We start from the raw sequence: 55,658 nt of genomic DNA, 5'->3' as shown, positions 1-55,658 counted from the left end.
CGCCCTGTGCCTCGACGTACCGGACTGTGGAGCGCTGGACGAACCTGGTGACGCCGGCGAGCTCGACCGGGATCACCTCGTCCTCTGTCTCTTCCGGGGACTGCAGTGCTGTCGGTGCACCCTGCGTCACCACGCGCCGGACCGCTTCGGCCAGTCGTTCCGGCCGGACCGGTTTCATGACGTAGTCGGTCGCTTCCAGGTCGAACGCTGCCACCGCGTGCTCGTCGTACGCCGTCACGAAGACGATCTGCGGGCGGCTGGCGAACTTCGACAGCACCCGGGCCAGGTCGATACCGTCCAGGCCGGGCATCTTGATGTCGCAGAACACCACGTCCAGATCGGTGGCCTGCAGGATCTTCAGCGCGTCCGGACCGTTCGAGGCCGTGCGGATTTCGCCGATCCTGGCGTCCTGGCCGAGCAGGTACACCAGTTCGGCCAGGGCGGGCTCCTCGTCGTCTGCGACCAGGGCACGCAGGGGAGTGTCGGCCATGGTGCGAACAGTAGTCGCCTGACCACGATCTGGCTCTAGCGTCTAGGACGCCAATCGTGGCGGAAGATCCGACTGATGCTCCCAGCGCACCCGGTGCGAGCCGTAACCCGCTGCGTGTACGCCGTCGTGCCCGCGTGGCCGCCGGCAGTAGTAATGCGGAGAGTAGAGATCCTTGCACGAGTCGTCGTGGCTCGTGTAAGCGAACTCGAGGTCCAACCGGGTGTCAATGCTCATGGAAGTCGCCCTTGTCGCGCGCGCGGTCTGCCCCCACCCACACCCAGTATCACCCGATGCGGTGGGAGCGGGGATACCCCGCTCCCACCGTGGACACCACGCGACGGGCTACTTGATCATCCCGTGCGGGTCGAGGATGTACTTCCGGGCGGCGCCGTGGTCGAACTCGGCGTACCCACGGGGTGCGTCGTCCAGCGAGATGACCGTGGCGTTGACGTTCTTCGCGATCTGGGTCCGGTCGGCGAGGATCGCCTTCATCAGCTGCCGGTTGTACCGCATCACCGGGCACTGGCCGGTCGTGAACGACAACGACTTCGCCCAGCCGAGGCCGAGCCGGATCGACAGCGAACCGATCTTCGCCGCCTCGTCGCCGGCCCCGGGATCGCCGGTGACGTACAGCCCCGGGATACCGACCGCGCCACCGGCCTTGGTGACGTCCATGACCGTGTTCAGCACCGTCGCCGGCCGCTCGGCCTGGGCGTCGCTGCCGTGCCCGTGGGCCTCGAACCCGACGGCGTCGATCGCACAGTCGACCTCGGGTTCACCGAGGATCTGCTCGATCTGGTCCTTCGGGTCGCCCTTCGACACGTCGATCGCCTCGCAGCCGAAGCTGCGCGCCTGGTCCAGCCGCTCCTTCTGCAGGTCCGCGACCATCACCACCGACGCCCCGAGCAGCAACGCCGACGTGGCCGCGGCGAGCCCGACCGGGCCCGCGCCTGCGACGTACACCGTCGAACCGGTGCCGACACCGGCGGTGACGGCGCCGTGGTAGCCGGTCGGGAAGATGTCGGCGAGCATCGCCAGGTCGCGGATCTTCTCCAGCGCCTTGTCCTTGTCGGGGAACTTCAGCAGGTTCCAGTCCGCGTACGGAACCAGCGCGTACTCGGCCTGACCGCCGACCCAGCCACCCATGTCGACGTACCCGTACGCCGATCCCGGCCGGTCCGGGTTCACGTTCAGGCAGACGCCGGTCTTGCCCTCCTTGCAGTTCACGCACCGCCCGCAGGCGATGTTGAACGGTACCGAGACCAGGTCGCCGACCTTGATGAACTCGACGTCCCGCCCGGTCTCGACCACCTCACCGGTGATCTCGTGGCCGAGCGCGAGTCCCGGCGGCGCCGTCGTGCGGCCGCGCACCATGTGCTGGTCGCTGCCGCAGATGTTGGTCGCGACCACCTTGAGGATCGCGCCGTGCGGAACCTGCCGGCCGACATTCGCAGGGTTGACCCCCGGTCCGTCCTTGAGTTCCAGGGTCGGATAGTCGATGGTCTCGACTGCCACGGAGCCCGGTCCCTTGTAGATGACTGCCCTGTTTCCCGGCACGAGCACTACTCCCCTCCAGGACGCTCCACCGATGCCGGTGGAGTCGTGCGATACCGCTTGCTGTGGGCCGTGATCGCCACTGGAGAGGCGATCCGGTCGTCGCCTGCCGATGTCCCTGACGCTAGTCCGCCAGACCGGAAGCGTCAATGAAACAAGGGTTTTCTACGCCGATGCGTGCACACCCGAGGAGTACTTCGGGATGCGGAACGTCACCTTCGTCCCGGCGTCAACGGCCGTCTCCACGATCAGTCCGTACGTGTCGCCGTACACCTGCCGCAGGCGCGCGTCGACGTTTCCGAGACCGATCGAGTCGCTGCCGGAGCCACCGGACAACGCGGCCCGGATCACCTCCGGATCGCTGCCGGCGCCGTCGTCCTCGACGCTGATCTCGGCCTCGTTGATCCGGTCCCGCGCGCGGATGGTGATGTTGCCGACTCCCGTCGTACCTTCCAGGCCGTGCCGTACGGCGTTCTCCACCAGGGGCTGGACGACCAGGAACGGGATGACCACCGGCAGTACCTCGGGAGCGATTTGCAGCGACACCTTGAGCCGATCGCCGAAGCGGGCCTGTTCGAGGACCAGATAGCGTTCCACGTTGCGCAGCTCGTCGGCGAGCGTCGTGAACTCGCCGCCGCGGCGGAGTGCGTAGCGGGAGAAGTCCGCGAACTCCAGCAGTAGTTCACGGGCCCGCTCGGGGTCGGTGCGCACGAACGACGCGATAGCGGCCAGAGCGTTGTAGATGAAGTGCGGACTGATCTGTGCGCGGAGTGCGCGCAGCTCGGCTTCCATCGCGCGGGTGCGCTCTTTGTTGAGCTCTGCCAGCTCTACCTGGCCGGAGACCCAGCGAGCGACCTCTTCGGTCGCTCTGACGAGTGCGGCCGAGGTGTTGTTGCTGTACGCGACCAGGACGGCGACCACGCGTTCCTCGGTGACGATCGGTGCCACCACCGCCGTACGGATGGGGCACTGGGGGTCGCCACACGCCACGTCGTGTGCACCGAGAACCGCCGTACGGCCGGAACGCAGTGTCGGGGCGGCGAGGTCCTTGGCGTCGCGGCGGTGGTTGCTCTCGTACGGTCCGCCGACGCCGTCCCAGGCGAGTACGCCGGAGGAGTCGCAGATCGCGATGGCCGCCGTACCGAGGAGGTCCCGGAGGTGCTTGCTGGCCTTGCCGGCCGCGGTGGGGGTCAGACCCTCGCGCAGGTGCGGGCTGGCCAGCGAGGCGGTATGCAGGGTTGCATACGTCGCCTTGTCGGCCGGAGTCCCGAAATGCTTGCGCCGCCGCGTGAACACTCCATGACGGTAGCGGCTCAGCCCTCCACGCGCGGCCTGAACGCCTCCAGCGCTTCCGTGTCGGAGTAGTTGCTCAGCAGGTACTCAGCGACCCACTCCGCTCGCCCGGGGTACGTGGACTCGCTCACGATCCGCTCCGCCGCCTTGGTCGCGTCCAGAGGTGCACGACGCAGTTGTACGCCGTCTGCGCTGAGGAGCGCCCAGCTCGGACCAGGAGCGCCGTACGGCATGCCGACGCTGCCTGCGTTCACCACCAGCCGCCGGTCGACCTGACGGGCGAACGGCATGTGGGTGTGACCGCAGATCACTGTTCTGACGTCGTCCGGCAGTCCGTCGAACACCTGTGCCCACCGCGAGATCGGACTGTCGACCAGCACCATCTCCTCGTCGTCCCGTGGTGTCGCGTGGCAGAAAAGCGTGTCGCCGAGCGTCACCGTCGTCGGCAGTTTGGAGAGCAGCTCGACCTGATCCGGTCGCAACTGCGCCGCGGCCCACGGGCTCACCGCATCCGGTGGCTCGGCGTCGTACGTCCCCCGGGCCATCTCCACGAGCTCACGGTCCGCATTACCGCGTACCCACACCGCTCGCTCGCCCAAACCCACCAGCAGGTCCAACGTCTCCACCGGCTGCGGACCACTCGCGATGTCCCCGGCCATCACGATCACGTCAGCGGTCCGCAGATCTGGCTCCGCCAATACGCTCTCCAGCGCCGGCAGTACTCCGTGGACATCAGCCAGCACAGCAACCGTCGTCATGTCCGCAGTCTGCCCGCAAAGCTCAACGAACACGGGGCTATCTGCTGAGGGCAGAGACCAGACGGCCATCTCCCGAGACCGCCATCGGCTCTCCAGGGACGGTGTCGATCAGAACGGCCACTCCGGCACCTCAGGCGCCGATCAGCAGTGCGCCCTTGGCGAGCGGCGTCGCCAGTTCGCAGGCCCCAGTGGAAATGGTGCAGCGGACGATCGAGGCAGGTGTCCCCTCACCGTCATCAGCGAGCAGCAGCAGGTGCTGGTCGTCCTCGGGGACCCACTGCCGGAACACTCCAGTCCACTCGTGCAGCAGACTGCCGGACTTGGCGTCCAGAACTGCGGCAATGCCGTTGCCATAGCCGTCCTCGTACATCGGCCCGGCGATCACCGTCGCGCCGTCTGGCGTGAAGCCGGCGATCTGGTAGTCACAGGTGCGCCAGAGTCGCCTGCCGCTCGGAACGGCCAGGAGGCTGCTGCAGCTGTTCTGATTCGCCAGCGTGGTGAGCGAGCCCGCCGTACCCGCGCTGGACACCGCTGTGGCCTTCGGGACGCCGCTGAGTTCGACGACCTTCGACTCGCCCGGCGTCCACTCGTACAGCGTCGACTTGGTGCCCTCCTGCGTCGTCGAGGCATCGAAGTAGACCTTGCCGTCGGTGTAGCCCAGCAACGTCGTGTTCCACAGGCCCGGCACGGTGACCTTCTTGACGCCGTCGACGCTGTCCTGCTCGGAGTACAGGGTGGCGCCTGCCGTTGCCTCACCGGTGTCCTTGAGCCGCGAGCCGACGTACGACGCGGACAGGTCGTCCTCGGTGGTGACGATCTGGGTGATGTCAGGGGTGCGGCGGGTGATCTTGCCCTCGCTGTCGAGGGTCAGCATCTCCGTGCCGGTGCCCTTCGTGACGATGGCGAGTGCGAACGTGCCGCGCCGGGCGACCTCCTGGATGTCCGCGTTGCCCGGGACGGTGACGTCGTTGCCGGCGCCGCCGCGGATGGTGCGGCCGCTCAGGTAGGTCACCTGGGGCGCGCGGCCGGTGGTGAGTTTCTGGAGGTCGATCTTTGTCTTGGCCGGGCCGCTCGGGGTGGTCTTCGACGGCGTGGTCGGTGTCGGCTTCGGGGCGGACGACGTCGCCGACGGGGTGCTCGCGGCGGGTGACGGCGAACTGGTGAGTGGCCCGGCGTCGGCGGCCGCAGCGGGTTGGGGGCCCTGGCGGGAGGCGAGGGCGCCGCCGCCCGCGATGGCGGCGACGGCGACGGCAGCGACGACGGCGACCAGACGGCCGTTCTGCGCTCGCATCGGGCGATCTCCTATCGATCGTGGTCAGGGCACGGCGGGTATCGACCGTGCGGCGGACCACGGTCCGGCGGGCTTCCGGCCCTGCCGTCGCAGATGTGACGTCCCGAAACACTGCTTTGTTCACTCCAGCGAACGGGTCGCAGAACGGATCGAGCATAATTACGACATGGACCAGCCACCGCGGATCGGCCGGTACTCCCTGGTCCGCCGGGTGGGTGCCGGGGGCTTCGCGACGGTCTGGCTGGCCAGGGACGAGCAGCTGGACGCCGAGGTCGCGGTCAAGATCCTGTCCGAGAACTGGGTCGAGGACGGGGACGTCCGGCGCCGCTTCCTCGACGAGGGCCGGTTCCTGCGCAAGGTCGACTCGCTGTACGTCGTGGGCGTCCACGACATCGGCGAGGCCGACGACGGCCGCCCGTTCATGGTGCTGACCTACGCCGACGGCGGCACCCTCGCGGACCGGATCAAGGCCGGCCAGCTGGAGTTCGCCGAGGCGGTCCGGATCATCACGCAGGTCGGCCGCGGCCTGAAGCACCTGCACGCCCGCGGCGTCCTGCACCGCGACGTGAAGCCCGCCAACGTCCTGTTCCGCACCGATCCGGCCGGTGACCGCGCCATGCTCTCCGACCTCGGTCTGGGCAAATCACTGGCCGAGGTCTCCCGCATCACGATGCCCGGCGGCACCCCGGCGTACGTCGCTCCGGAACAGGTGATGGGTGAGCGCCTGGACCACCGTGCCGACCTCTACTCCCTGGGAGCGGTCGCGTACGCCGCCTTCACCGGTCAGCCGCCGCACGGTGTGGTCAGCCTCGGTGCGGTGATGCAGATCGACTCACCACCGCCCTCGATGACCACGCTGCGCGAAGACGTGCCGGACGCGATCGACGTCGTCGTACGGCGTGCACTCGAACCGGACCGGGATCAGCGCTGGCCTGACCTGGACAGCTTCCTCAACGCGCTCCGTGAGGCGCACACGACCGGCAAGGTCCCGGCCCAGTTGGTGCCGGCCGCTGTGATGCCCAAACCGACGGCAGCCGCCGCACCGGTCGACCAGGACACCGCACTGGCCAACTCTGGCCAGACAACGGTGGCTACGAAGCCCAAGCGCAGTCGACGTGCCGGTGTGATCACTGCACTCGCCGCAGTGGTCCTGGCAGCCGCCGGTGGGTACGGCGGGTACCGGTACGTGCTCACCCGCCCGGTGGAGGTCGACAACAGCCCGCTGTCGGTCAAGGTTCCCAGGACCTGGCACGAGAAGGCTGTCGACCCTAGTAAGTCGCTGGTCGTCAGCACGAACACGTCTACCTGGCAGACCAACCCGCAGATCGAAGGCGTGTACGTCGGCCTGCTGAACGCCACCAAGCTTCCGGACAGCGTCACCGCCCCGACGGGCTGCACCGCCGGCTCACCCAGCAACGGCGACCAGCGGGTCACCTTCCAGATCACCTGCAGCGGCTCCCCGAGCATCGCCGAGCAGTACCGGCAGCTCAACGACAGCACACTGCTGCGGATCCAGGTCCGGGCCGCCGACGAAGCGACCCGGACCGAAGTGCTCAACTCAGCGCAATACCAGTCCTAGAAGCACCAGCTCCTAAGGCACCAGCGAAGTCAGCGACGTGATGGTTGCCTTGTGCATCCGCGGGATGACGTTGAGGGTGGCGGGGTCCGACGCGTACAGATGCGACCCGGACTCGTAGACCAGGTACGCGGTCCCGTTGTACTCCGTGATGCCCTCGGTCATGCTCGGCGCCCGGAAGCAGCTCAGCGCCGCCGCGTCCAGGTCCTTCTGCCCGCGCTTGACCACATAGATGTTGCTGCGGTTCCCACGCCCGTACGACGTGCTGTAGATGAAGTGGTTCGCAGTGATCGTCAGACCCTGTGTCTTGGTCGGGATCTCCCAGGCGCCGGCCACGGTGGTCAGCGTGCCGTCGTCCGCGATCTTGTACTCGTACATCGTTCCGCGTCCGGTGTCGTTGAACGTCCCGGCGAACAACGAGTCGCCGTAGCTCCCCATGAACGACGAGCCGGCCACGTCCCGCGCAGTGCCGACCTGCGCGAGGTACGGCGTACCGGCGGCCTTCAACGCGTCGCGGAGCTCGGTCAGCCGGTACTTGCGGATGCTGCTGCCTTGACCGGACACGAACGCCCAGCCTTTGCTCACGGTGATCCCGCCGACGTGGGACTCCGCGATCGCGACCACGCCGACCGTGGAGCCGGTGGACGGGTCGATGCCGTAGATCTCCGAATCCGCGCCGTCGCGGTAGGCCGCGATCAGGAGCAGGTTCGTGCCGGAGCCGTCCCAGTTGTACCAAGTACCGGCGCCTTGCGGCGTGTACGTGCTGAGGTTCGGGATGCTCGCGCTGTTGCTGAAGCGGGCGTCGTACTTCTTCGACGCGGACGGACCGTCGTAGAACGTGGAGCCGCCGGTGGTGTCGGTGTCGCAGCTGATCGCGGCGTACGCCGGGGCCGCGGACGTGAGGGCCGCGGCGGCTGTGACGACGGTGATGATGAGGGCAAGGGGGCGTCGAGGCCGGGGCGGCGGGTCGGGCGCCAAATTCAACACTGCCATGGTGATCCTCTTCGGTTGTGGGCGAAAACCTTCGAGAATTTCAGAGTAGGACGGCAATTGTTGACATGACAGGTTTCCCGGGCGTCGAGTTCGCGAACAGACGCCGTACCGTAGGGCCCATGACCGATCTGTCCGCGGCGATCGACCGCGTTCTGCCCAGCGTCCGTGCCGACCTCGAGGACCTCATCCGGATCCCCTCGGTCAGCTACGACCCGGCCCGCGCCGCCGACGTCCAGCGGTCCGCCGAGGCGACCGCGGCGTTGTTCGAGGCCGAGGGCTTCACGGTCAAGATCGTCCGCGCCGGCGACGGGGCGCCGGCCGTGATCGCGAAGAAGCCGGCCCCGGCCGGGCAGCCGACGGTGCTGCTGTACGCGCACCACGACGTCCAGCCGACCGGACCGGTCGAGCAGTGGACCTCCGAGCCGTTCGAGCCGACCGAGCGCGGCGACCGGCTCTACGGGCGTGGCGCCGCCGACGACAAGGCCGGGATCGCCGCGCACCTCGCCGCCGTACGGGCCTTCGGCAACGATCTTCCGGTCGGGGTGACGGTGTTCGTCGAGGGCGAGGAGGAAATCGGCTCGCCGACCCTGCTGCAGTTGCTCGACGAGTATTCCGAGGAGCTCGCCGCCGACGCCATCGTGATCGCCGACTCCGGCAACTGGGAGGTCGGGCACCCGGCGCTGACTGTGTCGCTGCGCGGCCTGGTCGAGGCGTACGTCGAGGTTCGGACGCTCGACCACGCGGTCCACTCCGGCCTGTTCGGCGGCCCGATCCCGGACGCGCTGTCCGCGCTCTGCCGACTGCTCGCGACCCTGCACGACGACAAGGGCGATGTCGCAGTCGACGGTCTGCACGCCTCGCGCGCCGCGGACGTCGTGTACCCGGAGGACCGGTTGCGGGCCGAGTCGAGCGTCCTGGACTCGGTCCGGCTGACCGGTTCGGGTTCGCTGGTCGACCGGCTCTGGACCCGGCCCGCGGTCGCCGTCGTCGGCATCGACGCGCCGTCGGTGGCCGAGGCCAGCAACACGCTGGTGCCGGTCGCGCGCGCCAAGGTGAGCCTGCGGGTGGCGCCGGGTGACGACGCGGAGAAGGCCAGCGCGGCGCTCAAGGACCACCTCGAGAGCCATGCGCCGTGGGGTGCGCAGGTCACCGTGACCGAGGGACAGAACGGTCAGCCGTGCAGCGTGAACGCGCGCGGCGCGGGGTACGAGGCGGCCCGTTCGGCCTTCCAGGAGGCCTGGGGTGTCGAGCCGATCGACATGGGGATGGGCGGCTCGATCCCGTTCATCGCGGAGTTCCAGCAGACCTTCCCGAAGGCCACCATCCTGGTCACCGGCGTCGAGGACCCGGACACCCGCGCGCACGGGATCGACGAGGGTCTGCACCTCGCCGAGTTCCACAAGGTCTGCCTCGCCGAGGCCCTTTTGTTGCAGAACCTCGCAAACCAGTCCTGACCAGGCTTTCCGGCGACCCAGTGTTTGGCATAGGTTTCGGCGAGTGAAGATCGCAGTCGTACGGGAGACCAGACCGGCGGAGCGCCGGGTCGCGCTGGTGCCGGAGCATGTCGCGAAACTGATCGAGCTCGGGTACGAGGTCGCGGTCGAGCCGGCCGCCGGCGAGCGCGCGCTGTTCTCCGACGACCAGTACCGTGACGCCGGTGCCGAGGTGGCCTGGGGCGCCGACCACGCGGCCACCATCGTGGCGTCGGTGCAGCCGCTGGAACGCGAACGCCTGCAGCGGTTGCACGCCGGTACGGCGCTGATGTCGTTCCTGCCGACCAACCCACCGGACATGGTCCGGACGGCGACCCGGGCCAAGCTGACCGCGTTCGCGATGGAGCTGATCCCGCGGATCTCCCGGGCCCAGTCGATGGACGCGCTGTCCTCCCAGGCGCTGGTCGCCGGGTACCGGGCGGCGATCGTCGCGGCCGAGCGACTGCCCCGGTTCTTCCCGCTGAACATGACGGCGGCCGGCACCGTCCCGCCGGCCCAGGTCGTCGTCCTCGGCGCCGGCGTGGCCGGTCTGCAGGCGATCGCCACCGCGAAACGCCTCGGCGCGGTCGTCAAGGCGTACGACGTCCGGACCGCCGCCGCCGAGGAGATCGCCTCGATGGGCGCCGTCCCGATCGAGCTCGAACTCGGGACGCTGGACGGCCCTGGTGGCTACGCCCGCGAGATGACCCCGGAGCGCGCGCAACTCCAGCGCGAACTGCTGACGCCGTACATCGCCGCGGCGGATGCCCTGATCACGACGGCCGCCGTACCGGGCCGGACCGCGCCGATGCTCGTGTCGCGGTCGATGGTCGAGCAGATGAAGCCCGGGTCCGTGGTCGTCGACCTGGCGTCCGAACAGGGCGGCAACGTCGAGGGCTCCGTGGCCGGGACCGAGCTCACCATCGGTGACGCGCTGGTCTGGGGCGGTGCGAATGTGCCCAGCCAGATGGCGGGACCGGCGTCGCGGCTCTACGGTCAGAACATCGCGAACCTGATCAGGTTGATGACCCGGAACGCCGCTTTCGATCCGGACTTCGACGACGAGATCGTCCGCGGCTGCTGCGTCACCCACGACGGCAGCGTGCTCCACGAGCCGACCCGCGAACTGCTGGGAGGGCAGGCCTGATGAGTGAATCCATCGCGTTGCTGACGATCTTCGTGCTCGCGGCCTTCGTCGGGGTCGAGGTGATCAGCAAGGTCTCCTCGACCCTGCACACCCCGTTGATGTCCGGGGCGAACGCCATCCACGGCGTCATCCTGGTCGGCGCCATCATCGTCACCGGGTCCGCCGACTCGGTGATCGTGGTGATCGTCGGGTTGATCGCCGTCGTCCTCGCGACGGTGAACATGGTCGGCGGGTTCGTCGTCACCGACCGGATGCTGCAGATGTTCAAAGGTCCGGGGGCACGGAAGAAGGAGCTGCAGAAGTGATCCCCACCTGGGCCCAGATCGGCTATCTGGTCTCCGCGGTCTGTTTCATCGTCGCGTTGAAGGCACTCTCGTCGCCGCGTAGCGCCCGGACCGGCAACCTGATCGGTGCCGCCGGCGCGGTCCTCGCGGTGCTCATCACGTTCGCGGCGTACAAGCCGGACCACCTGGCGCCGATCCTGATCGCGCTGGTCGTCGGCACCGTCGGCGGTGTGGTCGGGTCGCGGCGGGTGCAGATGACCCAGATGCCGCAGCTCGTTGCCCTGTTCAACGGTGTCGGCGGTGGCGCGGCCGCGCTGGTCGCGTTGCTCGAGCTCGGTGAGGTCTCGGCCGACGCGACGGTGGCGGCGATCGCGACGGCGTTCACGATCCTCGTCGGGGCGATCAGCTTCTCCGGTTCGGTGGTGACGTTCGCCAAGCTGCAGGAGCTGATGACGACCCGGCCGGTGACGTTCCCGGGTCTGCCGGTGCTGTTCATCGCGTCGATCCTCGGTGGCCTGACGCTCGCAGTCTGGCTGGTGTCGGACCCGCGCGTGTGGGTCGGCGTACTGCTCTGCCTGCTCGGTCTGGCGATCGGCGTGATGCTGGTGCTGCCGGTCGGCGGCGCCGACGTACCGATCGTGATCTCGTTGCTGAACGCGTTCACCGGTCTGACGGTGGCCGCGGGCGGGTACGTGCTCGGCAACACGCTGCTGCTGGTGGCCGGCACGCTCGTCGGCGCCGCCGGTACGTTGCTGACCAAGCTGATGGCGGACGCGATGGGGCGGTCCGTGTTCAACATCCTCTTCGGCGCGGTCCGCGGCGGCTCCACACTGGGCGCTGGTACGGCGTCCGACCGGCCGGTGATCTCGGCGGGACCGGAGGATGTCGCGATCCTGCTCGGGTACGCGAACAAGGTCATCATCGTGCCCGGGTACGGCCTCGCCGTGGCGCAGGCCCAGCACACGCTGCGCGACCTCGTCGAGGAACTGCAGGGACGCGGCGTGAAGGTCGACTACGCCATCCACCCCGTCGCGGGCCGGATGCCCGGTCACATGAACGTCCTGCTCGCCGAGGCCCAGGTGCCCTACGACCAGCTGCGCGAGATGGACGACATCAACGGCGACTTCAAGTCCACCGACGTCGTCCTCGTGGTCGGCGCCAACGACGTGGTCAACCCCGCCGCCCGCACCACCCCGTCGGCCCCCATCTACGGCATGCCGATCCTGAACGCCGACGAGGCGCAACGCGTCATCTTCCTCAAACGCTCCATGCGCCCAGGTTTCGCGGGCATCGAGAACGAACTCCTCTACGACCCCAAAACCACACTCCTCTTCGGCGACGCCCGAGACTCCCTCACCAAACTCCTGGGCGCCCTGAAGACGGTGTAGCCCGCGGGCTGGAAACGCGGCTGGGTCAGACCCAGCCGCGTTTTGCTGCGGCGACGCCGAGTTCGAAGCGGCTGGCGGCGTCGAGGCGTTCGGAGAGGTTGGCGGTGATGCGGCGGGCGGTGCGCAATGAGATGCCGAGCAGGCGGGCGACCTGCTCGTCCTTGGCGCCGCCGGCGAGCAGTCGCAGTACCTCGGACTCGTGCGGCGTGAGCGGCGACTCGTCGCGCTCGTCGGGGGCGAACATCTCTGTGCCCCGCGCCCAGTAGGAGTCGAAGAGGGCGATGGCCACCGCGACGACCGCGGGAGTTCGGTGGATGACGGCGCCGGCCGTCGGGTTCTCCGGGTCCATCGGCATGACCACGAGCTCCCGGTCGACGATCATCAGCCGCATCGGCAGCGTCGGCGTGGCGCGGATCTCGCAACCGAGGCGGTGCATCTTCGCGGCGTACTCGATGGCCTGCTTGGAGGCCGCCATGCTCTGCAGGTAGACGGACTTGATCTTGATCCCGCGCTCGAGCAGCGCGAAGTCCGGCGAGTTGTCGGCCACCTGGATGATGTCCTCGACGTGGGCAGGCGCGAGGACCCAGAACGTCTCGCGCGTCTTGAGCGCGAGCTCTTCGATGCGCCGGGACGCGTTCGCCCGTCCTTTGAGTACCTCGACGTCGCCGCTGCTCCGGGCGGTCAGGAGATCGTTGTACTGCTCGGCGATCACCTCGGCGGAGGCAGCGGCCTCGTTGAGCTCTCCCAGACGAAGGTTGAGCTCGGTACGGCGCCGCTCGGCCAGCCCGGTGAGTCCGAGGCGCGGATGTACCGCGTGTTCGGTCGACGGATTGGTCCACGTCGGGACGAGGAGCTCGAGCTCGCGGAGCCTGTCCAGGAGATCGTTCACTTCCGCCATCGGACGATCAACCAGCGCCGCGATCTGCTCGGGCGTGCTGTCCGGGTGGCTGAGGAGGGCGTGATAGACCGCGAAAGTGGCTTCGTCCACCCCCAGCGGCTCGAGCACGGTCCCTCTCCTTCAGCTGTCTGTCGGAACCGACCATATACAGAGAGCGTCCACAAAGAGCAGCCAATGGTTGGTTCAGGGTTATTTCGGAGGAGCAAATCGTGATTAAGAAGTTGCTGATCGTAGTCGGTTCCGCCATGTTGCTCCTGGGCGTCGCAGCCCCGGCCAACGCTGCGACCCCTGCCGAGCCGGCGTGTACCCCAGGTCTCGCCTGTTGGTAGGCGTGGGTCTGGGGGCCCTTCGGCGTCCCGTAGACTGCTGGCGTGGCTCGTGGCGATGGTCGACTCACCGATGAACTTGACCCTCAGGACTTGGGACCGCAGGACGCGTGTGGCGTCTTCGGGGTCTGGGCGCCGGGGGAAGAGGTTGCCAAACTCACCTACTTCGGTCTCTATGCCTTGCAGCACCGAGGGCAGGAGTCCGCGGGGATCGCGGTCAGTAACGGCAGCCAGATCCTCGTCTACAAGGACATGGGGCTGGTCAGCCAGGCCTTCGACGAGGCGACGCTCGCGTCGCTCCGAGGGCATATCGCGATCGGTCACTGCCGTTACTCGACGACCGGGTCCAGTGTGTGGGCCAACGCGCAACCGACGTTCCGGTCCACCGCGACCGGGTCGATCGCGCTCGGTCACAACGGGAACCTGACCAACACCAGCGAGCTCGCCGCCAGCCTGAACGGCGAAGGTGACCTTGATCTCGGTCTGGACGCCGAGGTCGACCACGCCAAGGCGAACGCGAAGCACGGTGCGTCGAGTGACACCGACATCCTCACCTCGATGCTCGCCGGGTACCCGGACCTCACCATCGAGCAGGCGGCCGCGAAGATCCTCCCGAAGGTCAAGGGCGCGTTCAGCCTGATCTTCATGGACGAGAACACGCTGTACGCCGCCCGCGACCCGCAGGGCATCCGCCCGCTGGTGCTCGGCCGGCTCGAGCGCGGTTGGGTGATCGCCAGCGAGACCGCCGCGCTGGACATCGTCGGCGCCTCGTTCATCCGCGAGGTCGAGCCGGGTGAGATCGTCGCGATCGACGCCGACGGCCTGCGCTCCACGCGGTTCGCCGAGCAGGACCCGAAGGGTTGCCTCTTCGAGTTCGTGTACCTCGCCCGACCGGACACCCAGATCTCCGGCCAGCGGATCTACTCGACCCGCGTCGAGATCGGCCGCCGCCTCGCCCGGGAGTACCCGGCCGACGCCGACCTGGTGATCGCGACGCCCGAGTCCGGTACGCCAGGCGCGATCGGGTACGCCGAGGAGTCCGGCATCCCCTACGGTTCCGGTCTCGTCAAGAACGCCTACGTCGGGCGCACGTTCATCCAGCCCAGCCAGACGATCCGCCAGCTCGGTATCCGCCTCAAGCTGAACCCGCTCCGCGAGGTGATCGAGGGCAAGCGCCTGGTCGTCGTCGACGACACGATCGTCCGCGGCAACACGCAGCGCGCCGTCATCCGGATGCTGCGTGAGGCCGGCGCCAAGGAGATCCACGTCCGGATCACCGCGCCGCCGGTGAAGTGGCCGTGCTTCTACGGCATCGACTTCGCCAGCCGCGCCGAGCTGATCGCGAACGGGCTGAACACCGACGAGATCTGCCGCTCGCTCGGCGCCGACTCGCTCGGGTACATCAGCCTGGACGGTCTGGTCGAGGCGACCACGGTCCCGAAGGACCGGCTCTGCCGGGCCTGCTTCGACGGGGTGTACCCGGTCGCGCTGCCCGAGCCCGAGCAGCTCGGCAAGCACCTGCTCGAGGAGCCGGCGCGGACCGACGCGGACGGCCTGGCGACGATCTCCGGTGGTGGCGGCGCGGCCGACGCGCTCAGCCGGCCGTAGGACCCCGCGGGAACCCGCGGGACCGGGCGGCGCGCTGCGCGAGCCGGTCCGTCAGACTGGGCGGGGACGCCGGACGTACGACGTACCGGCTTCAGAGCCGCCGTACCGAGCTGTAGCAGGGAGAGAAACGTGAGCGAAGGGGCGAGCTACGCCGCCGCCGGGGTCGACATCGAGGCCGGTGACCGGGCCGTCGAGCTGATGAAGGAGTGGGTGGCGAAGGCGACCCGCCCCGAGGTGGTCGGTGGGCTCGGCGGGTTCGCCGGGCTGTTCGACGCGACCGCCCTGACGTCGTACCGGCGGCCGCTGCTGGCGACCTCGACGGACGGCATCGGGACCAAGGTCGCGATCGCACAGAAGCTCGACAAGCACGACACGATCGGGTTCGACCTGGTCGGGATGGTCGTCGACGACCTCGTCGTGTGCGGTGCCGAGCCGCTGTTCATGACCGACTACATCTGCACCGGCAAGGTGGTCCCGGAGACGATCGCGCAGATCGTCAAGGGCATCGCCGAGGCGTGCGTCGAGGCCGGTACGGCGCTGGTCGGTGGCGAGACCGCGGAACACCCGGGTCTGCTGGCGGCGGACGAGTACGACGTCGCGGGCGCGGCGACCGGTGTCGTCGAGGCCGACGAGGTGCTCGGCGCGGAGCGGGTCCGCGCGGGAGACGTCGTACTGGCGATGGCGTCGTCGGGACTGCATTCGAACGGGTACAGCCTGGTCCGGCACGTGTTCTTCGACCGGGCCAAGTGGACGCTCGACCGGGTGGTGCCGGAGCTGGGTACGACGCTGGGCGAGGTGCTGCTGACGCCGACGCGCGTGTACGCGAAGCACTGCCTGGAGCTGATCCAGGAGCTGAACGGGGCGGACGAGAAGCCGCTGCACGCGATGTCGCACATCACCGGCGGCGGGTTCGCGGCGAACCTGGCGCGAGTGATCCCGGACGACCTGTCGGTGCGGATCGACCGATCGACGTGGACGCCGGCGCCGATCTTCGGGCTGGTCGGACTGCTCGGAGACGTCGCGCTGCCGGAGCTCGAGAAGACGCTGAACATGGGCGCCGGCATGGTCGCCGTCCTCGACCCGGCGTCGGCCGATGCGGCGATCCAGGCGCTGGCCGCGCGGGACATCCCGGCATGGGTCTGTGGTGAGGTCACCGCGAACGCCGGTGGCACGGTCACCCTCGAAGGGGCCTACGCCAAGTAGAGCGCCGAGCAGATCCTGCGGCACGGACCGCCGCGCCTGGCTGCACCGGGCGCGGCGGTGTCACAGAGACCTGACCACCGACAGGAGCACCGACCTGATGGTCGTGCTGCCTGGGCCCGCCGGCTTGCGCAGCAAGAACTCACCTGTGGTGCTGGTGTGGTGGAACTACGTCGGACGCACGGAGAACTGCTCAGCCACCCCACGGGGTGCCGAGCAGCTCAGCCGGGCTGATGTTGCTTACCGACGGGGGTGGTAGTCGTCGGCGTCGTCTCCGTCGCCGTCGTTGTCGCCGTTCGCAGAACTGGTGCCGCCCTGCTCGCCACCGGACAGCTCTCGTTTGAGCTGGTCCAGGTCGGTGTCCCAGGTGCGGTACTTCAGGTCGCGTGCGACCTTAGTCTGCTTGGCCTTTGCACGGCCGCGCCCCATAGCGTCGACCCCCTCGCACAAGTCAACCGGGTACGCTGCGTGGCGCCCACGGATCAGTCGTCAGTAATCGTGGTTCAAGGATACCCGGAGCTGAGGATCGACACACGCACCGGCCCCCTGGCGTGACCCCGAAGCGGTCCGATCGCCGCAGCGGCGGGGTGGCCGATCCCCTCAAACCGGCTCACCCCGCCGCGTCCGGCGCCTGTTACTTGACCTCGCGACGTGAGCTTGCCCACAGTCCGACGATGGTCGGCAGGACGATCCAGACCCCCACCGCGGTGAGCGTCTCCGGCACCATCCCGTGCAGGTCACGCTCCGCGATCCGGCCGAGCGCGCCGAACACGTCGAGCCAGTTCGCGTTGTCCTTGAACAGCGCCGGCCCGGCCAGCGACCAGGCGGTCGGCGCGATGAAGTAGGCGAGGATCGCGACCGCGGTCTGCGGCACCAAGGCACCGAACGCGGCGCCCATCACAACATTCAGCGCGACGGTCAGGTAGGCCCCGGCGAGCAGCCCACCGAGCCCGGCGTACGACGTCGCGTGGTCGGTGACCGCACCGGCCAGGGCGGTGCTCACGAACGCCAGCCCGACGACCACGGTCATTACGACCGCGCTCAGCACGACCGCGGAGACGAACTTGGCCAGCTGCACCCGGACCCGGCGTGGCGACAGCGTGAACGTGGTCAGCGCGGTCCGCTGGGTCCACTCCGAGGTCATCGCCATCACGCCGATCACCGGGAGCAGCAGCATCACGCCGGTGGACGCGGCGCCCAGGAAGCCGTCGAAGCCGGCCAGGCCCTTCGGCAGGTGGGTGAACTGCCAGGCCAGCGCGGCGAGCGCGATCAGCAGGATCGCGGCGATCAGGACCCGGCCGCTGCGGGTGTTGACGGACTTGCGGAGCTCGATGGTGACGAGCTTCAGGAAGGACTGGCCGCGCGCGGGCGGCAGGCTGGTCGCCACCTCGGCCCGGTGCTTGGCGGGCGCCGTGGGTGCGACGTCGGTCACGGTGGTCATCGGAATCTCCTGGAAGCTGGAAGTAGGTGTGATCAGGCGGCCGCGGCGGCCGGTGCGGTGGTCAGCTGGAAGAACAGGTCCTCCAGACCGGCGCCGTCGCTCTGGCGGAGCTCGAGCAGGATCTGGCCGGCAGCGGCGGCGGCGCGCCCGACCTGCTCGGCGGTGGCGTCGACGCGCAGCGAACCGTCCGGGAGCGGCTCCAGGTCCAGGCCGGCGGCGGTGAGGGCCTCGTTCAGGCCGATCGGGTCGAGGCCGCGGACCTTGGTGCCGGTCCCGGCCAGCAGCTCCTCCAGGGAGCCGTTGGCAACGATCCGGCCACCGCCGATGACGACCAGTCGGTCGACGGTCGCCTGGACCTCACCCAGCAGGTGGCTGGACAGGATCACGGTGCCGCCGCGGGCGGCGAAGTCCTGCAGCAGCCCACGCATCCAGCGGATGCCCTCCGGGTCCATCCCGTTGGCGGGCTCGTCGAGAATCAGGACAGCGGGGTCACCGAGCAGCGCGCCGGCGATCCCGAGCCGCTGCCGCATACCGAGCGAGTACTGACCGACGCGGCGCTTCGCGGCGTGCTCGAGACCGACCGCCTCGAGCATCTCGTCGGCGCGGGTCTTCGGCACCCCGAGCAGGCTGGAGTTCAGCAGCAGCGTCTCGCGGCCGGTGCGGCCCGGATGCTGGGCGGCGGCGTCCAGCATGACCCCGACGACACGGCCCGGGTTCGGCAGGTCGACGTACCGCTTGCCGGTGATGGTGGCGGTGCCGGAGGTCGGCGGCGTCAGCCCGGTGAGCATCCGCAGCGTGGTGGACTTGCCGGCGCCGTTCGGGCCGAGAAAGCCGGTGATGCTGCCCGGCTGCACGGTGAACGACACGTCCTGGACAGCCGCGGTGCTGCCGTAGCGCTTGGTCAGGTTCTCGACGGTGATCATGACAACGAGTCAACCGTCACCGACCCCGGTCGCACATCGGACGAGCGGCTGCGATCACCCCCTACGAAAGTTGTCAGGGAGAAGGCCATAACCCAGCCAGATGGGGGACGTGCCGGCGTCGTTCGGCCAATTACAGTGACTGAATGCGACGGTTGCGCCGGTGGTACGCCTGGTGGGTCAGGCATGCCCCGCGCCTGCGCGACTTCCTGTACGTCGCCTTCAGCCTGCTGACGATCGTCCTGCAGGCGGCGTCCGGCGGGAACGGCTGGAGCGTCAAGGACTGGTACGTCCTGGGAGCCGGTGTGGTCGCGTCGCTCGCGCTGCTCTGGCGCCGGCGCTTCCCGGTCACCGTCACCGCGATCACCGTTCTGGCGCTGCTGACCGCGTCGATCTTCGTCCCGATGGGCCTCGCCCTGCTCACGCTGGCGATCCGCCGCCGGGACATCGCACTGGCGATCCTCGGCCTCGCGGCGTACGCCGCCTACGTCCTGAACAGCGTCAGCGACCGGGGACAGCTCTGGGTGTCGGTCTTCACCGGCCCGTTCCTCATCGGCACCTGGATAGCCATCGGTGCGTACATCGGCGCCCGCCGGGACCTGATGGCCTCCCTGCGGGACCGCGCCGAACGTGCCGAGGCCGAGCGCGAGCTGCGCAGCGAGCAGGCCCGCCTCGGCGAGCGGTCCCGGATCGCGCAGGAGATGCACGACGTACTCGCCCACAAGGTCTCGCTGATCGCCCTGCACGCAGGCGGCCTCGAAGTGAACCCGACCGTCGGCGCGGACAAGGTCGAGGGTTCGGCCCGCCTGATCCGTGAGACCGCCCGGCAAGCGATGGAGGACCTCCGTGAGGTCCTCGGCGTACTGCGGTCCGACGTCAGCGTTGCCGGGGCCGACCTCGCGCCCGTACCGCAGGCCGCGGACCTGGAGCGGCTGATCACGGCCTCCCGCGACGCCGGGGTGACAGTCGGGTACGTCGGTGCGCTGCCGGACGACGTACCGGACTCGGTCGGGCGGACCGTGTATCGGGTGGTGCAGGAGTCGTTGACCAACGTCCACAAGCACGCCCGCGGCGCGGCGACCGACGTCATGGTCCACGGTGCTCGCGGTGAGGGCGTGACGGTGCGCGTGAGGAACGTGCGGCCGGTGGCGGCCGAGTCCCTGCTGCCGGGGGCCGGCGCGGGGCTGGTCGGGCTGCGCGAGCGCGTGCAGCTGGTCGGCGGGCGGCTGACGACCGGGCCGACTCCGAAGGGTGGCTGGCGGGTCGAGGCCTGGCTGCCGTGGGACGATCACCGGCAGGATGCCGAGCCGGTGCTGATGGAACCAGGGCTGGACCGCGACGCGGCTCTGGATCGCGATACCGCGTTGCATCGCAAGACGGCGTTGAACCGCACCGAAGGGGAACGATGACGCGGCTGCTGATCGTGGACGACGAGGCGCTGGTCCGGGCCGGACTGAAGATGATCCTCGAGTCCGACGACGAGCTCGAAGTGGTCGCCGAGGCCGAGGACGGAGCGGATGCCGCGGCCATGGTGACCAAGCACCGGCCGGACGTCGTACTGATGGACATCCGGATGCCGCGACTCGACGGGCTGGCCGCGACCCGGGAGGTCCAGGCGCTGCCGGAGCCGCCGAAGATCGTCGTACTGACGACCTTCGACCTGGACGACTACGTGTTCCGGGCGTTGCAGGCCGGGGCGAGCGGGTTCCTGCTGAAGGACACGCCGCCGCGGGAGCTCGTGCAGGCGATCAAGGTGGTCGCGGCGGGCGACGCGATGTTGTCGCCGGCGGTCACGCGCCGACTGATCGGGCACTTCGCCGGAGACCCGCGGGCGGATCGGCGGCGGGTGGCGCAGGAGCGGATCAGCAAGCTCACCGAGCGGGAGCGGGAGGTGCTGGTCGCGGTCGGCCGCGGCCTGCAGAACGCCGACATCGGCAAGAAGCTCTTCATGAGTGAGGCGACGGTCAAGGCGCACGTCTCCCGGGCCCTGGTGAAGCTGGACGCCACCAACCGCGTCCAGGTGGCGATCCTGGCCTACGAGGCCGGCCTCCTCGACGACTAGCGCCGCCAGACTTCCTCAGCGATGGAAGGCCGGGACATAGGAAACCGGCCCGGGCCGTCGGAGGGGTGAGGGGAGAGCGACGGCTCAGGCCGGTTTCAGGGGCCAGCGTGCCTGGGGGGATGAGGACGCTGACGACCAGCAGGCGCCCAATGGGGGGAAGGGCGCCAACCGGTCAGGACTCAGATGCGGCCGAAGGCCACGCTGCTGGTCCAGATCTTCGCCTTGGCGACCGGGCGACCCGGCTTCGAGGCGTGCCACAGCATGTTCCCGCCGGCGTAGATGCCGACGTGGTACACACCGCCGCCACCGTTGCGGAAGAACACCAGGTCACCGGGCTTCGCGGCGCTGCGGCTGATGTGCTTGGTCGCGCTGTACTGCTGACGCGACGTCCGGGGCAGCGCGTGGCCGGCCTTCTTGTACACGTAGCCGGTGTAGCCGGAGCAGTCGAAGCCGCGGGTGGTCGTGCCGCCGTAGCGGTACGGCGTGCCCTTGAGCTTGGCCGCCTCGCGGAGCACCTTCGCCCGGAAGGTGGTGGTGCCGCTGCTCGCGCTGGCGCCGTACTTGCCGTAGAGCACCTTGTGCTTGGCGGCCCAGGTCAGCCGGCCCCACGTCTTCTTGTCCGTGTAACCGGTCGCCTTGAGGCCCCAGGACGTCTGGAACTTCTTCAGCACCCGCACGGTGCTGGTGCCGAAGTAGCCGTCCGGTCCCAGGTGCAGGGCCTTCTGGACGTACTTGACGGTCGGGCCGGAGTCGCCCTGCCGAAGCAGCGGCCGGCTCGGGATGCTCATGTGGCCGCGCTGCTGAGCCGCGGTCATGGCCGTGCTGGCGGAGGCGGTCGCCGGCGTGGTGGTGAGGCTCAGCGCCGCTCCACCGCCAACGGCGAGGCCGACCGAGAGAACGGCGGCAGCGGCCCGGGGCGTCCCCGGGCGGGTGGACTTGCGGTGCTTCGCCAGGGTCCGGCCGCTGGGCCGGTCGGTACTCGCCTCAGCGAGCTGGCTGACGGCGCGCGAAAGCGACGTCCGTCGGGCAGTGACGGGCATGGTTGTCTCCCGACGCCTGTGAAGTTAGCTGTCGGGTTCGGGCTGGGATTCATAGCCCGGTCCGCTCCCGCGGACTTCACCCCAGGGTTTCGGCCACTCACGGTCGATACCCAACTTCCTGGGTCCCCCACCCCTGCCATGGTGTTCGAGGGGAGCACATGGGCCCTGGCAGGGCTCGGCGTTGACCCGTGTGCGGTTCGTGTTGTTTACCGAACCGCCGACGACTGTATAACAGGATGATCACGACGCAAACCCTTAGATCCACAGAGTCGTTCTCAAAAGGCCCTGAAAAGGCCTCTGACGGATCAGCAAGCCTGGGTGAACATCAGGTGTCCTGAGCGCGACTGAGCGGTCCACAGGCGACGAATCGCGGCCTCCGTGTGACCTCGGTCACAATTGATGGTGGCTGTCTGTGACAACAGGCACAGAGGGTGGCGAGGGCACCCTAAAGTCCTTGTGAATTCAGCTATCTCCGAGCAGCTCGCGGAAGCGGTCCAGACCGACGTTCCCGCCGGACAGCACCACTCCGACGCGCTCCGGCAGCCCGTGGATCCGCCCGGCCAGCAGTGCGGCCAGCGCACTGGCGCCGCTCGGCTCCAGCACGATCTTCAGTCGCTCGAACGCGAACGCCATCGCGGCCACGATCTCCGCGTCGCTGACCACCTCGCACGACTCCATCAGCCGCCGGTTCACCGCGAACGTGAGTTCCCCCGGCGTCGAGATCGCCTGCCCGTCCGCGATCGTCCGCGGTACGGCGATCTCCACCCGCTCGCCCTTGGCCAGCGACCGCACATGGTCGTCACCCGCTTCCGGCTCGACCCCGATCATCCGGATCCCCGGCGAGATCAGGGTCGCCGCGGTGGCGCAGCCCGCCATCAGCCCACCACCGCCGACCGGGACCAGCAGCGCCCCGAGATGCCCGACCTCCTCGATCAGTTCGAGCGCCACCGTCCCTTGGCCGGCCATCACGTCGGGATGGTCGTACGGCGGGATCAGGGTCCGTCCCCGCTCGCTCGCCAGTTCCTGCGCCAGCGCGGTCCGATCCTGCGTGTAGCGGTCGTACGTCACCACCTCAGCGCCGTACCCGCGGGTCGCGGCCAGCTTGGTCGGCGGGGCGTCCGCCGGCATCAGGATCACCGCGCTGATCCCGGCGAGCCGCGCCGCCAGCGCGACGGCCTGCGCGTGATTACCCGAGGAGTACGCCGCCACGCCCGCCGCGCGCTGCTCGGGAGTGAGCCGGCTGATCGCGTTGAAGGCCCCGCGGAACTTGAACGCGCCGATCCGCTGGAAGTTCTCCGCCTTGAGGAACACCTGCGCCCCGACCCGTTCGTCGAGGGTCCGCGAGGTGAGGACCGGCGTACGGTGCGCAACTCCGGCGAGGCGACCCGCGGCCGCGCGAACATCTGTGAGACTCAACACGGTCATGGAGGGACGTTATCGGCCGCGAGGGGATGTCAAGACGCGGCGGGCGGCTCCGTACTGATGAATGAGAGGCGCCCACCTCCGGGGGCCGCGCGTAAGGGAGACATCGTGAAGTACCTACTGATCCTGAACATCAACCCCGACGTGCTCGGCGCGCTGCCCGAGGCGGAGCAGCAGGCCATCATGAGCGGGCACGAGAAGTTCATGGAGGCGATCAAGGCGTCGGGCGAGTTCCACAGCACGGTCGCGCTGCAGGAGCCGGCCCAGTCGGCGGTGGTCACGGTCCGGGGCGGGGTCCCGGCGGTCACCGACGGGCCGTTCGTCGAGTCGAAGGAGTTCCTCGGCGGCTACTACCTGGTCGACGTCGCGTCCCGGGAGCGCGCCTGCGAGCTGGCCGCGCAGATCCCGGACGCCGCCATCGAAGGCCTCGGCGTCGAGGTCCGCGGGGTGGAGTTCGCCGACGGTCTCTGAGTCGGCAGAAGAAGGGGGTTTCTCCGGCAAGCGCTGGAGAAACCCCCTTGTTTTCTTGACGTTTCAGTCGGTCTGGTCGTCGAGGTTCGCCTCGGCGGCGTTCTTCTTGATCGACTCGATCCCGTTCAGCGCGGAGGCCTTGGTCTTGTAGCTCTCGCTGCTGGTCGCGATCACTTCGCCGTTGCCGGCCTTCAAGCGGAACCGGAACTCGCCGGACTTGTCCTTGTAGAGCTCGAACTTCCCCGCCATCGGTGTACCTCCATAGAGAGTGGTGTCGCTCCGTCTCGGAGCGTAGCCGTTCCAACCCTCTCCGTGCGGTCAGACACCCGCTACTCGAGTACGCCGCGGATTCCGGCGACCACCAGGTCGATGCCGAGGGCGTAGTACCGATTGCGGGACGACGGGCAGATCAGGGCGCCCGCGGCGGAGGTGATCAGCGGGTACCGCTCCGGCGAGAGGGCGCCTAGGGCGGCCCGCTTCTTCCGGAGCGAGGCCTCGCGGGCCTCGGGGTCGCTCACCTCGCGGGCGATCGGGTCCGTGGTGACCAGCGCGATCAGCGAGCAGATCGACTGCCGGCCGACCTCGGCCGCGTCGTCGACCGAGAATCCGCCCTCGATCAGCAGCTCCAGCGCCCGCTCCGACAGCGCCAGCCCAGGCCCTGCGACCAGGATCCGGGCGAGTGTCAGGTCCGCGAGGCGCGGGTGCGCCCGGAGCGCGGTGACGAACGCCGTCAGCAGCCGGTGCAGCTGCGTGTCCCACGGCTCGTCGGTCGGCTCCGGCAGGACGACGTCCGCGAGCAGGCGGTCACCGAGCGCGGCGAGCAGGTCGTCCTTGTCCTTGAAGTGCCGGTACATCGCCATCGGCGTGACGTCGTGCTGCGCGGCCAGCTTCCGGAACGAGACGGCGGCCGGTCCTTCGTCGTCGGCGATGGCCAGCGCGCTGTCCACCACCTTCGCCGGATCCAGGCGTCGAGAGCTCTCCTTGGTGATCACGTTGACAAGTTTACACCGTAGACCTAGTGTCTACTCCGTAAGCTTACGCCGTATACATACGGCGTAGACCTGAGACTTCGAATGAGGTACGGCGATGCGACGCAGTCCTTGGGCCACCCTGGCGGTGCTGGCTCTCGCGCAGTTCATCGTGGTGCTCGACGTGACGATCGTGAACGTCGCGCTGCCCCACATTCAGGCGGACCTGCACTTCTCCGCCGACTCCCTGCAGTGGGTGATCAACGCGTACACCCTGCTCTTCGGCGGCTTCCTGCTGCTCGGCGGGCGGATGGCGGACCTGCTCGGGCCGCGCCGGGTGTTCACCGCGGGCCTGCTGCTCTTCGGGGTCACCTCGCTGGTGGCCGGTCTGTCCAACTCGCCCGAGTTCCTGATCGGGGCGCGGGCGGTCCAGGGCCTCGGCGGGGCGTTGCTGTCGCCGGCGGCGCTGGCGATCCTGACCATGACGTTCGCGCACGGTCGCGAGCGGAACATCGCGATGGGCGTCTGGGGCGGTCTGGCCGGCCTCGGCGGCACGCTCGGTGTGGTCGCGGGCGGCGTGCTGGTCGACAAGCTGAGCTGGCAGTGGGTGTTCTTCGTGAACGTGCCGATCGTGCTCGCGCTGGTCGCACTGATCCCGGTCTTCGTCCCCGACGTACGGCACGCGACGGGCCGCCGTACCTTCGACACGCTCGGCGCGATCCTCGGCACGTCCGGCTTGATGGCGGTCGTGTACGGCGTGGTTCGGTCGGAACCGTCCGGGTGGGGATCGTTCGAGGTGGTCGGCGTACTGACGGCCGGTGTCGTCCTGCTCGCCGCGTTCGTGCTGGTGGAAGCCCGGTCGGCGGCGCCGCTGGTCCCGCTGCGGCTGTTCCGGTCGCGCGCACTGAGTGTCTCGGGCGCTTCGCTGGCGCTGAACGGTGCCGGGTTCCTGTCGATGTTCTTCCTGACCGCGATCTACCTGCAGCAGGTGCGTGGGGACAGTGCGCTCGAGGCGGGCGTGCACTTCCTGCCGATGGGTGGCGCGGCGATCGTCGGCGCGGTGCTCGCGTCGCAGTTGGTGCAGCGGCTCGGCACGCGGACGGTGCAGCTTGCGGGTGCTGTTCTGAGTGTCACGGGGCTGCTGCTTCTCTCGCAGGCCAACGCGACAGGTAACTACAGCTCGGAACTGTTGCCTGGGCTGATCATCTTCGGCTTCGGCATCATCGGGGTCGGCGTCCCCGGTCAGATCAGCGCGGTGTCCGAGGTCCGTCCGGCTGAGGCCGGCGCGGCGTCCGGGGTCGTGAACGCGATGTACCAGGTCGGCGGTGCGCTCGGTCTCGCGATCGTCACGACGCTCTCCATCACCCACACGACCAACGAGCTGACGCACGGAGCGACACAACTCCAGGCGCTGCAGTCCGGGTACGAACGAGGTCTGCTGGCCGCCGCCGTCTTCGCGGTCGCCAACGTTTTCCTCACCCTGGCGACGCCGCAGCTGCAGCCCACCTCGGAACAGCTCACCGAGGCCACCGCCGTCGCATAAGTTGCCTGAGGCAATGTCCGGCCGGTCTAAGGTGATCGCCATGCGCCCACTGAGCTGGCCGGACTGCCGCAACGTCAGAGACCTCGGGGGACTACAAACAGCCAGCGGCGAACTGCAGGCGGGGCGGTTGATCCGCAGCGACAACCTGGACCAGCTCAGCCCCGCAGGCATCGCTGCGGTCGAGGCCTGCGGGATCAGCCGGTTCGTGGATCTGCGCAGCGTCTGGGAGTGCGAGACGTTCCCATCCCCGTACACCGCCGACCCGCGCGTGCGAAACGTCCCACTCTGGGACCCCTCCGACCCGGACGTGTCGGACCTGGACCTCTTCGAGCAGTACCGCATCCTCGTGGACGACTTCGCCGGCCGCGTGACGGCAGCCGTCGTGGCGATCGCGGAGGCTCCACCCGGCGGTGTCGTCGTGAACTGCCACGCAGGCAAGGACCGAACCGGTGTCGTCGTTGCCCTGACGCTCGACCTACTCGGCGTACCAACCGAAACAGTTGCCGCCGACTACGAAGCCTCCGGCGCCGACGCCGACACCATGCTCCGACTCCTCACCCACCTCCACAACACCCACGACACCACCACGAAGTACCTCCTGAACTCCGGGGCAACCACTACGAATCTCGACGATTTGGTTGCCCGCCTCACCGGGTGATTCCCCGGGCGATCCCCGATGTCTGTCTTCGAGCCGCAGGAAAGGGTGAGGGCATCGGGACAGACAAGAGGAGATCGGGATGTTGGGTCAGGGGTTTGTGGCGTTGACGGCGGCGGTGGCGAGTTTGGTACCGGGGACGGGGGTTGCTTCTGCGGGGGAGATGCAGAAGGGGCTGGACGGCGTGGTGGCAATCGGGACGCTGGCCGAGGTGCGGGACGGTGGGGCGGTGTGGCGCGGTAGTAGTGGGGTCGCGGAGTTGGGGAGTTCGCGGAAGGTGCCGGTCGCGGGGCGGTTCCGGGCGGGGAGTATTACGAAGACGTTTGTTGCCACCGTCGTACTGCAGCTCGTTGCCGAGGGGCGGATCCGGCTCGATGACTCGGTGGAGCACTGGCTGCCGGGTGTGGTGCCGAACGGCGAGAACATCACGGTGCGCGAATTGCTCAACCACACCAGCGGTTTGTTCGACTACAAGAACACGCTGCCGATGCCGCCGAGCGCCGAGTTCTACGCGAACCGGTACCGCACCTGGACCGCGGCCGAGCAGATCCAGCGCGCCGTCGCGAACCCGCCGGTGTTCGACACGCCGGGATCGCAGTACGACTACTCCAACACGAACTACCTCGTGATCGGCGAGATCATCAAGAAGGCGACCGGCCACACGTACTCCGAGGAGATCGAGCGCCGCCTGATCCGCCCCCTCGGTCTGCACGGTACGACGATGCCCGGTACGTCGACGTACCTGCGAGGACCGCATCCGCACGGCTACGTGCCGAAGGACGGCGGGCTGATCGACTTCACCGAGATGAACCCGACGCTGTTCGGCGCGGGCGGAGACATCATCTCCACGACGCAGGACCTGAACCGGTTCTTCGCCGCGCTGCTCGGTGGTCACCTGCTGCCCGCGCGACTGCTGGACGCGATGAAGACGCCGGGCACCGAGGACGGGACGTACGGGCTGGGCCTGTCGTGGCACGACACCAAGTGCGGGGTCCGGGTCTACGGCAACGATGGCGACGCGCTGGCGTACCAGGCCTACTCGTTCGCCACCGAGGACACCCGGCGGCAGGTGACGATCGCCGTGACGCCGGACTTCAAGACCAACCCCGACAAGTCGGTCGACGCGTTCGTCGACCAGGCGATCTGCCGATGACCTCTTGCTGCCACAGAATGTGAGATTGTCCGGCAATCGGTTTGGTCCAGGGCCGAAACGGCGACACTGGTATGGATGTCTTGATGCCATCTCCCGAAGGGGTCCGGGACCTTGGAACTCGCCATGCTCGGTACCGAAGACTGGCCGATCGCCAGGGAGGTCCGCCTCCGGGCGCTGAAGGACTCCCCGTCGGCGTACATGTCGGAGTACGAGGACGAAGTCATCGTCGGAGAGGACGGCTGGCGGGAGCGGTTCACCCGGATGCGATGGGTCGTCGCCCGCCACGAGAGCCGGATCGTCGGGCTCGCGAGCTCGGTCCGGGTCGCGGGACGGCCGGCGGACGAACGGCACATCGAGTCGGTGTGGGTCGACCCGCGGTACCGCCGTACAGGCGTGCTGCGGGCGATCCTCCGGCAGCTCGCGGCGGCCGATCCGGACGTCACCGAATGGAGGGTCTGGGTGCTGGACACGAACACGGTCGCACAAGAGGTGTACGACCGGCTCGGTTTCTGCCCGACCGGTGAGCGGCAGCCGCTCAGGGACGGCACCGGACGCCGCGAGATCCGGCTACGCGCCAGCCGTCCCCGACACGCCGGCCAGTTGGCCGTACCCACAGGAGAACCAGGACGTTAGCTGCAGCTCGGCCAGCGCGTCCTGCTCGCTCAGCCCGGACGGGAAACGACGCAACATCTGCTGCCACCGCACCTCGTCCTCGTGCCACTTCTCGATGAAGTCGACACACAGGTCCGGGGAGATGCCGGTCGCCTGGGTCTCCGCGCTCCGCAGCGAGTTGCAGGCGTTCAGCATGTCCAGGTAGTTCGTCGGGCTCGCCGACACCTCGGCCTGCTGGAGTGCCTTGTACGTCGTCTGGATCGTGTCGAGCCGCTGCTCGAGGAAGGTCCGCCAGTGGCTCTTCCGAGTCACCGCCGCAAGCTGGTCCTTGAAGCTCCAGTTCGGCGTCGCCTCCAGCAGCGCGTACAGCCCTTCGGCCAGGATGTCGCCGAACTCCTCGCGTTCCGCACGTCCGGGATCCGCGAACGGCTCGTACGCCTCCTGCCGGACCACACCGATCTTCGGCAGCGTACGGCTGGCGGCCTGGCGCGCGAAGAAGAACCAGTCCTCGTTGTAGATGTCGGCGAAGAACGACAGGTCCGGGTGGTTCAGATTCACGCCGAGGGCCGCACCGCTGACGAAGATGTCCTGCTGGAAACCGGCGAGGCGTCGTGCGTGGCAGACCACCGAGTTGTCCGGAAAGTACTGACTGACCATCGACGCGACCGGATACCTGTCGAGGTACTCGCTCAGCCGGTCGACGTCGCGCGGGTTGAACTGGCTGATGTCGTCGTCGACGAACAAGATCTTGTTCCAGCCCCGCAGCCGGCCGAGCAGCAGGCCGATGTTGCGCTTCACGCTCAGGTCACTCGACCGGTCCGCCGAGGCCTCGGCGAACTCCGGTCCGGACGTCAACGGTGCGGTGCACGGCGGCCGGTAGTTCTCGGGCACCTCGATGATGAGTGCCTGGGCGCCGAAGTTCTTCAGGCTTTCGACGCGCTCGCGGACCAGGTCGGTCTTGGCCTGGCGGCTGCACAGGATGACGAGCGGTACGGACAGCTGGATGGACAGCGAGATGACGTTCTGCAAGGCGGAGGCCTGCCGCGCGGCGGGGACGACGATCGCGTCCACCCGGGTGCGTGCCTTCGGGGAGACCTTGACCTTGGAGACATCGTGCAGCAGCGCTGAGTGGGATTGGCCGTGCGTGATGCGCCGGCTCATTCGTCCTCCTCGTCGGGAGACCATTCGTAAAGACGGTTCTCCGAGATTTCCATGTCAGGAGTGACGGCCTCGCCGTTGACGACAGGGATCCTGAGGAGCAGTCCGAAGGTGCCGTTCGGGAACCGGCTGGCCAGATAGGCCTCGTTGCGTTCGCGCACGGCATCGTCGGTCAGCGCCCGGACCGCTCCCAGCACGCCGCGGCTGTAGACGCCGCTGCAGATGGTGATGGTGCGGCTCCGGTTGAACGGGTTCCGCAACCGGGCGAGCAGCGCGACGTCCTCGACGAGCTCCCGCGGGGTCCGGCCGTCCCAGGCGTCCTGCGCCTGGATCTCCTCGAGCTTCGCCTTCGACGGGGCCTCGTCGGGCTTGACGGCCTCGAGCTCCTCCCAGACCGGGCGGTACTCCCGGCCGTCGCGGGAGCGGAAGATCTCGCCGTCGGCGACGTCCTTGACCGTCAGCTGCTTGATCGGCAGCTCGTTCAGGACGCGCAGCAGCCGACCCGTGAGTTGGTTCCAGGCGGTGCCGCCGAGCACGACCAGGTGGCCGGACAGATGGTCCGCGCTCACCTCGGACGGCAGTCGGTGCCGGACGCGGAGCTCCGGGTTGGAGGCGCGCACGTGACCCCACATCTCGATCAGGGCGTCGAGGTCGGCGTACTTGTAGAGGCGGGTGTGGTTCGGGTTGTTCTCGTCCGCCAGCGGCGAACGTCCGTCTTCGGGGGCCTCGGGGCAGATGATCGTGATCCGCCCGGACTCGAAGTCGAAGGTGTACGAGCCGTTGCTCGACGGGGAATCGGTCTGCTGGTGGCGGACGTCGTCCCGGAGGGTGACCAGCTCGCGGTGCAGCTTGGTGAAGAGCTCCCGCTCGGACCCGGTGAGGTCCTGTTCACGGGGCAGCCGCTCGGGCATCGAGGGCTTGGAGAACAGCAGTGCGTACGACCGCAGCCGCTCTTCCGGTGGCAGTTTCGGGTTGGACTGCGACTCCCAGGAGCTGATCGTGGCGACGGCGACCCGGGTGTCCGCACTGAGTGCGCGCGACACGTCCTTCTGGGTCAGTCGCTGCGACTCCCGGAGCTCACGGAGCCTCCTGGCGAGTCGAACGGCCTCTGGTGAAGGGGCCACTGTTCACTCCCGAAAGGTGGTCAGTCGACCGCGTCGATCACGGATTCGCCGATCGTACACCTAATCTACCCAACTCTACCGACCCGGGCTGTACTTGGACAGCCGCAGATCCTGCACGTGTCGCCAGTCGGAGATCGGTCAACTCACTGCGATTTTGGGGTGACTCACGGTCGAAATGATACTGGGCGTTGACCTGCAGTACACCTCGTTCTACTTTTGATACCGGGATTAGCTGTAATCCACTGAAGTTCACTGAAGCCGTCCGCGGCGTGGCGACGGGAGATTTTCCGAGGACCCATCACCAGCGGAACCAGGTGCCCCATGGATGGATCAGCCGCCGTACCGACGATCGCCACCGGCGATGTCGAGGCGATCCGGGCATTGGAGGCGGGGAACTGGCGGACCGCGCTGCGACTGCTCGGCGAGGGTCGGGTGGGTGACCCGTACGTCGGGGCGAATCTGCGGACCGTCGCGCGGGCGATGGCGTTCCGGGCTGCGGGGGAACACGGCCAGGCCTGGGAGACGCTCGGGATCGCGGCGGCGGGAATCGCGCGGCGGCAGCCCGGGCTGCCAGTCCTTCCGGCCGCGGCGGACGGTGTCACCCGGCTCGCGCTGCCGCCGGCGCACGCGGGGGCGGCGTACCGGACGGTCCGGCTGATCTGGCGTGAGCAGAGCGAGCTCAGCAGGCTGCGTCGCTTGGCCGCCGATCGGCCCAGCGGGATGCCGCCGGACCGGCACATCCTGGTGCTGGCCTTCGTCGAGTACCTCACGTGGCTGGAGCTCGACCTCGAGACCGGTCTGACCGAACTCGCGGACGACGAGGAGCTCGCCGGGCCGCAGGTGTTCGAGTTGCGGGACCGGCGGCGGGAAGGGTTCCTGCGCAGCGCGACCGAGCTCCGGCAGCTCGCTCTGCCGCGCGCCGGCACGATGACGAAGACAGTCTGGAGCCGAGCCGGCGGGTACCACGGCCTTCGCCGGCTAGCACTCCTCGAACTGGCGCGACGCTCCGACCCACCCTGGACCGACACCCCCGCGCCCGCCACCTGCCCAAGCCGAACCGGCGCCCAAATGGCCCGCACGCTTGCTCGGTCTGCGGCCTGACCACCTCCGTCGCTTCGCCGAGCGAAGCGAGGCGTCGGTGATGTCGTGCTCTTTACCAGCGACTGCTGTGGTCTTAACCTTTGGTGACCGTCTCCATCCGATGGCGCGCTGTTCGAGATCGTTGGCCTCGACAACGACCTCGAGCGCCGACCGGCCGCGCGTGAAGGAGGGTCCGACCTGATGATCGCCCTTCTGACAACGCCCTCCGTGCGTCTCACGAGTCCAACCCCCGCAGATCTGGTGCGGACCGTCGACCTGGCCCCCGGGGTCACCGCCGAGATCGACCTGGCCGATCCCTCGCGCTGGCATGCGGTCGAGGTACGCCGCTGGGCCGAGGCAGACCGGGATCTCCTGGAGACGATCCTCGGCGCAATCGCGGTACGCGAGATCGATCGCCTGTTGGCGACGGGCGTGGCGACGAGCGACGTACCCGTCGATTGTGCTGGAGCGGGTGCGTGGCTGCGGCTCGCGGTCGTCGATGCGCTGGACTGGTGGTTGCAGGTACCGCTGCGCCAGGGCCTGCTGGATGCCGAGCGTGCGATCGTCCGCGCACAGGCCGCGAGCGCACTGGCGGCCGGCGAACTCCGACGTACCCTCGTCGACCGCGCACTCGTCCTCGCCCGCCGATCGGCCGGTGAGGTGACGTCCGTTCTGAACGACTTGACCGACTCCGCGACATCGTTGCCTAGGGCCCTTTTCGCGGGGTTGTCCCGGTTGACCGCCGGGTACGCCGCGTTGGCTCGGGAGGTGCATGGTCCGGATGCCACACTGGCGGCTGTTCAGACGGCGTGGGGGAATCTCGGGGCCGCGGTACCGGTCGGTGGTTTCAAGGTTCCTGCTCGATCGCCGATCGCGTTGCCTGATCGGGGCGGGGTGGACCCTCGGCAGTTGCGGGCGCGGATCGCGGCTTCCGACGTACGGCTGGTCGCGGCGCGAGGAGCAGCGGTGCGGGTGATCGTCCCGGCGTACGCGTCGATGCCTTCGCCTGTCGTTGCGGATCGGTTGCTGGTACGGCTCGTCGATCGTCGCTCGGGCGAGGCACAGGATCCGGTGCTGCTGACGCTCCGCTCCGATGCCGAGGAGCCTGTATTTACAGAGGTTGTGCCGCTGCGTGGTGCTTCTGTCGAGCATCTGCGGGCTGATGTCTTCGACGCTGACAGCGGTACGGCGCCTGCTCGGTCGGACAGCGAACTGCTCCGGCTGCGGCGGGCTCAACTGGTGCTGAGCGAGTGGCGGCGGGCTGTCGCCGAGTCGCGGCTCGCGCGCAGCAGCCGGCCACGCAAGCAACGCCTCATTCACCTCATCCAAGCGTTCAGCCCAAGCGCGGAGCCACTCTTCTCGGGCGGGCCCGCTCCGGCGGACATCGAGCAATTCCTCGAGGGCACCGGCACACATCCATGGTTCACCAGTACAACCGGTGCCGGCTCGCTCCTGACCGCGGAACTGGCCGTCCGCTAGCTGGTGCCGCCGCGGCACCAATGTTCGCCCTGTGTGCACAGGTCATCGCGTAATGGAACACGCGCCGACCGTCCACCCGAGGAGCGAGCATGACCATCGTCTCTCGAGCCACCCGCACGCGTGAGGGGTACGGCGCTCGTCGTGCCGCCCGGGCCACTCGCCACGGTGCGGACCTCGCCGCGGGCCGGGGGGCAACTCGCAGTACCGCCACCACCGCCCGTCGCGCGCCCACTCGCCGCAGGGCCGGCACCACCGGCCGATACCTGACTCCAGTTTTACTCAGTCGCCCCGGGACCCGAGCGCCGGCTCGGCGGCCGTTCATCCTGTGGTTCCTGATGGCGGCTGACCTGGCGACCGTGATCTGGATGTACACGCTAGGTGCGTGGCTGGATCACGCGTCGAAGTTCACCGCCACCGCGACCTTGGGCGGACACCATTACCTCGTGCTCGCGGTCGCAGCGGTCGCCTTCACAACACTCGCGACCGTGGCGATCCTGAGCGATGGCTTCACCCACATGACCCCACGCCTGACCGTCATGAAGAACCTCGCGTGCGTCGTGTCCGTCGTTGCGCTCACGGGCCTCGTGGCACTCCTCCTGGCCACACTCCTCAGCCGCCTCCTCTTCGGCGCCTTCCGCCCCTGACCGTCAGTGGGCTTGCGCGACAGCGACCGCGGCGGCGATTGCAGCCGCGGTCTGTTGTGGTGCCTCGTCAGGGAGGAGGAACACTGAGCCGGGGATCGTCACCAAGGTGACGTTGGGCGCCGCCTCGAGAGTGGCGCGCTCGGCGTCTGTGAGCCCACCGTCCCCCTTTTCGGCGTGGACTACCCACACCGGGCTGCCACACGCGGCCAGTAGACCTGCGTAGTCCCGGTCGAGAGCGATGTAGTCGAGGTACGTGCTGGAGGTCCGCACCGAATCACCGGCTCGGTTCTGCTTGAGGTCCTCGATGAGGTCTCGCTTGTGCGGATCGGGCGTTTTGGCTGACCGGGCCATCAGCGGCATACCCTTCATCAGGAGGGCCATCGGCCAGTGACCGACTTTTTCCGAGGTCCGCACGGCGGCCCGGAAGATCCAGGCATCGTCCTCGGTCGACAGGCTGATCCCGAGGAGCACGACCGGCCCGTGGAAGTGGCCGGAAAGCAGCATCTCCAGCGCAACCGTCGCACCGTGGGAGAAGCCAACGACCACGTCGGAGCCGAGCTCCTTCGCCAGCTCCCCGGCCCGGCGCGCCAAGGCCGGGATGGACACGTCGTCGCCTGCCATCGGGGCACCCGCCATCCCCGGCAGCGTCGTCGCCACCAGCCGAACGCCGGCCAGCGCTTCCTCAGCCATCACCAGATCGAACGACCGCGCCGCATTGGCCCCACCCGGCAACAGCAGAACCGACCGCTCCGCATCCACAGGTCCCGCACTCAGAAGCTCCCAGGCCTTCCGCATCACTACCGCCCCCAAACAACAAGTCCCTCTCCCCACGGTACGACTCAACGCCTTCTAAGGAGAGGGAGCTACGTTCGAACTGTGGATGGCTGGAGGGGCGTGTCGCTGCTCGGTGGCTGGTTCCCGGTGACGATCGAGGTCGTCGCGGTCACTGTGCTGCTGCTTGCGGTGGGGTGGCGGGACCAGCGGTGGCGATTGCGGGTGCTCCCGGTGGTCGTTGTTGCTGCAGTGTTCCTGGCAGTGTTGGCGGCGTACCCGGGCGCGCGGGCGATGCGACAGGTGGATCCAGTGCCGTTCGCGGTGTGGTTCTGGCTCGGAGCCGCAGCCGGCGCGTTGCTCGTACTGGTGGCTGGGTGGCGCAGCGCGCGATGGTGGAGGCGCGGTACGGCGCTGCTCGCCGCGGCGCTCGCCGCTTTCGTGTGCGCCAACGGGATCAACCAGTTCGTCGGCTACTACCCCACGCTCGGGTCCGCGATCAACGATTGGACCCACACCCCGCTGCCGGGCCAGACCTCGCTCCCGAGCGCAATGCACGCTGCTGGAGCCGCGAACATCCCAACGGCGGGGAAGCTCGTCGCGGTGACCATCCCAGCGACGTACAGCCACTTCGGCCATCGGCAGGAGTTGGTGTACTTACCGCCGATCTGGTTCGTCGGTCATCGCCGTCCGGTCCTGCCGGTCGTCGAGATGATCGGCGGCCAGCGCGGTGGCCCGGGCGACTGGGTGCGCCTCGCCAACGCCGTACAGACGTCCGACAGTTACGCGCGGCTCCACGGTGGCTACGCGCCGATCCTCGTCTTCGCCGATGCGACCCGTCGATTCAGCAACGACACCGAGTGCGTGAACGGCCCGCGGGGGAACGCCGCCGATCACCTGGCATTCGACATCCCCAAGTACGTGGAGAAGACCTTCGGCGCTTCCCGCAACCCGCGGCAGTGGGCGATAGCCGGGTTCTCGATGGGCGGCACGTGCTCGATCGACCTGGTCGTCAAGTATCCGAACGTGTTCAACCACTTCGTCGACATCTCCGGCGACCTCGCGCCGTACACGGGCACTCGCGCGCAGACCTTGCAGGATCTGTACGGCGGGAGCATCGCCGCCCGCAATGCCAACGAGGCGCTCCCCGTCATGCGTGCACACGGCCGCTACACAAACGTCAGCGGCCTGTTCCTCACCAGCGCCGACGAACCGCGCCACCAGTCGGAGGCACGGCAACTCTCCAAGGCGGCGGCGAAGGTCGGCATCTGGTCCCGCGTCGACGTCAGCCCCGGCACCCACACCTGGCAGTTCGCCGCCCCCGCCTTCGCCTCCGCCTACCCCTGGTTAGTCACCGAACTCACAAGCCGGACAACCCCACGCACCCAGCCCTGAATCTGCGGTAGCGACTGCGGAATGTGCGTGCGAAGAAAAAATTGCTCCCCAGCTGACGCGGAGAGGGTTTGTGGTGGTCAGGGGCGGTCTCGAACCGCCGACCTTCCGCTTTTCAGTTCGACAGCAACTCTCGTGCTGCTGGTGAGAACCGTCGCCTAGCGGGTCGCTCCGTCAGCCGACCCAGGTCACGTCGAAGATCCGGATCTGCTCGCGATCGTCGTCGACGTAGAAGGACAGCAGCCCGAGGCCACCGAAGGTGCATTGCCGAAAGCTCGGCTCATCTCGATCGAGGGTTTGGGTCTCCCACGGCGCACCGACCAGCTTGCTGACACGTTCGACCAAAGCATCGAATGCCGATGAAGGCAGTCCTTGCAGCTGGGCCAATGCGGATGCGTGAAACTCCACGCGGTAGCTCACCGCCGATCGGACCAGCCCGGTATCGCTTGCTCTGCCGGCACGAACTCGTCAGCTCGATCCTCGCGGGTCGCTTGCAATGCCTGATCGAAGCTCGGATCGGAATACGCGACCGCCCGCAGGCGCCAGAGGTGCAACACGTCCCGCAGCTGCTGGAAGCGCCACACCTCGTGGGCAGCGTCTAGAGCGCCGTGGTACTCGCTGAGGAACTGCTCATGCCACTTCTCCGGCAAGAGGCGGAGGATCTCGCTGGGGTCGTCCGGCGAGCTCTGCATCGGCTGAGCAGTCATGTCACCAGATTACTCTGAGCAGACCCTCCGCGTATCAAAGCTATCCACACCCACCGAACTGACCGGCGGTCCTGGCGAAAGCGGTCACGGTCGATCACCCACACGACGTGTGGTGGCGATTCCCAAAGCGAGGTCACAGGGGTGGTCAGGGGCGGTCTCGAACCGCCGACCTTCCGCTTTTCAGTTCGACAGCGGCCCTTGGGCTCCATGGAACCGGTGTTGCAGAGCAAGGCTCATCGGTTGGCTCGGTTGGTTGCTGTCGCCACCTGTTGCGGTCCCGGTTGCGGTCATCAGATCCGAGCCCTGGTTTACGGCGGCCCGGTCGCCGAACCTCGTCTACGCCGAGTGCGTCCTCTGCAAAACCACCGGCATCCACGGCTTCTGCGGCGCCTCCTCCCTGGACGCCTCCCCGTCGAACGAGCCCCTCACCGACCAAACCCGAGCCTTCACCTCCATCACTGTCTGAGGTACGGGTACGGCGTGAGACGTATGCCGGTGTCGGCGGCGATGACGGCCCGGTCGCCGAGCGGCTTGCTGAGGGTGACGACCGCGGTCGATGTCTTCCCGACGTCCGCAACGGCCGGGAGCAATGGACCGTGACTGCCACCGATGACCACCAAATCGTCGTACTCGACGACGTGGGCCCGGAGGTCGGTCTCATAGAGTCCGTGGCTGAACTCGAAACTGAGGGTCTTGCCGTCGACCCAGTCGAGAACGCCGACCTGGAGCAGACCCTGCTCGAGCCGGGCGAGGCCGGGTAGCGGGTCGGTCCACTGCAGCGACTTGAGCACGCCCGCAGGGACCGCGACGGCGACAACAGGTCTCGACAGGCCTCGCACCGTGAACGACCAAGCCGGCACGGTCGCCCGGCCATGGCTGGTCTCCACGTCAGTCGTCGTCAACGAGCTGGCGGTGATCGTGAGCGTTTCGCAGCTCGGCATCCTCTCGCACATGTCGTTCGGCGGACCGATCGCCTCGGTCAGAGCTTGCTGAGCGTCGAGCACCTGCATCGTCTCGTTCGACCCATCCGCGAAATCGACCCGCGTCGTACCACCTTCCGCGAACTGGACCCCGTCCGCGAAGGCAACCCGCCCGGACAACCACGAGATCTTCTGCTGCCAGGTGTCGAACCCGAGCCCCGGCGTCCGCGTCGAGTACAAGAAGACACCGGTCACCGGCGCCGGGATCCCCGCCGCCCGCACGACGCGCGCGACCACTCCCGCGCGCTCCACAAACGCTTGTGTGGGCTGAGCTTGCGGCACCAGATCACCGCCCGGTGTCTTCCACGCCGGCCGAGGGGCCGACTTATTACTAGGCGCAGAGCCCGGGGCTGCCTCGGACCCACACCGTCCGAGAGCGAGCACCAGCACCACCCCCAACCACACCTTCCCCACCATGGGGCCGAGTATCCGCTTCCCTTCTCGGCCCTTCAAGCAGCGTGAGACGCGGTACGTGCGAGGGCTCGACGCCGACGGGGTCGATCTGCTGCGGCGGACTGATGCCGGTTGGGTGCGCACTCATCGCTGACCTCTCCGATACTTAGCGGGAGGTCAGGTGCCGGTTCCCGACCAGGGGAAACCGAACAGACGTTGCGGTCATTGTGTGAGGATCGGCGGTTCTCAGATGGAGAAACCGCAGGTAGAGAAGGTGGTCAGGGGCGGTCTCGAACCGCCGACCTTCCGCTTTTCAGTTCGACAGCGGCCCCCGGGCGGCTAGACAGAACCGTTGCCCAGGACGTCCTTCCGTCGGGTCCTGATGCCCACCAGCGGTGGCTGTTGCGGTCCTGGTTGCGGTCACTCCTGCACCGTCAGCATAGGAAGGCTTGTCGTCTCTGACGGCCCCAGGTGGGACCCGTGCAGAGCGTCTCCCCGGCGTGTCGTGCTGACTCGTGAGAGGCTCTGAGGCTGCAAAGGAGGGTAATGAGACACATCTACCTCGTCACACATCCCGAGGCTCAGCATCACGTTGACGGCGTCGTTGGAGGCTGGCACGACTCAGATCTGACACCCCTTGGGCGCCTGCAGGCCGAACGCATCGCCGAGGTCCTGGTGAGCAGGATCGGACCCCAGCCGGTCGAGGTCTACTCCTCTGATCTGAAGCGAGCCAGCCAGACGGCAGAGCAAGTTGCTCGGAGGTTCTCCGTCGAGGTTCAGACTGATGCGCGGCTTCGCGAGAGGTCCAACGGTGAGGCTGACGGGCGTCCCCAAGCGTGGCTCGCCGAGCGCCGCATCCCACTTCCGGAATACGGCGATCGACTCGGCCACCACGACGGACCAGCCGGTGCGGAAACACGAATGGCATTGGTCGAACGCCTGTACCCGGCCCTCGATGACATCCTCCGTCGACCAGTCGCGAACCAGATAGTGGTGTCTCACGGGTCCGCGTCGAGCTATCTGATTGCTGCCTGGATCGGCATGCCGATGACCTCGACGGACCGGGTCTTCTTTCCCCTGACTTCAGGTGGTATCACCACCCTCCTCCGCAACGACACCCACTTCAGCCATCAGGTCGTCTCTCTGAACGAGACCCAACACCTGCAGGGTCTTGGAGAGCCACCACTGCCGTGATCTTGTCCCTTCTCGCGGCATCCGTCAGGTACAGATGACGATCTATGCCCACGCGTCTCTGGAAGACCAGCGGAAGGTCACTCGATCAGCTCGCGGAGCTGGTTGCCGGATAGGCGTTGCGGTAATCGCGGGAGAATCGGCGGTTCTCAGAACGAGAAACCGCAGGTGAGAGAGGTGGTCAGGGGCGGTCTCGAACCGCCGACCTTCCGCTTTTCAGGCGGACGCTCTACCAGCTGAGCTACCTGACCGGGGAGAAAATTCGGCGGCGGTGTTTTTCACACCGCCGCCTTCTCCTGGCGACCCAGACGGGACTCGAACCCGCGACCTCCGCCGTGACAGGGCGGCACGCTAACCAACTGCGCCACTGGGCCTCAATGACTCGATGATCCTACAGCATCTTCGAGCCTCTTCTTGCACCGGCCTTTCGGCCGTATCCCCAACGGGATTCGAACCCGCGTTACCGCCTTGAAAGGGCAGCGTCCTAGGCCACTAGACGATGGGGACTCGGACCCGCGGGAGCCGAAGCTCCAGGGACAGCCGTAAGCATAGAGGAGACCGCGCCAGCTTCCAAAACGAGATACTGGAGGGGTGATCGAGATGAGCCGGAGCGCCTTCGAGGAGCTGGTCGCGCAGGCGCTGGACGACGTGCCGGAGGAGCTCGCGGCGCTGATCGACAACGTGGCGGTGTTCGTCGAGGACGAGTCGCCGGCGGGCCAGCCGGAGCTGCTCGGGATCTACGAGGGCATCCCGCTGACCGAGCGCGGGCACTACTACGGCGGCGTGCTCCCGGACCGGATCACGATCTACCGGAACCCGACCCTGAAGATCTGTGAGACCGTCGACGACGTCGTCGATGAGGTGAACATCACGGTCGTGCACGAGATCGCGCACCACTTCGGCATCGACGACGCCCGGCTGCACGAGCTCGGCTACGGATAGGCGCCACCGGCCGGCGCCACCGGCCGGCGCCACCGGCCGGCGGCGCTGACGGGCTGCTCGGCGGGCCTGATCGGACCGCTCCGCGCAGCGGACCCCCGGGCAGGCGAAATCCGCGGTACGGCGGACGCCTCTGCCGTACCGCGGAAACCTCGGTTCAGGACCGGTTGAGCAGCAGCTTCCAGGGCATCAGTGCCGACTCGAGCTGCACCTTCAGGCTCATCTTGGAGACACCCTCGGTGCGCTCCTCGAAGCGGATCGGGGTCTCGGCGATCTTCACGCCGCGCTTGACCGTCCGGTAGTTCATCTCGACCTGGAACGAGTACCCGTTGCTCGCGATCGACGCGACGTCGATCCAGCGCAGGGTGTCGGCCTTCCACGCCTTGAAGCCGGCGGTGGCGTCCTTGACGTGCAGCCGCAGGATCGCGTTCACGTAGAAGTTCGCCCAGGCGGACAGCGCTCGCCGGTGCCAGCCCCACTCGGCCGCGGCAGAGCCGCCGGGCACGTACCGGGAGCCGATCACGACGCCGGCGTCGGTGGTCCGCAGGATCTCGACCATGGTCGGGATCACCGCGGCGGGGTGCGACAGGTCGGCGTCCATCTGGATGACGATGTCGGCGCCTTCGTCGAGGGCCCGGGTGATCCCGGCGATGTACGCGCGGCCGAGGCCGTCCTTGACGGTCCGGTGCAGTACGCCGACCTTCTCCGGCGACTCCTTCGCCAGCTCGTCGGCGACGTCGCCCGTGCCGTCGGGGGAGTTGTCGTCGACGACGAGGAGCTCCAGGCCGGGCAGGTTCAGGTCGGACAGCAGCCCGGCCAGCACGGGCAGGTTCTCCCGCTCGTTGTAGGTCGGTACGACGACCACGATTTTCGCTAACTCACCCATGACTTTCCTTCGTCGGAGACACCGGACGCTATCGCATCGCCGGTCGAGGGTCGTGCAGGTGCCAGCGCAAGGTGCCGATGTCGGTACGACGAATCTGTAGGTGTGCCGAGTTCCCGAAGGGGTCGGTGCCGGTCAGAGATCCGCGAGCGCCTCGGTGATCGTGCCGTAGATCCGGAACTGCCCGCCGAGGCCGGTGACGCTGAGCGGACGGTCGACCGGGCGGCCGACGCCGACCAGGGCGAGTGGGATGTTGTGCCGGCCGGCGAGGTTGCGTGCCTCGACCAGGTTGCCGAGTCCGGCGGAGCTGCAGAAGGTGACCGCGGAGACGTCGATCAGCACCAGCCGCGCGGGCGGTGCGACGGCGGCGCGGATCGTCGTCGCCGCGTCCTCGGTGCTCGCCATGTCGATCTCGCCGGACAACCGGACCAGCCGGACTCCCGGTTCCAGTTCCTCGATGATCGCGTCGAACGTCGTTCTGATCATTTCGCCGTCCCGCGGCTCTGGGTGGCTGGTCACGCGGGTTCTCCCCCGGGGTAGCGCCACGAACGCGGGTCCTGGCGGAAATGGAACTGCCCTGTACTCACACCGTATGCCTCAACTCCCCAGCGTCACAACGGGTTCGCCACGGATGACCCCGGAGCGTGACCTCGCCGCTGTAAGCGCTGTCAGAGTAAAGCAAACGACGGACCCAGAACGGTGATAGACAAGGCGGCATGGGCGTTCTCGACGGTAAGGCAGCGCTGGTCACCGGAGGTTCGCGGGGCATCGGCGCGGCGATCGTGCGGCGGTTGGCGGCCGACGGCGCCGTCGTCACCTTCACCTACGCGAGCAGCGAATCGGCCGCGGCCGACGTGGTCGCCGAGGTCAAGGCGGCCGGCGGTACGGCGATCGCTGTCCAGGCGGACCAGGCGGATCTGTCCGCGATCGACGACCTTTTCGAGCGCGCGGCCGAGCCGACCGGATCGCTGGACATCTTCGTCTGCAATGCGGGCCAGGCGATGGTGAAGCCGATCGCCGACGTCACCGTGGACGACTACGACCAGATGTTCGCGACCAACGTGAAGGGACCGTACTTCGCCATCCAGCGCGCGGGTCGCGTGCTGCCCGACGGCGGCCGGATCATCGCCCTGTCCACCCTCAACACGGTGATGCCAGGCCCCGGGATCTCCTTGTACGCCGCCGGTAAAGCGGCCCTCGAACAGTTCGTGAAGGTCGCTGCACGCGAGTACGGTCCGCGCGCGATCACCGTGAACACGGTCTCGCCGGGTGCGACGAACACGGACATGTTCCACGACCACAACCCGCCGGAGATCCAGGACGCGCTGGTCGGGATCACGGCGCTCGGCCGGATGGGGGAGCCCGCGGAGATCGCCGACGTGGTCGCGTTCCTGGCCGGTCCGGACGCCCGGTGGATGACCGGCCAGAACCTGCGCGCGACCGGAGGGATGCTGGTCTGAGCACGAAGGACCTGCTCACCGACATCGACGCCGCGGCTGATCCCGCGGTGGCCGAGGTGCTGTCGCGCTACTTCCAGCTGCAGCCGGGCGGGTACGGTCACGGCGACCGGATGATCGGCGTGAAGCTGTCCACGATCCGCGGCATCCTCAAGCCGTACCTGCGCGCCGACCTCCCGTTGCCCGACCTCGAGCAGGCGCTGACCAGCCCGGTGCACGAGCATCGCCTCGCGGTCCTCTGCCTGCTGGCCGACCGAGCGACCCGGAGCCGCAAACCCCGTACGGCGAACCCGGCCGAACTCCTCGCGATCTACGAGCTCTATCTGCGCAGTACGGCGTACATCAACAACTGGGATCTGGTGGACTGCAGTGCTCCGCAGATCGTCGGCGGCTACCTGCTCGATGAGCCGCGGGACATGCTCTACACACTCAGCAAGTCGACGTCACTCTGGGAACGCCGGATCGCGCTGGTCGCCACGCAGTACCTGATCGGCCAGGGCCAGACTGCCGACACCTACAAGCTGTCGGTCGAGGTTCTCGACGACCCCGAGGACCTGATTCACAAGGCCTCCGGCTGGATGTTGCGCGAGGCCGGCAAGCGCGTCTCCGAGGACGAGCTCCGCGGATTCCTCGACCGGTACGCGCCGCGGATGCCCAGGACGATGCTCCGGTATGCCGTCGAACGCCTGGACCCAGCGACTCGTCAGCACTACCTGAAGCTGCCGCGCATTCGCTGAGTGGTTGCTCCGAGCAACAAGTCGGAGAATGTCGACAAATCAGTTTGGTTTGGCGTCGGCGAGCGGCGGCGCCTCGAGGGCACAGTGCCGGTGGTGGATGTCGGTGGTGACGACGTGCCGGACCTGTCGGCCCGGACGGTCGCCGAGGGTGACCCACGCGATCACGCTGCCGAAGGCGGCCAGGACGGCAGAGATCACCAGCGCGTTCCCGAACCCGGTATGGAACGCCGCCGGATCGCGGTACGTGTCACCGGTGATGCCGGCCGCCATCGGGATCGCCGCGACCGCCATCAACTGCGCCGACCGGGCGATCGCGTTGTTCACGCCGGACGCGATCCCGGCGTGATGATCTGCGACCGATGACAACACGGTCGCGGTCAGCGGTGCCACGGTCGCGACCAGCCCGAGCCCGAGCAGCACGACACCTGGGAGTACGGCGGTGAAGTAGCTCGTGCCGGTGCCGATCCGCAGCATCAGCAGGAACCCGCCGGCCATCAGCAGCGGCCCGATCGTCATCGGGATCCGGGGGCCGATGCGGTCCGCCAAACCACCGGCGTACCCCGAGAGGGCGAGCATCAGCGCGGTCATCGGCAGCAGCGCGGCGCCGGCCCAGAGGGCTGAGTAATGGAGGCCGGTCTGCAGGTAGACGACGACGAGGAACGTCGACGTACCGAGGGCGCCGTACACGACGACCGTGACCAGGTTGGCGCCGGTGAAGCGGATGTTGGAGAACATGCCCAGGGGCAGCATCGGGTGCGAACTGCGCCGCTCCACCTCGATGAACGCGGCCAGGGCGAGTACGCCGATCGCGAGACTGGTCAGGACCAGTGGATCGCCGAAACCGTGGTCGCCGGCGCTGATCAGCCCGTAGGTGAGACCGGCCAGGCCGAGGGTGGCCAGGATTGCGCCGGTGAAGTCGAGCCTGCCGGTCGCGCTCTCGTCCTTGGTCTCCGGTACATGCCGGAGAGCGACGAGGACGGTCGCCAGCGCCAGGGGTGCGTTGAGCAGGAAGATCAGCTGCCAGTAGCCGCTGTCCACCAGGGTTCCGCCGACGAACGGACCGACCGCCGCGGCGACCGAGGTGAGGCCGGACCAGAGACCGACCGCCTTGCCGCGGTCGGAGTGCTGGAACGTCGTCTGCAGGATCGCCAGGCTGCCCGGCGTCAGCAGGGCGCCACCGATGCCCTGCAGGATGCGTCCCGCGATCATCACCTCGAGGGTCGGGGCGAACGCGCAGAGCACCGAGGCCGCCGCGAACCAGATCGCCCCGATGACGAACGTCCGCCGTCGGCCGAACCGGTCGCCTAGCGAGCCGCTGAGCAGCACCAAGGAGGCGAGCATCAGCATGTAGCCGTTCACGATCCACTGCAGGCCGGCCATGTTCGCGTTCAGGTCCTCGCCCATGGCGGGCAACGCGACGTTCACGACGGTCCCGTCCAGGAACGCCATCCCCGAGCCCAACGCCGTCGCCGCCAGTACCCACCGGCCCCGCGCGGTGCCCAGCGCGATCCGCTCGTCACTCATGGAGTCAGCGTGGCAGATGAAGCCGAGGTACGACGAGGGTGTCGCACGCGGCGGCCGCGCACCCGGGTGTCGGTCGGTGACGGACAGGTCGGGCGACCAGGTAACGGCCGCGCTGTACCCCAGCACCAGCGCGACCGCCACCAGCAGGCGCACCGCCGGACTCCGGAGCTCCCCCACCCCCGTACTCCTGGCCGGGAGGAACTCGGGACTCCCGGGCAGTTGCGTCCTGACCCGAAGTCACCGTCCCCCATTTCGGGCCTGGCCGATTCCCCTGTTCCGGCGCGGTCCGACTGGCCCATACGATACGCCCGAAATGCCGCGGGTGGGGAAATTCCAGAATTATTTCTGGGAACCGCAGAATGCGGGCCCGGAGTGTGTCCGGGAAATCCCCGGGCGGTATCTGCGCTATTTTTTCGAGAATTCCAGGTCCGATAGTCATTGATCTCACCGGTGCCGGCGGCAACTATCGCCGGGGCGCCGGGCCCGGTGACCGCGATCGGTCCGCCCGCGGCGGGCGATAGGCTCGGCGGTCATGGCCAGGTATTTCGACATCCATCCCGAGAACCCTCAGCGGCGGTCGATCGGGCAGGTGGTGGACCTGCTCCGTGGGGACGGGCTGATCGCGTACCCGACCGACTCCTGCTACGCGCTTGGCTGCCAGCTGGGGAACCGGGACGGGATCGACCGGATTCGCACGATCCGGCACCTGGACGATCGGCACCACTTCACGCTGGTCTGCGAGAACTTCGCCCAGCTCGGGCAGTTCGTGCACATCAGCAACGCCGTCTTCCGGTCGATCAAGGCGGCCACGCCGGGCAGTTATACGTTCATCCTGCCGGCCACCAAGGAAGTCCCGCGCCGGTTGCTGCACGCGAAGAAGAAGACCGTCGGCGTGCGGATCCCGGACCACGTGGTCACCCAGGCGCTGGTCGCGGAGCTCGGCGAGCCCCTGGTCTCCAGCACTTTGCTGCTGCCCGGTCAGGAGGAGCCGATGACGCAGGGCTGGGAGATCAAGGAAGAACTCGACAACCAGATCGACGCCGTCATCGAGGGCGAGGCCGGCATCGAGCCGACCACAGTCATCGACTTCTCCGACGACGTCCCAGAGGTCGTCCGCGTCGGCTCGGGAGATCCCACCCCGTTCGAGTGACGGTCCTGAAATATCCTTCCACTAACGGATGATCTGCTTCAGAACTGTTTCCTTGGCTGCATCCATGTACCAGCTGTGTCTGCTGAGACACTGTCCGCGTGACCTACACACTCGACCTGAATCCTGACGAGTTGCTCACCACCACCCGGACGGTTCGCAAGCGGCTCGATCTGGAGCGGCCGGTGCCGATGGAGCTGATCCGCGAGTGCATCGAGATCGCGTTGCAGGGGCCGTCGGGGAGCAATCGGCAGACGTGGCACTGGCTGGTGATCACGGACGCCGAGAAGCGCGCGGCGGTCGGTGAGTACTACCGGCGTGCGGTCGAGCAGTACCTCGCCGGTCCGGGCGCGGCCGGGAAGCTGCACGCTGACGACCCCGATCGCTCAGCCGTCCAGCGCCGGGTCGGCGACAGTGTCGCGTACTTGGGCGAGCGGATGGGTCAGGTCCCGGTGCTGGTCATCCCGTGCCTCAAGGCCAAGTCGTTGCCCGCCGGCAATCAGTCCGGCCTGTGGGGCTCGATCCTCCCGTCGGCGTGGAGCTACATGCTCGCCGCGCGCGCCCGCGGCCTCGGTACGGCGTGGACGACGCTGCACCTGACCTACGAGCAGGAGGTGTCGGAGCTGCTCGGGCTGCCGGAGGACATCCGTCAGACGGTGCTGATCCCGACGGCGTACTCGATCGGGACCGACTTCAAGCCCGCGAAGCGGCAGCCGCTGGACGACGTCCTGCACATCGACGGCTGGTGATCCAGCACCGCCGGGATCAGGCCGCACGGTTCAGGAAGCGGCCATCTCCTCGATGGTGAGCCCGCTGAGCACCGAGCGGGGCTCGGCGACGGTCAGGTCGAGACCTGGGTCGGCGTCGTCGTCCTTCACCTTGACCAGCAGCCAGTCGCCGCCGGTGCGGGTGAAGGCCCAGGCGCCGTTGAGTTTCACGCCGTGCAATTGCACCTTCAGGTGCCCGCGCTCGATCGCCTCGGCCGGGTCGACCGGCTGCTGCCGGTCGTCGCGGGTGAGATTCGTGTAGACGCCGGCGTCCCAGACGATCACCGCACCGCTGCCGTACTGCGCGTCGCGGTGCACGCCCTCGTACGACGCGTACTCCAGATCGTGGTCGGAGGTGAACACCGCCAGCCGCTTCACGATCGGGTCCAGCGACGGGCCGCGCGGCACTGCCCAGGACTTCAAGACCCCGTCCACCTCGAGCCGTACGTCGTAATGCCGCCGCCGAGCGTCATGCAGCTGCACCACGAAGATCGGCTTGCTCACGGGGCTCCCTGAGGAATTCGAGTTACCGTTAACGATCTGTCATCTTGCGGTTGTAGGCTTTCCCCTGGTTGAGAAATCAGCCCCCACTACTTTCCCATCACATCCGCCCCTGTCCAGAAGCAGGTGCCATGCCCGTAGCCACTTCTCCGGCGCGGCCGATCGCGGTTCAGATCCTGATCGGCGGCCGCTGGATCGCCGGCCAGGAGCTGGGTCGCCGGACCGGGACGGCCGGGACCGACGAGGTTCTCGTCAGTCACCACGGCCATCTCGTCTGGGTCGACCAGAGTGCCGTCCGTGAAAGCTGAAATCCCTTACAGGTAAGGGATTTCAGCAAAGAGCTTTCGCAACCAGGTTGCCGATCTCGATCGCCGACTCTGAGCCGGACGGATCGAACAACGTCCTGGTCAGCGCGAACGTGACGCCTGCGCGGGTGTCCGCCCAGGCGACGCTGCCGCCCATGCCCGGCCATCCGAACGACGCCGGGCTCTCCTCCGCCGTCGATCCGAGCCGACCGATCGCGTAGCCGAGCGCCAACGTTGCCTCGTTGCCGAGCAGTTCGTCCGGCGCGACCAGTGCCGGACCGGTGATTACCGGAACCGACTCCGGCCGGACCAGTCGAACCCCGTCCACCTCGCCGATCAGACCGGCGTACAGCTTGGCGATGCCGCGGGCGGTCAGGATGCCGCTGGACGGGTCCTCGATCGCCAGCCGTTCCGGGTGGTTCAGCGCGGCGGCCCGGGGCTGCATCGCCGGCGGGACGACCTTCGCGAACATGTCGGCCAGCATCGCGAACGTCTCCTCGGAGCCCTCCGGCTCCACCAGTTTCGCAAGCCGGTGACGCTGGTTCTCGGGCAGCGCGAAAAACACGTCGTCTGTGATCCCGAGCGGTTCCACAATCTCCCGCAGTACGGCGGAAATCGTCCGGCCGGTGGCCCGCTGGACGATCTCACCGAGCAGCAGGCCGACCGTCTCCGCGTGGTACGTCATCTTGGTCCCGGGCTCCCACCACGGCTCGGCCGCCGCGAGGTACGTCGTGATGCGCGGCTTGTCGGCGAGCAGCTCCGGCGTGGTGTCGGCCGGGAGCGCGGGCAGGCCGACCGAATGGGTCAGCACGTGCCGCAGGGTCGCCTTACTCTTCCCCTGAGCGCCGAACTCCGGCCAGAGCTCCACGATCGGCTGGTCGTAGTCGAGCACGCCGCGATCCACCAGGACGTTCGCGACCGTTGCGGACGCACCCTTTCCGGTGGACGCGGCCCAGTACAACGTCTCCGATGTCCCCCCGTCGCCCGCGACCGCGTCCACGACCAGCTCACCGTGGCGGTACACGGCCACCTGCAGACCGAGCTCGGTCTCCGCCAGTTCGTCGATCTGCCGCTGCACTACGTCCTGAAGCTCCATACCGGTACGTCGGAGCGACTCCGGGCCCTTTGACATGCCCTATGCATAGTCGAGCGCGAACCGGATCGTCCGCTCCCGCTCCGCCTCCGGCCCGACCGGGCAGAACAGGAACTCTGTCGTACCGGCGTCCGCGAATCGCTGGATCTCCTTCGCCACCGTCGCCTCGTCACCCAGGACCGCGGTCTCCTCAGGACCGGCTTTGCCGCCACGGTCCAGCACGGCCCGGTACGCCGGCATGCTCCCGGCGGCTCCGAAGTTGGACCGGATCCACTCGCGCGTGCCGTCCGGGTCGTCGGTGACCGCGACGCAGACGCCGGCCACGACCTGCGGCTCCGGCCGTCCCGCGGCTGTCGCTGCCCGGTCCATCGTGGGACGGATGAAGCTCTCGATGACCTCGGGCCCGGCCCAGCTGGTCGTCGTACCGGCGGTCAGTTCGCCGGCCGTCGTGAGCATCCGCGGGCCGAGCGCGGCCAGGATGAGTTCGGGTGCCTCGGCGCCGGTGATCTCCAGCTGGCCGCGGGCGGTGAGGCGTTCGCCCTGGTAGTCGGTGGGCTCACCGGCGAGCAGCGGGCCGAGCGCCTCGACGTACTCGCGGATGTACGCCGCGGGGCGGTCCATCGACAGGCCGAGCATGCCTTCGACCATGTGCGGGTGACTCGCGCCGACGCCGAGCGTCAGGCGGTTGCCGGTCAGGGCCTGCACGCTCAGCGCCTGCGCTGCGAGGGCCATCGGGTGCCGCCCGTACGCCGGCACGACGCCGACGCCGTACTCGATGGTCGAGGTGTACGGCGCCACTCCGGCGATCAGCGTCAGCGCGTCCCAGCCGAGGCGCTGGCTGAACCAGACCCGGTTGACGCCGTTGTCCTCGGCGGCCTTCGCCAGCGCGCCGACCTCGTCGACGGCCAGGCCCTCTTCGTTGATCCACAGTCCGATCCTCATGTCCACCAGTCAACGGGGACGGCGGCCGCTGACCCAGACGCAGTTACGCTGTGCAGCGATAAGGAATCGTGATCGCCGGAGGTGGCCAATGGAGCTGCGGCAACTGCGGTACTTCGTCACCGTCGCCGAGGAACTGCATTTCGGCCGGGCCGCCGAGCGACTGAACATCGTCCAGCCGGCCGTCTCCCAGCAGGTCGCCCGCCTCGAACGGGAACTCGGTCTGAAACTGCTCGACCGCTCGTCCCGCCACGTGCGGTTGACCGGGGACGGCGAACGCATGCTGCGGGAGGCGCGCAGCGTGCTCGCCGCCGCGGACCGGGCCGCCGAGGTCGCCGCGGAGCTCGCGTCCGGGCGCTCCGGCGTACTGCGGATCGGGACCGCGCCCGGGTTGCGGGACCGGCTGGAGCGCGGGCTGGCGCGGCTGGTGGAGGAGACGCCGGATCTCGACATCCAGCTGACGTCCGGACCTGCCGGCGGTTACCTCGCGGCGCTGCGGGCCGGTGAGTTGGACGTGGCCTTCGTCCGGGGCGAGGTGGCGGCCGCCGACCTGCGGGTGATCGAACTCTGGCGGGACCCGCTGTCGGTCCTCGTCCCGTCGTCGTACCGGGCCGACGACGGCGTCAAGCTGATCGACCTGGCGGCTTTGCCGTTGCGGCTGCCGCCCGATCCGTGGCTGCGGGACCACCTGACGGCCGCGTGCCGGGCCGCCGGGTTCGAGCCGGTGATCGGCCGGCCGGTGGACGATCTGGAGGCCGCGGTCGTCGAGATGTCGACCGGGTCGCCGGCCTGGACTGTGGTCTACGGGACATCCTGCGAGCCCGCGGAGGGTGCGCTCTGGATGGGCCCGTTCGCGCCGCCGCTGAGCGCCCCGGGGCAGTTGGTGGTCGGTACGGCGCCGACAGTCGAGTGTGTCGACGTCCTGACCGCCGCGTTCGCCTGAGAGACCCCCGGCGGGCCCTGACAGCTCCGCCGGGGGCGATGTGTTGAGTACTCAACAAGCACCGGATCGTAGTGCGGAAATCGCGTTCCGAGGAGGGCTCGTCTCATAATTCGCAGTACGAACGTTTGACGCCGCCCGGTGAGCGGTCGCTGACGCTGCGGCATTATTGTTGGTAGTTGCAACCAAATATCGGGCTGAGTGAGGCACCAGTCGGCCGTTTCCGTCCCCAGACGCAGTGCACCCACCGCGTCTGGTTGGAGCGATCCCGCCGTACGAAACGGAAGCTGATGTCTGCCACCCAGACCTCGCCGGCCATGCCCCCTGCCGGCAATGCCACGCCGCACCGCTACCGCTCGCGGTACGCCGACGGCGAACCGGAAACCGCACCGGCCGGACCGCCGCCGTCCGGACCACCGCAGTCCACGCCGTCGCAGTCCGGGCCGACGGCCGGCGGACCGGAGCTCTCGCACCGGGAGATCCTGGAGATCCTCGCCGGCCTGCTCGCCGCGCTGTTCACCGCAGTGCTGAGCTCGACGATCGTCAGCAACGCGCTCCCGACGATCATCGCCGACCTCGAGGGCTCGCAGACGCAGTACACCTGGGTGGTCACCGCCAGCCTGCTCGCGATGACCGTGGCCACCCCGGTCTGGGGCAAGCTGTCCGACCTGCTCAGCAAGAAGCTGCTCGTGCAGCTCGCGATCATCATGTTCGTGGTCGGCTCGATGCTCGCCGGCGCCTCCAGAACGTGCCGTTCCTGATCGGCGCCCGGGTCCTGCAGGGGCTCGGGATGGGCGGGTTGATGGCGCTCGCCCAGGCGATCATCGGCGCGGCGATCCCGCCCCGCAGTCGCGGCCGGTACTCCGGCTACATGGGTGCCGTGATGGCGCTCGCGACCGTGTCCGGTCCGCTCGTCGGTGGCGTGATCGTCGACACCGACTGGCTCGGCTGGCGCTGGTGCTTCTACGTGTGCGTGCCGCTCGCCGTACTGTCGCTGATCGTCCTGCAGAAGTTCCTGCACCTGCCGGTGGTCAAGCGCAAGGTCAAGATGGACTACCTCGGCGCGGTGCTGATCGCCGGCGCCGCGAGCCTGCCGCTGATCTGGGTGTCGTTCGCCGGCGATCACTTCGCGTGGTGGTCGTGGCAGACCGGCGCCTACCTCGGCGGTACGGCGCTGCTCGCGATCCTGGCCGTGGTGGTCGAGGTACACGCCACCGAGCCGCTCGTACCGGTGCGCGTCGTACGCGAGCGGACGACCGCGCTGGCGATCCTCGCGAGCCTCTCGGTGGGGATCGCGATGTTCGGCAGCGCGGTGTTCCTCGGGCAGTACTTCCAGGTCGCCCGCGGGTACAGCGCGACCGAGGCCGGGTTGCTGACCATCCCGATGATGTTCGGCTCGTTCCTCGGGTCGGTGGGGTCGGGTCAGCTGATCACGCGGTTCGGGAAGTGGAAGCGGTACCTGGTGATCGGTGGGCTGTTCCTCACCGCGGGGCTCGGCGTCCTCGGGACGATCGACCACGAGTCGCCGTACTGGTACGTCGGCCTCGGGATGCTCGGGATGGGCATCGGGATGGGCATGACGATGCAGAACCTGGTGCTCGCGGTACAGAACACCGTCGACGTCAGCGAGGTCGGGGCGGCGAGCGCGACCGTCACGTTCTTCCGCAGCCTCGGTGGCGCGGTTGGTGTGTCGGTTCTCGGTGCGGTGCTGGCGACGCGGGTGAAGGACCTGATCACCGAGCATCTGCGCGACCTTGGCCCAAGCGCGGCTGCCGCTGCGCAGGGTGGGTCGGGGAGCGTCCTGGACGTGAACTCGCTGCCGGCGCCGGTCGCGGAGATCGTGCGGCACGCGTACGGCGACGCCACCGGACGGATCTTCGTGATCGCGGCCGGGGCGGCCGTGGTCAGTCTGCTGGCGGTGCTGTTGATTCGTGAGGTGCCGCTGCGCCAGACCGTCGCGATGGGCGCGGGGGGCGCTGCCGACGGTTCAGCTGGCGGTGTTGATGGTGCTGTGGCGGGGGCGCGGGAGACGGTGTCCGATGATCCGGCTGAGCGTGCGGCTGTGGTGGCGCTGGATGTGATCACGTCGGCCGAGCGGACCGCGCGCGAGCGGGAACGTGAGGCGAGCGAGCGGGTCCAGGCGGCGGCGACCACGATCCGCCAGATGCGTACCGATGTCGCGGACCTGTTCACCCGCGTGGACCAGCAGATCGCGGAGCTGGAGAACACGCTCCCGGACAGCGAGATCCCGCAGCCCGCCGCGGCGATCCTCGACGCTCAGCGCCCCGCGGGTGAACTGGTCGACGAACTACGCAGGTACGAACTGAGCGTCCTCAGCGCGAGCCAGCGAACAGCCGACCACCTCCGCGAGACCGCGCGGTCCGACGCCGAGGAACTGCGAGGTACTGCCCGCACCGAGGCCGAGCAACTTCGCGACAGTGCTCGTGGTGAGGCCGACCGTCTGCGCAGCGCCGCGCAGACCGAGGCGGACAAGCTCCTCGCCGAGGCCCGCGCCGAGGAGGAGGAACTCCGCGCCCGCATCACCGAACTCCAGGCGGTGGAACGCCGCCTCCTCGGCACCGTCCGCGACGGCCTCTCCGAAACCCCACGCCCTCCAGCCGCCCCGACGACCGCACCGACGACCGCGCCGAGTCCCGCGCAGACGCCCACCGCGGGCAACGGCTACCCCGAGGACGCCACCACCCGCCAACCCTTCGGCTGACCCACCACCCGCCGAGTCGTGCCGAAAGGTCCGCGACACGATCGCCGAGTCGTGACGGACGGTTCGGTTCTCGCAGCCGTTTCCCACGACTCGGCGGGTGAGGCGCCCGCGGACCCGTCATTTGTCGGCCTGCGGCTGGCCTCAGGACGCGCCGGCTCCGGCTGACGCGACCACCCGCCGAGTCGTGCGGAAAGGTTCCCGGCATGATCGCCGAGTCGTGACGGGCGGTTCGGTTCTTCCGACCGCGTCCCACGACTCGGCGGGGGCGGGTTAGCGGGGGATGTGTCGGGGGTGGGTGGCATGCTTCGGGGTAGGGCGTGTGGTGAGGAGTGGTGTGGGGTTGTGGGACGTGGAGCAGGTGGTGGGGCTCGCGCCTGATCCTGCGTCCGCGAAGGCTGGGCAGGGGTTGGCGCGGCGTGAGAAGTGGAGCGGGACCGGCGCGACGGAGCGGGCGGTCTGGGGGCTGTGTCAGGGGAGCGGGAAGCAGCCGTACCAGACTGCGGTGGATCTGAGCGGTCCGGCGTACGAGTGTTCCTGTCCGTCGCGGAAGTTTCCGTGCAAGCACGTGCTCGGGTTGATGCTGCTGTCGGCCAAGGGTGAGGTGCTGCCGGGCGAGGAGCCCGATTGGGTGAAGACGTGGGCCGATCAGCGCGCCGAGCGGGCTGAGCGTCCCGAGCGGAAGCCGGGCGAGGTGGCCGATCCGATCGCGGCGCAGGAGCGGGCCGCGCGGAGGGCCGATCGGGTTTCGTCCGGGCTCGCGGAGCTGGCCGGCTGGCTGGACGATCAGGTCCGGCAGGGGTTCGGTGGGTTCGACCAGCGGGCGTACTCCGAGTTGAGCCGGCTCGCCGCGCGCATGGTCGACGCGCAGGCGCCCGGCGTGGCAGGAGCGGTACGACGAGCTGCAGGCGTCGTCGGCCGCGGGCACGACTGGCCCGGAGAACTGCTCGAGGAGCTCTCGCTCATTCATCTGATCGTCGCGGCGCACGCCCGGCTCGCCGACCTGCCGCCGTCCCTCGCCGACACCGTGCAGGCCCGGATCGGCTGGACCACCGACACGGCCCGCGTTCTCGCGGACGGTGAGAAGGTCGAGGACGACTGGCTGATGCTCGGCCGTGTCGTCGAGCCGGACGAGCGGCTCACGGTCCGCCGCGTGTGGTTGCGCGGGGCAACCACCGGCCGGCTCGGGCTGATCCTCACCTTCGCCGCCGCCGGCCGTCCGCTGGACCCACTCCCGGCCCGCCCGGGCGAGTACGTCCCCGGCGCGCTTTCGTTCTATCCCGGCGCCCTCCCGATGCGCGCCCTCCTCACCCAGTCCGCCCCGCGCCTGCCCGCCCCGCGCCCGTCCGGCCTCACAGTCCGCCAAGCGCTCGCGTCGTACGTCGAATCCCTCGCGGCCGACCCGTGGAACGAGCGCTGGCCGCTGGTACTGCGGGACGTCCGCCCGGCCCGTCGCGGCGAAGGGTGGGCGCTGGCGGACGCCGACGGCGACGGGCTCGAACTCCTGCCCGGATGGGATCCGATGAAGCTTCTGGCGGTGTCAGCAGGCGACCCAATCACGGTCGCCGGCGAGTGGAACCGTGCCGGCTTCCGCCCGATGACCTGCTGGCACGACGATCGTCCGGTGATCCTGTGAAGGGCTGGGACGGTCTGGTCAGCTCGGCCCTGCTCGGGACCGATCGACGACCGCCGCACTTCGACGAGCTCCCGGAGTCTGTTCAGGAGCGGCTCGGCGAAGGCGGGCTGCTCGATGCGGCCGCGCTGGCGACCGTCTTCAAACGGGCCGGCCGCAAACCGCTCCGCGAGCTCGAGCCACTGCCCGCCGCTCCAGGTGAGGATCGCCCCCTGCCGCGCCCGGTGGCGATCCGCCGGTTGGCCGCGATGCTCGGCGGGTTCCAGACGTCCGCGCTCGGCGAGTGGCTGCGCGCCGCCGATGCGCGCGGTTGGGGCGTGCCGCCCGAACACCTGCCCGCGCTCGCCGACTACGCGCGCAACCGCGCGGAGTACCGTCCGCTCGTGATCGCCGCCGCCGGTCGCCGCGCGCGCTGGCTCGCCGATCTGAATCCCGAGTGGCGGTTCCTGCACGCTGCGGTTGCCGAGAGCAACGACCCGGAACTGTGGACGCACGGCAACGCGATCCAGCGCCGTACCTGGTTGCGGGCCTGCCGTGGTCAGGATCCGGCCGCCGCTCGGGAGGCGCTCGCCGAGGTCTGGCCGGCGGAG

The 55,658-nt window shown here is 68.6% G+C and carries 56 protein-coding genes, 3 tRNA genes and 1 riboswitch (2 of these 60 cut by a window edge); of the genes, 30 read left to right on the top strand and 29 right to left on the bottom strand.

What is annotated here, in order from left to right; translation table 11 throughout:
* The 5 genes from AC0662_RS19180 to AC0662_RS19160 all read right to left on the bottom strand — a co-directional run.
* A protein-coding gene (locus AC0662_RS19180) for a LytR/AlgR family response regulator transcription factor (RefSeq protein WP_452197095.1) crosses the window boundary here: on the bottom strand, positions 1–490 show its 5' portion. 254 nt of this gene lie to the left of the window's left edge; the window shows 490 of its 744 coding nt (coding positions 1–490); the start codon lies at positions 488–490; its stop codon lies off the left edge, out of view.
* 342 nt (positions 491–832) lie between these two features.
* Complete coding sequence (gene fdhA, locus AC0662_RS19175) at positions 833–2,047, bottom strand: formaldehyde dehydrogenase, glutathione-independent (protein WP_478302143.1); 1,215 nt, start codon at positions 2,045–2,047, stop codon at positions 833–835.
* A gap of 162 nt (positions 2,048–2,209) precedes the next feature.
* Complete coding sequence (locus AC0662_RS19170; RefSeq protein ID WP_452197097.1) at positions 2,210–3,340, bottom strand: histidine kinase; 1,131 nt, start codon at positions 3,338–3,340, stop codon at positions 2,210–2,212.
* 17 nt (positions 3,341–3,357) lie between these two features.
* Positions 3,358–4,095 (bottom strand): metallophosphoesterase family protein, encoded by a 738-nt coding sequence (locus tag AC0662_RS19165; protein ID WP_478302140.1) that lies wholly within the window; start codon positions 4,093–4,095, stop codon positions 3,358–3,360.
* A 130-nt stretch (positions 4,096–4,225) separates the two neighbouring features.
* A complete protein-coding gene (locus AC0662_RS19160; RefSeq protein WP_478302138.1) occupies positions 4,226–5,386 on the bottom strand; it encodes a hypothetical protein in 1,161 nt (386 codons plus the stop codon).
* Between the two features lie 166 nt (positions 5,387–5,552).
* On the opposite strand from AC0662_RS19160, the gene AC0662_RS19155 reads away from it, so the two are divergent.
* Entirely contained in the window at positions 5,553–6,965 is a 1,413-nt protein-coding gene (locus tag AC0662_RS19155; RefSeq protein ID WP_452197100.1) for a serine/threonine-protein kinase, read from the top strand.
* Between the two features lie 12 nt (positions 6,966–6,977).
* Here the strand turns inward: AC0662_RS19155 and AC0662_RS19150 are convergent, their stop codons facing one another.
* Positions 6,978–7,955 carry a hypothetical protein gene (locus AC0662_RS19150; protein WP_478302136.1) on the bottom strand — a complete coding sequence of 326 codons (978 nt, stop codon included), beginning with the start codon at positions 7,953–7,955 and terminating at the stop codon, positions 6,978–6,980.
* A 119-nt stretch (positions 7,956–8,074) separates the two neighbouring features.
* Between AC0662_RS19150 and AC0662_RS19145 the strand changes: the two genes are divergently transcribed.
* From AC0662_RS19145 to AC0662_RS19130, 4 genes are read left to right on the top strand one after another with little or no spacing between them, the layout of a single operon-like run.
* Entirely contained in the window at positions 8,075–9,409 is a 1,335-nt protein-coding gene (locus AC0662_RS19145) for a M20/M25/M40 family metallo-hydrolase (protein WP_478302134.1), read from the top strand.
* Positions 9,410–9,452: 43 nt separating this feature from the next.
* A complete protein-coding gene (locus AC0662_RS19140) occupies positions 9,453–10,574 on the top strand; it encodes an NAD(P) transhydrogenase subunit alpha (RefSeq protein ID WP_478302132.1) in 1,122 nt (373 codons plus the stop codon).
* Positions 10,574–10,879, top strand: a complete 306-nt coding sequence (locus AC0662_RS19135; protein WP_452197104.1) for an NAD(P) transhydrogenase subunit alpha part 2 — start codon at positions 10,574–10,576, stop codon at positions 10,877–10,879. Before AC0662_RS19140 ends, AC0662_RS19135 begins: the two co-directional genes overlap by 1 nt.
* Positions 10,876–12,246 carry an NAD(P)(+) transhydrogenase (Re/Si-specific) subunit beta gene (locus tag AC0662_RS19130; protein WP_452197105.1) on the top strand — a complete coding sequence of 457 codons (1,371 nt, stop codon included), beginning with the start codon at positions 10,876–10,878 and terminating at the stop codon, positions 12,244–12,246. Before AC0662_RS19135 ends, AC0662_RS19130 begins: the two co-directional genes overlap by 4 nt.
* A 25-nt stretch (positions 12,247–12,271) precedes the next feature.
* Here the strand turns inward: AC0662_RS19130 and AC0662_RS19125 are convergent, their stop codons facing one another.
* Entirely contained in the window at positions 12,272–13,252 is a 981-nt protein-coding gene (locus tag AC0662_RS19125; RefSeq protein WP_452197106.1) for a helix-turn-helix transcriptional regulator, read from the bottom strand.
* Between the two features lie 263 nt (positions 13,253–13,515).
* On the opposite strand from AC0662_RS19125, the gene purF reads away from it, so the two are divergent.
* The gene (gene purF, locus AC0662_RS19120) at positions 13,516–15,078 is read left to right on the top strand and encodes an amidophosphoribosyltransferase (RefSeq protein ID WP_452197107.1); all 1,563 of its coding nucleotides are present in this window, start codon (positions 13,516–13,518) and stop codon (positions 15,076–15,078) included.
* Between the two features lie 129 nt (positions 15,079–15,207).
* The gene (gene purM / locus AC0662_RS19115) at positions 15,208–16,281 is read left to right on the top strand and encodes a phosphoribosylformylglycinamidine cyclo-ligase (RefSeq protein ID WP_452197108.1); all 1,074 of its coding nucleotides are present in this window, start codon (positions 15,208–15,210) and stop codon (positions 16,279–16,281) included.
* 237 nt (positions 16,282–16,518) lie between these two features.
* Here purM and AC0662_RS19110 read toward each other — a convergent pair whose 3' ends face one another.
* The 3 genes from AC0662_RS19110 to AC0662_RS19100 form a co-directional block, all read right to left on the bottom strand.
* A complete protein-coding gene (locus tag AC0662_RS19110; protein ID WP_452197109.1) occupies positions 16,519–16,707 on the bottom strand; it encodes a DUF3073 domain-containing protein in 189 nt (62 codons plus the stop codon).
* A gap of 205 nt (positions 16,708–16,912) precedes the next feature.
* A complete protein-coding gene (locus AC0662_RS19105) occupies positions 16,913–17,719 on the bottom strand; it encodes an ABC transporter permease (RefSeq protein WP_478302128.1) in 807 nt (268 codons plus the stop codon).
* Positions 17,720–17,751: 32 nt separating this feature from the next.
* Positions 17,752–18,642, bottom strand: coding sequence for an ABC transporter ATP-binding protein (locus AC0662_RS19100; protein WP_478302126.1), 891 nt, complete (start codon positions 18,640–18,642; stop codon positions 17,752–17,754).
* A gap of 143 nt (positions 18,643–18,785) precedes the next feature.
* Between AC0662_RS19100 and AC0662_RS19095 the strand changes: the two genes are divergently transcribed.
* Entirely contained in the window at positions 18,786–20,048 is a 1,263-nt protein-coding gene (locus AC0662_RS19095) for a sensor histidine kinase (RefSeq protein ID WP_478302124.1), read from the top strand.
* Positions 20,045–20,701, top strand: coding sequence for a response regulator (locus AC0662_RS19090; protein ID WP_478302122.1), 657 nt, complete (start codon positions 20,045–20,047; stop codon positions 20,699–20,701). The genes AC0662_RS19095 and AC0662_RS19090 overlap by 4 nt, the downstream gene beginning before the upstream one ends.
* A 179-nt stretch (positions 20,702–20,880) precedes the next feature.
* Here AC0662_RS19090 and AC0662_RS19085 read toward each other — a convergent pair whose 3' ends face one another.
* Together AC0662_RS19085 and AC0662_RS19080 are read right to left on the bottom strand one after the other, a co-directional pair.
* Positions 20,881–21,741, bottom strand: a complete 861-nt coding sequence (locus tag AC0662_RS19085; RefSeq protein WP_452197114.1) for a C40 family peptidase — start codon at positions 21,739–21,741, stop codon at positions 20,881–20,883.
* Positions 21,741–21,908, bottom strand: a riboswitch (cyclic di-AMP (ydaO/yuaA leader). Its footprint overlaps the gene before it by 1 nt.
* A gap of 295 nt (positions 21,909–22,203) precedes the next feature.
* Positions 22,204–23,166, bottom strand: a complete 963-nt coding sequence (locus AC0662_RS19080) for a threo-3-hydroxy-L-aspartate ammonia-lyase (protein WP_452197115.1) — start codon at positions 23,164–23,166, stop codon at positions 22,204–22,206.
* 105 nt (positions 23,167–23,271) lie between these two features.
* Between AC0662_RS19080 and AC0662_RS19075 the strand changes: the two genes are divergently transcribed.
* Positions 23,272–23,634, top strand: a complete 363-nt coding sequence (locus AC0662_RS19075; protein WP_452197116.1) for a YciI family protein — start codon at positions 23,272–23,274, stop codon at positions 23,632–23,634.
* 63 nt (positions 23,635–23,697) lie between these two features.
* Here the strand turns inward: AC0662_RS19075 and AC0662_RS19070 are convergent, their stop codons facing one another.
* Together AC0662_RS19070 and AC0662_RS19065 are read right to left on the bottom strand one after the other, a co-directional pair.
* Positions 23,698–23,883, bottom strand: a complete 186-nt coding sequence (locus AC0662_RS19070; protein ID WP_344188618.1) for a YegP family protein — start codon at positions 23,881–23,883, stop codon at positions 23,698–23,700.
* 80 nt (positions 23,884–23,963) lie between these two features.
* A complete protein-coding gene (locus AC0662_RS19065; RefSeq protein WP_478302119.1) occupies positions 23,964–24,626 on the bottom strand; it encodes a TetR/AcrR family transcriptional regulator in 663 nt (220 codons plus the stop codon).
* A gap of 94 nt (positions 24,627–24,720) precedes the next feature.
* On the opposite strand from AC0662_RS19065, the gene AC0662_RS19060 reads away from it, so the two are divergent.
* The 4 genes from AC0662_RS19060 (at position 24,721) to AC0662_RS19045 (ending at position 28,586) form a co-directional block, all read left to right on the top strand.
* A complete protein-coding gene (locus AC0662_RS19060; RefSeq protein ID WP_478302117.1) occupies positions 24,721–26,145 on the top strand; it encodes a DHA2 family efflux MFS transporter permease subunit in 1,425 nt (474 codons plus the stop codon).
* Between the two features lie 40 nt (positions 26,146–26,185).
* Entirely contained in the window at positions 26,186–26,803 is a 618-nt protein-coding gene (locus tag AC0662_RS19055) for a tyrosine-protein phosphatase (RefSeq protein ID WP_478302115.1), read from the top strand.
* A gap of 160 nt (positions 26,804–26,963) precedes the next feature.
* Complete coding sequence (locus AC0662_RS19050; RefSeq protein ID WP_452197120.1) at positions 26,964–27,953, top strand: serine hydrolase domain-containing protein; 990 nt, start codon at positions 26,964–26,966, stop codon at positions 27,951–27,953.
* A gap of 123 nt (positions 27,954–28,076) precedes the next feature.
* A complete protein-coding gene (locus AC0662_RS19045; RefSeq protein WP_452197121.1) occupies positions 28,077–28,586 on the top strand; it encodes a GNAT family N-acetyltransferase in 510 nt (169 codons plus the stop codon).
* On the opposite strand, the gene AC0662_RS19040 is transcribed toward AC0662_RS19045, so the two are convergent.
* Together AC0662_RS19040 and AC0662_RS19035 are read right to left on the bottom strand one after the other, a co-directional pair.
* Positions 28,521–29,726, bottom strand: a complete 1,206-nt coding sequence (locus AC0662_RS19040) for a hypothetical protein (RefSeq protein WP_452197122.1) — start codon at positions 29,724–29,726, stop codon at positions 28,521–28,523. The genes AC0662_RS19045 and AC0662_RS19040 overlap by 66 nt on opposite strands.
* Entirely contained in the window at positions 29,723–30,847 is a 1,125-nt protein-coding gene (locus tag AC0662_RS19035) for a hypothetical protein (protein ID WP_452197123.1), read from the bottom strand. Before AC0662_RS19035 ends, AC0662_RS19040 begins: the two co-directional genes overlap by 4 nt.
* Positions 30,848–31,168: 321 nt before the next feature.
* On the opposite strand from AC0662_RS19035, the gene AC0662_RS19030 reads away from it, so the two are divergent.
* The 3 genes from AC0662_RS19030 (at position 31,169) to AC0662_RS19020 (ending at position 34,050) form a co-directional block, all read left to right on the top strand.
* Positions 31,169–31,948: a hypothetical protein gene (locus AC0662_RS19030; protein WP_478302112.1), complete on the top strand. Its 780-nt coding sequence runs from the start codon at positions 31,169–31,171 to the stop codon at positions 31,946–31,948.
* A 240-nt stretch (positions 31,949–32,188) separates the two neighbouring features.
* On the top strand, positions 32,189–33,406 hold the full coding sequence (locus AC0662_RS19025; RefSeq protein ID WP_478302110.1) for a hypothetical protein: 1,218 nt from the start codon (positions 32,189–32,191) through the stop codon (positions 33,404–33,406).
* A gap of 335 nt (positions 33,407–33,741) precedes the next feature.
* A complete protein-coding gene (locus AC0662_RS19020) occupies positions 33,742–34,050 on the top strand; it encodes a hypothetical protein (protein ID WP_452197126.1) in 309 nt (102 codons plus the stop codon).
* A gap of 3 nt (positions 34,051–34,053) precedes the next feature.
* Here AC0662_RS19020 and AC0662_RS19015 read toward each other — a convergent pair whose 3' ends face one another.
* Positions 34,054–34,845, bottom strand: a complete 792-nt coding sequence (locus tag AC0662_RS19015) for an alpha/beta fold hydrolase (RefSeq protein ID WP_452197127.1) — start codon at positions 34,843–34,845, stop codon at positions 34,054–34,056.
* An 81-nt stretch (positions 34,846–34,926) separates the two neighbouring features.
* Here AC0662_RS19015 and AC0662_RS19010 point away from each other — a divergent pair, with 81 nt between their 5' ends.
* Positions 34,927–36,216 carry an alpha/beta hydrolase gene (locus AC0662_RS19010; RefSeq protein WP_478302107.1) on the top strand — a complete coding sequence of 430 codons (1,290 nt, stop codon included), beginning with the start codon at positions 34,927–34,929 and terminating at the stop codon, positions 36,214–36,216.
* 171 nt (positions 36,217–36,387) lie between these two features.
* Here the strand turns inward: AC0662_RS19010 and AC0662_RS19005 are convergent, their stop codons facing one another.
* The 3 genes from AC0662_RS19005 to AC0662_RS18995 form a co-directional block, all read right to left on the bottom strand.
* Positions 36,388–36,633, bottom strand: coding sequence for a type II toxin-antitoxin system RelE family toxin (locus AC0662_RS19005; RefSeq protein WP_452197129.1), 246 nt, complete (start codon positions 36,631–36,633; stop codon positions 36,388–36,390).
* A complete protein-coding gene (locus tag AC0662_RS19000; RefSeq protein ID WP_452197130.1) occupies positions 36,630–36,920 on the bottom strand; it encodes a DUF6247 family protein in 291 nt (96 codons plus the stop codon). The genes AC0662_RS19005 and AC0662_RS19000 overlap by 4 nt, the downstream gene beginning before the upstream one ends.
* A gap of 455 nt (positions 36,921–37,375) precedes the next feature.
* Positions 37,376–38,152, bottom strand: a complete 777-nt coding sequence (locus AC0662_RS18995; protein ID WP_478302104.1) for a hypothetical protein — start codon at positions 38,150–38,152, stop codon at positions 37,376–37,378.
* 687 nt (positions 38,153–38,839) lie between these two features.
* Between AC0662_RS18995 and AC0662_RS18990 the strand changes: the two genes are divergently transcribed.
* Entirely contained in the window at positions 38,840–39,487 is a 648-nt protein-coding gene (locus AC0662_RS18990) for a histidine phosphatase family protein (protein WP_478302102.1), read from the top strand.
* Between the two features lie 175 nt (positions 39,488–39,662).
* Here AC0662_RS18990 and AC0662_RS18985 read toward each other — a convergent pair.
* From AC0662_RS18985 to AC0662_RS18975, 3 genes are all read right to left on the bottom strand, one after another.
* Positions 39,663–39,735 (bottom strand) — tRNA-Phe (locus AC0662_RS18985).
* A 46-nt stretch (positions 39,736–39,781) separates the two neighbouring features.
* A tRNA-Asp gene (locus AC0662_RS18980) sits at positions 39,782–39,858 on the bottom strand.
* A gap of 60 nt (positions 39,859–39,918) precedes the next feature.
* Positions 39,919–39,991, bottom strand: a tRNA-Glu gene (locus AC0662_RS18975).
* Positions 39,992–40,084: 93 nt separating this feature from the next.
* Here AC0662_RS18975 and AC0662_RS18970 point away from each other — a divergent pair.
* The gene (locus AC0662_RS18970) at positions 40,085–40,426 is read left to right on the top strand and encodes a metallopeptidase family protein (RefSeq protein WP_478303404.1); all 342 of its coding nucleotides are present in this window, start codon (positions 40,085–40,087) and stop codon (positions 40,424–40,426) included.
* A gap of 154 nt (positions 40,427–40,580) precedes the next feature.
* Here the strand turns inward: AC0662_RS18970 and AC0662_RS18965 are convergent, their stop codons facing one another.
* Both AC0662_RS18965 and AC0662_RS18960 read right to left on the bottom strand, forming a co-directional pair.
* Positions 40,581–41,309, bottom strand: a complete 729-nt coding sequence (locus AC0662_RS18965; protein ID WP_452197138.1) for a polyprenol monophosphomannose synthase — start codon at positions 41,307–41,309, stop codon at positions 40,581–40,583.
* A 132-nt stretch (positions 41,310–41,441) separates the two neighbouring features.
* Complete coding sequence (locus AC0662_RS18960) at positions 41,442–41,792, bottom strand: STAS domain-containing protein (RefSeq protein WP_452197139.1); 351 nt, start codon at positions 41,790–41,792, stop codon at positions 41,442–41,444.
* A gap of 230 nt (positions 41,793–42,022) precedes the next feature.
* Between AC0662_RS18960 and AC0662_RS18955 the strand changes: the two genes are divergently transcribed.
* Positions 42,023–42,766: an SDR family oxidoreductase gene (locus tag AC0662_RS18955; protein WP_452197140.1), complete on the top strand. Its 744-nt coding sequence runs from the start codon at positions 42,023–42,025 to the stop codon at positions 42,764–42,766.
* Complete coding sequence (locus AC0662_RS18950) at positions 42,718–43,500, top strand: DNA alkylation repair protein (RefSeq protein ID WP_452197141.1); 783 nt, start codon at positions 42,718–42,720, stop codon at positions 43,498–43,500. Before AC0662_RS18955 ends, AC0662_RS18950 begins: the two co-directional genes overlap by 49 nt.
* A gap of 39 nt (positions 43,501–43,539) precedes the next feature.
* On the opposite strand, the gene AC0662_RS18945 is transcribed toward AC0662_RS18950, so the two are convergent.
* A complete protein-coding gene (locus tag AC0662_RS18945; RefSeq protein WP_478302099.1) occupies positions 43,540–45,201 on the bottom strand; it encodes an MFS transporter in 1,662 nt (553 codons plus the stop codon).
* A gap of 355 nt (positions 45,202–45,556) precedes the next feature.
* Here AC0662_RS18945 and AC0662_RS18940 point away from each other — a divergent pair, with 355 nt between their 5' ends.
* Both AC0662_RS18940 and AC0662_RS18935 read left to right on the top strand, forming a co-directional pair.
* Positions 45,557–46,174 carry an L-threonylcarbamoyladenylate synthase gene (locus AC0662_RS18940; protein ID WP_452197143.1) on the top strand — a complete coding sequence of 206 codons (618 nt, stop codon included), beginning with the start codon at positions 45,557–45,559 and terminating at the stop codon, positions 46,172–46,174.
* Positions 46,175–46,272: 98 nt separating this feature from the next.
* Positions 46,273–46,920, top strand: coding sequence for a nitroreductase family protein (locus tag AC0662_RS18935; RefSeq protein WP_452197144.1), 648 nt, complete (start codon positions 46,273–46,275; stop codon positions 46,918–46,920).
* Positions 46,921–46,950: 30 nt separating this feature from the next.
* Here AC0662_RS18935 and AC0662_RS18930 read toward each other — a convergent pair whose 3' ends face one another.
* Positions 46,951–47,442, bottom strand: coding sequence for a DNA polymerase ligase N-terminal domain-containing protein (locus AC0662_RS18930; protein WP_478302096.1), 492 nt, complete (start codon positions 47,440–47,442; stop codon positions 46,951–46,953).
* A 128-nt stretch (positions 47,443–47,570) separates the two neighbouring features.
* Between AC0662_RS18930 and AC0662_RS18925 the strand changes: the two genes are divergently transcribed.
* The gene (locus tag AC0662_RS18925; protein ID WP_452197146.1) at positions 47,571–47,747 is read left to right on the top strand and encodes a hypothetical protein; all 177 of its coding nucleotides are present in this window, start codon (positions 47,571–47,573) and stop codon (positions 47,745–47,747) included.
* Between the two features lie 22 nt (positions 47,748–47,769).
* Here the strand turns inward: AC0662_RS18925 and AC0662_RS18920 are convergent, their stop codons facing one another.
* Positions 47,770–48,876 (bottom strand): serine hydrolase domain-containing protein, encoded by a 1,107-nt coding sequence (locus AC0662_RS18920; RefSeq protein ID WP_478302094.1) that lies wholly within the window; start codon positions 48,874–48,876, stop codon positions 47,770–47,772.
* A gap of 3 nt (positions 48,877–48,879) precedes the next feature.
* Positions 48,880–49,779: a TIGR03564 family F420-dependent LLM class oxidoreductase gene (locus AC0662_RS18915; protein WP_452197148.1), complete on the bottom strand. Its 900-nt coding sequence runs from the start codon at positions 49,777–49,779 to the stop codon at positions 48,880–48,882.
* An 88-nt stretch (positions 49,780–49,867) separates the two neighbouring features.
* Here AC0662_RS18915 and AC0662_RS18910 point away from each other — a divergent pair, with 88 nt between their 5' ends.
* The 5 genes from AC0662_RS18910 to AC0662_RS18890 all read left to right on the top strand — a co-directional run.
* Positions 49,868–50,719 (top strand): LysR family transcriptional regulator, encoded by an 852-nt coding sequence (locus AC0662_RS18910; protein ID WP_478302091.1) that lies wholly within the window; start codon positions 49,868–49,870, stop codon positions 50,717–50,719.
* A gap of 287 nt (positions 50,720–51,006) precedes the next feature.
* On the top strand, positions 51,007–51,477 hold the full coding sequence (locus AC0662_RS18905; RefSeq protein WP_478302089.1) for an MFS transporter: 471 nt from the start codon (positions 51,007–51,009) through the stop codon (positions 51,475–51,477).
* Entirely contained in the window at positions 51,465–53,438 is a 1,974-nt protein-coding gene (locus AC0662_RS18900) for an MFS transporter (protein WP_478302087.1), read from the top strand. The genes AC0662_RS18905 and AC0662_RS18900 overlap by 13 nt, the downstream gene beginning before the upstream one ends.
* A 349-nt stretch (positions 53,439–53,787) precedes the next feature.
* Positions 53,788–55,071 (top strand): SWIM zinc finger family protein, encoded by a 1,284-nt coding sequence (locus AC0662_RS18895; protein ID WP_478302085.1) that lies wholly within the window; start codon positions 53,788–53,790, stop codon positions 55,069–55,071.
* Positions 55,068–55,658 carry the 5' portion of a DUF5691 domain-containing protein gene (locus AC0662_RS18890; protein WP_452197152.1) on the top strand. It continues 813 nt past the right edge of the window, so 591 of the gene's 1,404 nt are visible here — the first part of the coding sequence; it begins with the start codon at positions 55,068–55,070; the stop codon falls past the right edge of the window. Before AC0662_RS18895 ends, AC0662_RS18890 begins: the two co-directional genes overlap by 4 nt.

The sequence above is a fragment of the Kribbella sp. NPDC043289 genome (genome assembly GCF_056436705.1).
This window is presented reverse-complemented; position numbering and strand designations above follow the sequence as displayed.

Excerpts from the sequence above, each read along its gene's own strand:
- AC0662_RS18955 (WP_452197140.1), top strand. The coding sequence starts at position 42,023 with ATGGGCGTTCTCGACGGTAAGGCAGCGCTGGTCACCGGAGGTTCGCGG.
- AC0662_RS19085 (WP_452197114.1), bottom strand. The coding sequence starts at position 21,741 with ATGCCCGTCACTGCCCGACGGACGTCGCTTTCGCGCGCCGTCAGCCAG.
- AC0662_RS19000 (WP_452197130.1), bottom strand. The coding sequence starts at position 36,920 with ATGACTGCTCAGCCGATGCAGAGCTCGCCGGACGACCCCAGCGAGATC.
- AC0662_RS19095 (WP_478302124.1), top strand. The coding sequence starts at position 18,786 with ATGCGACGGTTGCGCCGGTGGTACGCCTGGTGGGTCAGGCATGCCCCG.
- AC0662_RS19145 (WP_478302134.1), top strand. The coding sequence starts at position 8,075 with ATGACCGATCTGTCCGCGGCGATCGACCGCGTTCTGCCCAGCGTCCGT.
- AC0662_RS19135 (WP_452197104.1), top strand. The coding sequence starts at position 10,574 with ATGAGTGAATCCATCGCGTTGCTGACGATCTTCGTGCTCGCGGCCTTC.
- AC0662_RS19045 (WP_452197121.1), top strand. The coding sequence starts at position 28,077 with ATGCTCGGTACCGAAGACTGGCCGATCGCCAGGGAGGTCCGCCTCCGG.
- AC0662_RS19090 (WP_478302122.1), top strand. The coding sequence starts at position 20,045 with ATGACGCGGCTGCTGATCGTGGACGACGAGGCGCTGGTCCGGGCCGGA.
- AC0662_RS18920 (WP_478302094.1), bottom strand. The coding sequence starts at position 48,876 with ATGTCAAAGGGCCCGGAGTCGCTCCGACGTACCGGTATGGAGCTTCAG.
- AC0662_RS18905 (WP_478302089.1), top strand. The coding sequence starts at position 51,007 with ATGTCTGCCACCCAGACCTCGCCGGCCATGCCCCCTGCCGGCAATGCC.
- AC0662_RS19030 (WP_478302112.1), top strand. The coding sequence starts at position 31,169 with ATGGATGGATCAGCCGCCGTACCGACGATCGCCACCGGCGATGTCGAG.
- AC0662_RS18970 (WP_478303404.1), top strand. The coding sequence starts at position 40,085 with ATGAGCCGGAGCGCCTTCGAGGAGCTGGTCGCGCAGGCGCTGGACGAC.
- AC0662_RS18965 (WP_452197138.1), bottom strand. The coding sequence starts at position 41,309 with ATGGGTGAGTTAGCGAAAATCGTGGTCGTCGTACCGACCTACAACGAG.
- AC0662_RS19015 (WP_452197127.1), bottom strand. The coding sequence starts at position 34,845 with ATGCGGAAGGCCTGGGAGCTTCTGAGTGCGGGACCTGTGGATGCGGAG.
- AC0662_RS19160 (WP_478302138.1), bottom strand. The coding sequence starts at position 5,386 with ATGCGAGCGCAGAACGGCCGTCTGGTCGCCGTCGTCGCTGCCGTCGCC.
- AC0662_RS19060 (WP_478302117.1), top strand. The coding sequence starts at position 24,721 with ATGCGACGCAGTCCTTGGGCCACCCTGGCGGTGCTGGCTCTCGCGCAG.
- AC0662_RS19155 (WP_452197100.1), top strand. The coding sequence starts at position 5,553 with ATGGACCAGCCACCGCGGATCGGCCGGTACTCCCTGGTCCGCCGGGTG.
- AC0662_RS18925 (WP_452197146.1), top strand. The coding sequence starts at position 47,571 with ATGCCCGTAGCCACTTCTCCGGCGCGGCCGATCGCGGTTCAGATCCTG.
- AC0662_RS18940 (WP_452197143.1), top strand. The coding sequence starts at position 45,557 with ATGGCCAGGTATTTCGACATCCATCCCGAGAACCCTCAGCGGCGGTCG.
- AC0662_RS19100 (WP_478302126.1), bottom strand. The coding sequence starts at position 18,642 with ATGATCACCGTCGAGAACCTGACCAAGCGCTACGGCAGCACCGCGGCT.
- AC0662_RS19055 (WP_478302115.1), top strand. The coding sequence starts at position 26,186 with ATGCGCCCACTGAGCTGGCCGGACTGCCGCAACGTCAGAGACCTCGGG.
- AC0662_RS19020 (WP_452197126.1), top strand. The coding sequence starts at position 33,742 with ATGGCGGCTGACCTGGCGACCGTGATCTGGATGTACACGCTAGGTGCG.
- AC0662_RS18915 (WP_452197148.1), bottom strand. The coding sequence starts at position 49,779 with ATGAGGATCGGACTGTGGATCAACGAAGAGGGCCTGGCCGTCGACGAG.
- AC0662_RS19110 (WP_452197109.1), bottom strand. The coding sequence starts at position 16,707 with ATGGGGCGCGGCCGTGCAAAGGCCAAGCAGACTAAGGTCGCACGCGAC.
- AC0662_RS19080 (WP_452197115.1), bottom strand. The coding sequence starts at position 23,166 with ATGACCGTGTTGAGTCTCACAGATGTTCGCGCGGCCGCGGGTCGCCTC.
- AC0662_RS19050 (WP_452197120.1), top strand. The coding sequence starts at position 26,964 with ATGCAGAAGGGGCTGGACGGCGTGGTGGCAATCGGGACGCTGGCCGAG.
- AC0662_RS18960 (WP_452197139.1), bottom strand. The coding sequence starts at position 41,792 with ATGATCAGAACGACGTTCGACGCGATCATCGAGGAACTGGAACCGGGA.
- AC0662_RS18990 (WP_478302102.1), top strand. The coding sequence starts at position 38,840 with ATGAGACACATCTACCTCGTCACACATCCCGAGGCTCAGCATCACGTT.
- AC0662_RS19105 (WP_478302128.1), bottom strand. The coding sequence starts at position 17,719 with ATGACCACCGTGACCGACGTCGCACCCACGGCGCCCGCCAAGCACCGG.
- AC0662_RS19165 (WP_478302140.1), bottom strand. The coding sequence starts at position 4,095 with ATGACGACGGTTGCTGTGCTGGCTGATGTCCACGGAGTACTGCCGGCG.
- AC0662_RS18910 (WP_478302091.1), top strand. The coding sequence starts at position 49,868 with ATGGAGCTGCGGCAACTGCGGTACTTCGTCACCGTCGCCGAGGAACTG.
- AC0662_RS19150 (WP_478302136.1), bottom strand. The coding sequence starts at position 7,955 with ATGGCAGTGTTGAATTTGGCGCCCGACCCGCCGCCCCGGCCTCGACGC.
- AC0662_RS19070 (WP_344188618.1), bottom strand. The coding sequence starts at position 23,883 with ATGGCGGGGAAGTTCGAGCTCTACAAGGACAAGTCCGGCGAGTTCCGG.
- AC0662_RS19040 (WP_452197122.1), bottom strand. The coding sequence starts at position 29,726 with ATGAGCCGGCGCATCACGCACGGCCAATCCCACTCAGCGCTGCTGCAC.